Consider the following 57,671-nt stretch of genomic DNA (forward strand, 5'->3'; position numbering starts at 1 on the left):
ATTTTCCGCTCACCGGCTTCGTCGAGGTTCGCTACGACGACGAGCTGAAGCGGGTCGTCTACGAACCGGTCAAACTGACCCAGGAATTCCGCAACTTCGACTTCATGTCGCCGTGGGAGGGCACCGACTATGTGCTCCCGGGCGATGAGAAGGCAGAGACGAACTGAGGCGGCAATGGCTGAGGCGCAGCTTCGAAATTTCAACATCAACTTCGGCCCGCAGCATCCCGCGGCCCACGGCGTGTTGCGCCTGGTGCTGGAGCTCGACGGCGAAGTGGTGACCCGCGTCGATCCGCATGTCGGGCTGCTTCATCGCGGCACCGAAAAGCTGATCGAACACAAGACCTATCTGCAGTCGACGCCGTATTTCGATCGCCTCGACTACGTCGCGCCGATGAACCAGGAGCACGCCTTCTGTCTGGCGACGGAAAAGCTGCTCGGTATCACGGTGCCGCGCCGCGGCCAGCTCATCCGGGTGCTGTTCTCCGAAATCGGCCGTCTGCTCTCGCATCTTCTCAACGTCACCACTCAGGCGATGGACGTCGGCGCGCTGACCCCGCCGCTGTGGGGCTTCGAGGAACGCGAAAAACTGATGGTGTTCTACGAGCGCGCCTCCGGCGCCCGTCTTCACGCCAACTATTTCCGCCCCGGTGGCGTCCATCAGGACCTGCCGCAGGAGCTGATCGAGGACATCTACGAGTTCTGCGATCCGTTCCTCGTGGTTCTCGACGAGATCGAGGGACTGCTGACCGACAACCGCATCTTCAAGCAGCGCAACGTCGATATCGGCATCGTATCGCTCGAGGATGCCTGGGCGTGGGGCTTCTCCGGCGTCATGGTGCGCGGCTCAGGCGCTGCCTGGGACCTGCGCAAGAGCCAGCCCTACGAGTGCTATCCGGAAATGGAATTCGATATTCCGGTCGGCAAGAACTGCGACTGCTACGACCGCTATCTCATCCGCATGGAAGAGATGCGCCAGTCGGTGCGCATCATGAAGCAGTGCATCGACAAGCTCGGCGAAGCGGACGGGCAAGGGCCCGTTCTTGCTGTCGACGGCAAGGTCGCACCGCCCAAGCGCGGCACGATGAAGCGCTCCATGGAAGCGCTCATCCAGCATTTCAAGCTTTACACCGAGGGTTTCCACGTGCCGGCCGGCGAGGCCTATGCAGCCGTCGAGGCGCCGAAGGGCGAGTTCGGCGTCTATCTGGTCTCCGATGGCGGCAACAAGCCGTATCGCTGCAAGATTCGCGCGCCGGGTTATGCGCACCTCTCGGCAATGGATTTCCTCGGCCGCGGGCACATGCTGGCCGATATTTCGGCGATCATCGGCTCGCTCGATATCGTCTTCGGGGAGGTCGACCGGTGATCAGCATCGTCGCAACCTCCGGCAAGACCTTTGATGTTCAAGACGTTCCGTCGCCGCTCGTCAGCGGCACGACGGAATAAGTGGAGAGTGGAATGGCTGTCCGACGCCTCCATCACGAGCAACCGGCGAGTTTCGCCTTCACGCCCGAAAACGCGGCGTGGGCGGATGAGCGCATTGCCCTCTATCCGGCTGAGCGCAAGCAGAGCGCGGTCATTCCGCTGCTGATGCGGGCACAGGAGCAGGAAGGCTGGGTGTCGAAGCCGGCGATCGAGACGATTGCCGGGATGCTCGACATGGCCGAGATCCGCGTGCTCGAAGTCGCCACTTTCTACACCCAGTTCCAGCTAGCACCGGTCGGCGCCAAGGCCCACATTCAGGTCTGCGGCACCACGCCGTGCATGCTTCGCGGCTCCGAAGAGATCATCAAGGTTTGCAAGCGGCGCATCGCCGAGCACGCCCATGAGCTTTCGGCCGACGGTTCGTTCTCGTGGGAAGAGGTCGAGTGCCTCGGCGCCTGCGTCAACGCGCCGATGGTCGCCGTCGATCGCGACACCTACGAGGATCTGACGCCGGAGACCTTCGAAGCGCTGCTCGATGCCTTCGAGCGCGGCGAGACGCCGACGCCGGGTCCGCAGAACGGTCGCCAGCATTCCTGTCCGGAAGGTGGCCCGACCTCTCTCACCGATCCCGCGCTTTATGGCGGCGAGGCTGCTGCGGCGCCCGCGCCCGAAACCAAGGCCGCACCGGCCGCGCCGGCTGCTGAAGTCAGCGCCGAAACTGCTGCCGAAGAAGCCGAAATGGCCGCCAAGCTCGCCGAATTGCCGAGCGATGCGAGCGCCGAAGACAAGGCCAACGCCGTTGGCGAGCGTCCGCAGGGGCTCGACGCACCGCAGGGTGGCGCGGCCGACGACCTGAAGCGCATCAAGGGCATCGGCAAGGTCAACGAAGGCAAGTTGAACGATCTCGGCATCTTCCATTTCGCGCAGATCGCGGCGTGGACGCGGCCGGAGATCCGCTGGGTCGGAACCTATCTGGCGTTCCCGGGCCGGATCGATCGTGAGGACTGGGTCAACCAGGCAGAAGCCCTGGCCGCCGGCGGCGAGACCGCGTTCTCGAAACGTGTCGATGCGGGCGACGTCCCCACGAGCCAGGAATAAGAGGCGAAGGTACCGATGTTGCAGGACAAGGATCGCATCTTCACCAACATCTACGGCTTCCATGACTGGGGGCTGAAGGGTGCGCAGGCGCGCGGCCAGTGGGATGGCACCAAGGGCTTCATCGAGCGCGGCAGTTCGTGGATCATCGAGCAGGTCAAGGCATCGGGCCTGCGCGGTCGCGGCGGCGCGGGCTTCCCGACCGGCCTCAAATGGTCGTTCATGCCCAAGGAATCCGATGGCCGCCCGAGCTACCTCGTCGTCAATGCCGACGAGTCCGAGCCGGGCACCTGCAAGGACCGCGAAATCCTGCGCCACGATCCGCATCACCTCGTCGAGGGCTGTCTGATCGCCGGCTTCGCGATGAACGCGCACACCGCCTACATCTATGTGCGCGGCGAATTCATCCGCGAGCGCGAGCATCTGCAGGCGGCGATCGATCAGGCCTACGAAGCCCGGCTGATCGGCAAGAACAACATTCACGGTTGGGACTTCGACATCATCGTCCACCACGGCGCGGGTGCCTACATCTGCGGCGAGGAATCGGCGCTGATCGAGTCGATCGAGGGCAAGAAGGGCCAGCCGCGCCTGAAGCCGCCGTTCCCGGCCGCTGTCGGCCTCTATGGCTGCCCGACGACGGTCAACAACGTGGAATCGATTGCCGTCGTGCCGACGATCCTGCGCCGCGGCGCCGACTGGTTCGGCGGCCTCGGCAAGCCGAACAACACCGGCACCAAGCTCTTTTGCATCTCGGGCCACGTCGAACGGCCGTGCACGGTGGAAGAAGAGATGGGCATCCCGCTGCGCGAACTGCTCGAAAAGCATTGCGGCGGCGTGCGCGGCGGCTGGGACAATCTGCTCGCGGTCATCCCGGGCGGCTCGTCGGTTCCCTGCGTTCCCGCCGATCAGTGCGACGAACTCGGCATGGACTTCGACTCCTTGCGCGAAGTGCGCTCCGGTCTCGGCACCGCCGCCGTGATCGTGATGGACAAGTCGACCGACATCATCAAGGCGATTGCGCGCCTCAGCTACTTCTACAAGCACGAATCCTGCGGCCAGTGCACGCCGTGCCGCGAAGGCACCGGCTGGATGTGGCGGGTGATGGAGCGGATGGTGCGCGGCGAAGCCGAGAAGCGCGAAATCGACATGCTCATCGAGGTTTCCAAGCAGATCGAGGGACATACGATCTGCGCGCTTGGCGACGCGGCTGCCTGGCCGGTTCAGGGTCTGGTGCGCCACTTCCGCCATGTCATCGAAGAGCGCATCGACCAGTACACGGCCCGGGCCACCAAAGAAGGCTCGGTGCTGGCAGCGGCGGAGTGAGAGGGCGCGCGAGCGCCGGATCGATAGGATAACGGACGAATGCCGAAGATCATCGTCGACGGAACCGAAATGGAAGTACCGGCCGATTACACGCTGATGCAGGCGTGTGAGGAGGCTGGTGCCGAGATTCCCCGCTTCTGTTTCCATGAGCGGCTGTCGGTTGCCGGCAACTGCCGTATGTGTCTGGTCGAGCTGAAAGGCGCGCCGAAGCCGCTGGCGTCCTGCTCGGCGCTGGTTCGCGATTGTCGCCCGGGCCCGAACGGCGAACCGCCGGAAGTCTCGACCCGCTCCGAGACCGTCCGCAAGGCGCGTCAGGGCGTCATGGAATTCCTGCTGATCAACCATCCGCTCGACTGCCCGATCTGCGATCAGGGCGGCGAATGCGACCTGCAGGATCAGGCCATGGCCTATGGCGTCGATGGTTCGCGCTATGCCGAGAACAAGCGCGCCGTCGAAGACAAATATATCGGTCCGCTGGTCAAGACGACGATGACCCGCTGCATTCACTGCACGCGCTGCGTCCGTTTCACCACCGAGGTCGCCGGCATCACCGAGATGGGCCTGATCAGCCGCGGCGAGGATGCCGAGATCACCACCTATCTCGAACAGGCGCTGACGTCGGAGCTGCAGGGCAACGTCATCGACCTCTGCCCGGTCGGCGCGCTGACCTCGCGTCCCTACGCCTATCACGCCCGTCCGTGGGAACTGCAGAAGACCGAATCCGTCGACGTCATGGACGCGCTCGGCTCGGCCATCCGCGTCGATACCCGCGGCCGCGAGGTGATGCGCATCGTGCCCCGTCTCAACGAGGCGGTGAACGAGGAATGGATCTCCGACAAGACCCGCTTCATCTGGGACGGCCTGCGCACGCAGCGCCTCGACAAGCCCTATGTGAAGCGTGACGGCCGCCTGACGCCGGCGTCCTGGAGCGAAGCCTTCGCCGCCATCGCCGCAAAGGCCAAAGGCCTCGACGGTGCCAAGATCGGCGCCATTGCCGGCGACATGGCAAGCGTCGAGGAAATGTTCGCCCTGAAGGCGCTGTTGGGCGCGCTCGGCTCGGCCAATGCCGACTGCCGCCAGGACGGCACCAAACTGGATCAGGCGCACGGCCGCGCGAGCTACATCTTCAACACCACGGTTGCCGGTATCGAAGACGCCGACGCGGTGCTGATGATCGGCTCCAATCCGCGTTGGGAAGCGCCGGTGTTGAACGCGCGTATCCGCAAGCGCTGGCGCAAGGGCGGCTTGCCGGTCGCTCTGATCGGCGAAAACGTCGACCTGACCTACACTTACGACTATCTCGGCGCCGGTGCCGATACACTCAATGAACTTGCCGACGGCAAGGGTGCGTTCGCCGACGTGCTGAAGAACGCCGAACGTCCGCTGATCACCGTCGGGCAGGGCGCCCTGTCGCGCGCAGACGGTTTGGCGATCCTGTCGGCGGCTGCGAAGCTCGCCGATGCGGTCGGCGCTGTTACCGAAGGCTGGAACGGCTTCTCCGTACTGCACACCGCGGCGTCGCGCGTTGGCGGCCTCGACATCGGTTTCGTGCCGGGCGAGGGCGGTCTCGATGCGGCCGGCATTGTCTCCGCCGCCGGCAACGGCGACCTCGAGCTCCTGTTCCTGCTCGGTGCCGACGAGATCGACACGATGGCGCTCGGTTCTGCCTTCGTCGTCTATATCGGCAGCCACGGCGACGCCGGCGCTCACCGCGCCGACGTCATCCTGCCGGGCGCGACCTACACCGAGAAGTCGGGCACCTACGTCAACACCGAGGGCCGCGTCCAGATGGGCGCGCGCGCTGCCTTCCCGCCGGGCGACGCCCGCGAGGACTGGGCGGTCCTTCGCGCGCTGTCGGCCGAACTCGGCGCCAAGCTGCCCTATGACTCGCTGGCCGCGCTGCGCGCCGCGCTTTACGAGGCGCACCCGCACATGGCTGCGCTCGATGAGATCGAGGCCGGTGATCCGGCGGCCATTTCCGCGCTCGCCGGCATCGGCGGCGCGCTCGAGGCGGGCGGGTTCGGCCCGGCCATCGGCGATTTCTACATGACCAACCCGATTGCCCGCGCAAGTGCGGTCATGGCCGAATGTTCGGCCCTGGCGCGCAACAGCGCGAGCGCGGCGGCGGAATAAGGGGGGCGAGCGGTGACCTTCATGGACGCGCTCTATTATCTGTTCGGTGTCGGGATTTCGCCGATCTACCTCGGCGTCGTCTGGCAGGCGGTAATCCTGCTGGTCGTGCTGCTGGTGGCGGTCGCCTACGTGCTCTATGCCGACCGCAAGATCTGGGCGGCGGTGCAGATGCGGCGCGGCCCGAACATCGTCGGCCCCTGGGGACTGTTCCAGTCCTTCGCCGACATGCTGAAATTCGTCTTCAAGGAAGTCGTCATTCCGTCCGGCGCCAACAAGGGCATCTTTCTTCTGGCCCCGTTGGTCACCGTGACGCTGTCGCTCGCGGCCTGGGCCGTGGTGCCGGTTGCCGAAGGCTGGGCGATCGCCGACATCAATGTCGGCATCCTCTACATCTTCGCGATTTCCTCGCTCGGCGTGTACGGCGTCATCATGGGAGGCTGGGCGTCGAACTCGAAATATCCGCTGCTCGCCTCGCTGCGCTCCGCCGCGCAGATGGTGTCCTACGAAGTCTCCATCGGCTTCGTCATCATCACCGTTCTTTTGTGCGCCGGTTCGCTGAACCTGACCGAGATCGTCAAGTCACAGGAAACCGGTCTCGCGACTGCAGTGGGCTTGCCGTGGGTGTCGTTCCTCGACTGGTACTGGCTGCCGCTGTTCCCGATGTTCGTGGTGTTCTTCATTTCGGCGCTCGCCGAGACCAACCGCCCGCCGTTCGACCTGGTCGAAGCGGAATCGGAGCTGGTTGCCGGCTTCATGGTCGAATATGGCTCCACGCCCTACATGATGTTCATGCTCGGGGAATACGTGGCGATCGTGCTGATGTGCTCGATGGCGACCATTCTGTTCCTCGGCGGGTGGCTGCCGCCGTTCGACTTTGCGCCGTTCACCTGGGTTCCGGGCGTTGTCTGGTTCTCGCTGAAGACGCTGATGATGTTCTTCTTCATCGCAATGGCGAAGGCCATGGTGCCGCGCTATCGCTACGACCAGCTGATGCGTCTGGGTTGGAAGGTCTTCCTTCCGCTGTCGCTGGCCATGGTGTTTGTCGTTGCGGGTGTTTTGCAGATCACGGGCTGGGCACCGTGAGCGGAGGGCGGCATGACGATTTCGCTGGCCGGCGCGATCGGCGGACTTCTGGGCTTCGTTCTGGCGTGGCTCGACTGGAAGGCCGTCTCGGGCATCTTGCGCAACAAGCATCAGGCAAAGGCCCTGACGCTTCACGATGCGCAGGCGCGAAAGAGCGCGGAGCAGAAGCTCAACGCGCTGCTGGCGGTGATCTTCGTCGTGTTTTTCATCGGGTTTCCGGTGATCGGATATCTAACGGGAGCACAGATCGCGGGATGAACGAGCGATTGACCGTTGTGACAGGTAAGGGAGCGCTTGGGCGATGAGACTTGATCAGGTCGCAAAGCAGCTGTTTCTGAAGGAATTCGTGTCGGCATTCTTTCTGTCGATGCGCTATTTCTTCAGGCCGAAATCGACCCTCAACTACCCGTTCGAGAAGGGCCCCGTGTCGCCGCGCTTCCGTGGCGAACACGCGCTGCGCCGCTATCCGAACGGCGAGGAACGCTGCATCGCGTGCAAGCTGTGCGAAGCGGTTTGCCCGGCGCAGGCGATCACCATCGAAGCCGGCCCGCGCCGCAACGACGGCAGCCGGCGCACGACCCGCTACGACATCGACATGGTGAAATGCATCTACTGCGGCTTCTGCCAGGAAGCCTGCCCGGTGGAGGCCATCGTCGAGGGACCGAATTTCGAGTTCGCCACCGAAACCCGGGAAGAACTCTACTACGACAAGGACAGACTCCTGGCCAACGGCGACCGTTGGGAGCGGGAGATTGCCCGGAACATCAAGATGGATGCGCCTTACCGCTAAGCGGCGCGTCTGGAATACATGCCGGCCGGACGCGGGATGCGACGGCCACGGGACTCGGCAACGGGGGAGCCTGAGGAATGATTTTGCAGGCGGTCTTTTTCTACATCTTTGCAGCGGTGTGCGTCGCATCCGCCGTGATGGTGATATCCGCGCGCAATCCGGTGCATTCGGTGCTGTTCCTGATCCTGGCGTTCTTCAACGCTGCGGGCCTGTTCCTGCTGGTCGGGGCGGAATTCCTGGCGATGATCCTGGTCGTCGTCTATGTCGGTGCCGTCGCGGTTCTCTTCCTCTTCGTGGTGATGATGCTGGACATCGACTTCGTCGAGATGCGCCAGGGCTTTCTGCAGTACCTGCCGATCGGCGCGCTGATCGGGCTCATCCTGCTGGTCGAGCTGATCGCGGTTGCCGGCACCTGGCTGATCGCGCCCGATATCGCCGCATCGCCGACCGTACCGATCCCGCCGATTGCCGAGACGAGCAACATCGAGGCGATCGGCCAGCTTCTCTACACCCGCTACATCTACTTCTTTCAGGCTGCCGGCCTGATCCTTCTGGTCGCGATGATCGGCGCCATCGTGCTGACGCTGCGCCACAAGGAAAACGTCAAGCGGCAGGACATCAACGAGCAGGTTGCCCGCGATCCCAAGACCGCTATCGAGGTTCGCAAGGTCGAATCGGGCAAAGGTATCTGACCGGCTGAGGTTTCGGTCCGTTCGGGCCGTGCAACAATAGGGACGACGAGACGGAACAATGGAAATCGGGCTGTCGCACTACCTCTCGCTCGCGGCGATCCTGTTCACGGTCGGTGTCTTCGGCATCTTCCTGAACCGGAAGAACGTGATCGTCATTTTGATGTCGGTCGAACTCGTCCTGCTTGCGGTCAACATCAACTTCGTCGCCTTTTCCGCCTTCCTCGGCGATCTCGTCGGGCAAATCTTCGCCCTGCTGATCCTCACGGTCGCCGCCGCGGAGGCGGCCATCGGGCTCGCAATTCTCGTCGTCTTCTATCGCAACCGGGGCTCGATCGCGGTTGAAGACATCAACATGATGAAGGGCTGAGGCTTATGTATTCGGCCATTGTCTTCCTGCCGCTCATCGGCTTCCTGATCGCCGGCCTTTTTGGCCGCGTGATCGGATCCAAGGCGAGCGAATACATCACCTCGACGCTGGTGGTCATCGCCGCCGTGCTCTCCTGGGTCGCCTTCTTCTCGGTCGGCATGGGCGAGGGGGAAACCGCCACCAAGATCGCCATCGCGCCATGGATCGTTTCCGGCGACCTGACCATCGACTGGGCGCTGCGCATCGACACGCTGACCGTCGTCATGCTGGTGGTGGTCAACACCGTTTCCGCGCTGGTGCACGTCTACTCGATCGGCTACATGCACCACGATCCGCATCGGCCGCGTTTCTTCGCATATCTGTCGCTGTTCACCTTCGCCATGCTGACGCTGGTGACCGCCGACAATCTGCTGCAGATGTTCTTCGGCTGGGAAGGCGTCGGTCTCGCGTCCTATCTGCTGATCGGTTTCTGGTATCAGAAGCCGTCGGCCAACGCGGCCGCCATGAAGGCCTTCATCGTCAACCGCGTCGGTGACTTCGGCTTTGCGCTCGGTATCTTCGCGCTGTTCGCGCTGACCGGCTCGATCGCGCTCGATACCGTGTTTGCAGAAGCCAAGGGGCTGCAGGAACAGACCTTCCACTTCCTGTCGTGGGACGTCGACATCCTGACCACCGTGTCGCTGCTCTTGTTCCTCGGCGCCATGGGCAAGTCGGCGCAGTTCCTGCTGCACACCTGGCTGCCGGACGCCATGGAAGGCCCGACGCCGGTCTCCGCGCTCATTCACGCCGCCACCATGGTCACCGCCGGTGTCTTCATGGTGGCGCGCCTGTCGCCGCTGTTCGAGCTGTCGCACACCGCGCTGACCGTCGTGACCTTCATTGGCGCGACGACCGCCTTCTTCGCCGCGACCGTTGGTCTGGTGCAGAACGACATCAAGCGCGTCATCGCCTATTCGACCTGCTCGCAGCTCGGCTACATGTTTGCAGCACTCGGCGTCGGTGCCTATTCGGCCGGCGTGTTCCACCTGTTCACGCATGCCTTCTTCAAGGCGCTGCTGTTCCTTGGTGCCGGTGCGGTGATCCACGCCGTTGCCGACGAGCAGGACATGCGCAAGATGGGCGGCCTGCGCCGTCACATCCCGATCACCTACTGGATGATGGTCATCGGTACGCTGGCTCTGACCGGCTTCCCGCTGACTGCCGGCTTCTTCTCCAAGGACGCCATCATCGAAGCGACCTTCGTCGGCCATAACGCCTTCGCCGAATATGCCTTCTGGCTGACGGTGGCGGCCGCGCTGATGACCTCGTTCTACTCCTGGCGGCTGATCTTCATGACCTTCCACGGCAAGCCGCGCGCGTCCGCCGAAGTCATGAACCACGTACACGAGTCGCCCGCCGTGATGACCGTTCCGCTGGCGATCCTGGCGATCGGCGCGCTCGGTGCCGGTCTCCTCTTTGCCGGCAACTTCATCGGCGAGGGCTATGGCGAGTTCTGGAAGGGCGCGCTGTTCACCTCGGAAGAGAACCACATCCTGCACGACATCCACAGCGTGCCGATGTGGGTGAAGGCCGCGCCGTTCGTCATGATGCTGCTCGGCTTCGTCACCGCCTACATCTTCTACATTCGCTCGCCGGATATCCCGAAACGGCTCGCCGCGCGTCACGACGCGCTGTACCAGTTCCTCTTGAACAAGTGGTACTTCGACGAGCTTTACGATCTCATCTTCGTTCGCCCGGCCAAGTGGCTCGGCCGCTTCCTGTGGAAGAAGGGCGACGGCTGGCTGATCGACGGCTTCGGTCCGGACGGCATCTCGGCGCGCGTGCTTGATATCACGCAGCGTGTCGTGCGGCTGCAGACCGGCTATCTCTATCATTACGCGTTCGCCATGCTGATCGGCCTTGCGGCGCTCATTACCTGGGTCATGTTCTCCGGTGGAGGGGCAAACTGATGAGCGACTGGCCGCTCCTTTCAATCGTCACCTTCATGCCGGCTGTCGGCGTCCTGTTCATCCTGCTGGTGCGGGGTGACGACGAGACGGCAAAGCTCAACATTCGCCGCGTGGCGCTGTTGACCACCGGTCTGACCTTCCTGATTTCGCTGTTCGTGCTGGGTGCGTACGACCCGAGCAATCCGGGCTTCCAGATGCTGGAGCGCAAGGAATGGCTCGGCGGCGCGATCACCTATCACATGGGCGTCGACGGCATTTCGGTGCTGTTCGTCATCCTCACCACCTTCCTGATGCCGTTCTGCATTCTCGCGAGCTGGGAATCCGTCCAGAACCGCGTCAAGGAATACATGATCGCCTTCCTGATCCTGGAAACCCTGATGATCGGCGTCTTCTGCGCGCTCGATCTGCTCGTATTCTACGTCTTCTTCGAAGGCGGTCTGATCCCGATGTTCCTGATCATCGGCATCTGGGGCGGCAAGCGGCGCATCTATGCGAGCTTCAAGTTCTTCCTCTACACGTTGCTCGGCTCGGTGTTGATGCTCCTCGCCATCATGGCGATGTACTGGCAGGCCGGCACGACCGACATCGTCGCGCTGATGGATCATTCCTTCCCGGCTGGCATGCAGACATGGCTATGGCTGGCGTTCTTTGCCTCCTTCGCCGTCAAGATGCCGATGTGGCCGGTGCACACCTGGCTTCCCGACGCGCACGTCGAGGCGCCGACGGCGGGTTCGGTCATCCTGGCCGGCATCCTCCTGAAGATGGGCGGCTACGGCTTCCTGCGCTTCTCGCTGCCGATGTTCCCGATTGCCAGCGACATGTTCGCGCCGTTCGTCTTCACGCTCTCCGTCGTCGCGATCATCTACACCTCGCTCGTCGCGCTGATGCAGGAAGACATCAAGAAGCTGATCGCCTATTCATCCGTCGCCCATATGGGCTTCGTGACCATGGGCATCTTCACCATGAACGCGCAGGGCATCCAGGGCTCGATCTTCCAGATGCTCTCGCATGGCATCGTGTCGGGCGCGCTGTTCCTGTGCGTCGGCGTCATCTATGACCGCATGCATACCCGCGAGATCTCCGCCTATGGCGGCCTCGTGAACCGCATGCCGTGGTACGCCGTTGCGCTGATGGTGTTCACGCTGGCCAATGTCGGCCTGCCGGGCACCAGCGGCTTCGTCGGCGAGTTCCTGACACTGGTCGCCACCTTCAAGGTCAACACCTGGGTCGCGTTCTTCGCCACCACCGGTGTTATTCTGTCGGCGGCTTACGCGTTGTGGCTCTATCGCCGCGTCGTCTACGGCGCCATCGAGAAGGAAGGCCTCAAGATGATCGCCGACCTGACGATGCGCGAAAAGGTTATCCTGGTTCCGCTGATCATCCTGACCATCCTTTTCGGCGTCTATCCGCTGCCGGTGCTCGACGTCACCGCGGCTTCCGTCGACAGTCTGGTCAACAAGATGCAGGCCGCGGCGGCCGCCGCCCAGCATACCGCGATGATCATCAACTGATTTGGCACCAAGCAGAGAAAATCGATGCAGCCCGAGGTTACAATGCTCCCCGACCTGATGCCGGCCTTGCCGGAGCTGCTCCTTGCAATCGGCGCACTCGTGCTGATCTTGCTCGGTGCCTTTGGCGGCAGCCGCACGACGCCCTATGCGACGGGCGTCGCGCTCGCGCTGCTGGTGATCGCCGGCGCGCTGCAGATCTTCGCAACTGCTGACGGCGGTACCTTCAACGGCGCCTTCGTGGTCGATCCTTTTGCCCGCTTCATGAAGGTCATCACCCTGATTGGCTCGACACTGGCGATTGCCATGTCGGTGAGCTACGCCCGGCGTGAAAACTTCGAGAAATTCGAATACCCGGTCCTCATCTTGCTGGCGACGCTCGGCATGATGATGATGATCTCGGCCAACGATCTGATCGCGCTCTATCTCGGCCTCGAGCTGCAGAGCCTGTCGCTCTACGTCGTTGCCGCGATCAACCGCGACTCCTCGCGCGCCACCGAAGCCGGCCTGAAATATTTCGTTCTCGGCGCGCTGTCGTCGGGCATGCTGCTTTACGGTGCGTCGCTGGTCTACGGCTTCACCGGCGAAACCGGCTTCCCGGCGATCGCCAACGCCATCGTCGGTCAGGAGCGCCCGATCGGCCTCGTTTTCGGTCTCGTCTTCGTCATCACCGGTCTTGCCTTCAAGATTTCCGCCGTGCCGTTCCATATGTGGACGCCGGACGTCTATGAGGGCGCGCCGACTCCGGTCACCGCGTTCTTCGCGGCCGCACCGAAGATCGCCGCCATGGCAATGTTCGTGCGGATCGTTTTCGAGGCGTTCGAGCCGGTTGCCCGCGACTGGCAGCAGATCGTCGTCTTCATTTCGATCGCCTCGATGGTGCTCGGTGCCTTTGCCGCCATCGGCCAGCGCAACATCAAGCGACTGATGGCCTATTCCTCGATCGGCCATATGGGCTTCGCGCTCGTCGGTCTGGCCGCTGGCTCGAAAGCCGGCGTGCAGGGCGTCATCATTTATCTGACCATCTATCTGGCCATGACCGTAGGCGCCTTTGCCTGCATCCTTGCGATGCGTCGCCGTGAGGGCATGGTCGAAGACATCAACGATCTCGCCGGCCTGGGACGCACCCATCCGATGATTGCCGCGATGTTCGCGATCCTGTTGTTCTCGCTTGCCGGAATTCCGCCGCTCGCCGGGTTCTTCGCCAAGTTCTACGTGTTCCTCGCGGCAATCGAGGCCAAGCTCTATGTGCTGGCCGTCATCGGCGTGCTCGCCAGCGTGGTCGGCGCCTTCTACTATCTGCGCGTCATCAAGATCATGTACTTCGACGAACCGGTTGCGGGATTCGAGCCGATGCCGAGCGAACTGCGCGTGATCCTCGGTGCGAGCGGCCTGTTCGTGCTGCTGTTCTTCCTCTTTGCCGGCCCGATCGTCGGCATCGCCGAAACGGCGGCAGCGACGTTCTTCTAAAGCGTATTCCCGAACCAAAGGTCCGCGTGAGCGAAAAGTGGGAACCGGTTTTCGGGCAAGAATACGCGTCGAAAAATGGCGCTAGAGGATATCGAGTGTTTCAAAAACAATCGGGGATGCTCTAGTCCATGGCGGGTTCGTATCCGATCGCCCCGGGCTTTCGGCGCAAGCACTTCGAAACGGTCGCTTCGACCAATACGACCGCGCTTGAACTGGCGCGCGCGGGCGAGGCGGACCGCCTGTGGGTGACCGCCGACCGCCAAACCGGGGGCAGGGGCCGGCGCGGCCGATACTGGTTTTCCGAGCCCGGCAATCTCTACAGCTCTCTCTATCTGGCAGATCCCGCTCCCGCCGAGCGCCTCGGCGAGTTGCCGTTGGTGGCAGCGGTCTCGCTTGCGCGCGCTATCGAGGCTGCGTGCGATGCCGCCGGCAAGGTCGCGCTCAAATGGCCGAACGATCTGCTGATCGAGGGAAAGAAGCTCTCGGGCATTCTCGCCGAGGCCCATCCACTCCCCGATGGCCGCCGTGCGGTATTGATCGGCATCGGCGTCAATGTCGGCCACCACCCGGACATCCCGGACTATGCAACGACCAGCCTTGCCGCGCTTGGCTGGACCGACGACGTTGAAAAGGTGTTCGCGTTCCTCGCCGCGGAAATGGCCGAACAGCTCGCGATCTGGAACGCCGGACGCGGCTTCGCGATGATCCGCGATGCCTGGCTCGTACGCGCCGCGGCGCTCGGCAAGACCATCGAGGTCAAGCAGGGTGATACCGTTCGCCGGGGTCGCTTCGTAACCCTAGATGGAGAAGGCCGGCTGGTTCTCGATGACGAATCCGGGAATCGGGTTACGGTGTCGGCTGGCGACGTGTTCTTTTCGTCGTGACAGCGAACAAACGGGAACAGTCCATGGCGCGTAAAGGAACCGATGAATTCGTCTTCGTCCCACTCGGCGGCGTCGGCGAAATCGGTATGAATATGGCGCTCTATGGCTTCGGCCCCGCCGACGACCGCTACTGGATCATGGTCGATTGCGGCGTTTCCTTTGCCGACGAAACCGCGCCCGGCGTCGATATCCTGATGGCTGATACGCGCTTCATCGAGGAAGAGCGCAAGAACCTCATCGCCATCGTCCTGACGCACGCCCACGAAGACCACTACGGCGCGGTGCTGGACCTCTGGCCGCGCCTGAAGGTGCCGGTCTATGCGACGCCGTTCACCGCCGGCATGCTGCAGGCCAAGGCGGCGGGGCAGGCGAATGCACCGAAGATCCCGCTCAACGTGCTGGGGCAGGGCAGCACGGTGAAGATCGGCCCCTTCGAGGTCGAATTCCTGACCATGTCGCATTCAATTCCCGAGCCGAACGCGCTCGCGATCCGCACGCCGCTCGGTACTGCGATCCACACGGGCGACTGGAAGATCGATCATGAGCCGGGCGTCGGCGTGCCGATCGATATCGACCGGCTGGCAGCCGTCGGGCGCGAGGGGGTGAGGGCGCTGATCTGCGACTCCACCAACGCCATCCGCGAGGGCCGCAGCCCGAGCGAGGGCGAGGTGGCGAAGGGCCTCACCGAGGTGATCGCGGCGGCAAAAAAGCGCGTCGCCGTCACGCTGTTTTCGTCGAACGTCGCGCGCATCCGCGCCGTGGCGCTTGCCGCCAAGGCCGCCGGCCGCGACGTCGTCGTGCTCGGTCGATCCATCAAGCGCGTTGCCGACGTCGCCCGCGAACTCGGCTATCTCGACGACCTGCCGCCTTTCCTCGACGAGGAGGCCTATGGCTACCTTCCGCCGGAGAATGTCGTCGCGTTGTGTACCGGTAGTCAGGGGGAGCCGCGCGCCGCGCTTGCCCGCATCGCCGCCGGCGATCATCGCCACGTGACGCTCAACAAGGGCGACCTCGTCATCTTCTCCTCGCGCACGATCCCCGGCAACGAGAAGGCGGTGAACGCCGTCGTCAACGCGCTGTCGACGCGCGGCGTCGAGATCATGACAGACCGTGACGCGCTCATTCATACCTCCGGGCATCCGCGCCGCGACGAGTTGCGCGAACTCTACGGCCTGCTGAAGCCGGAACTTGCCGTGCCCGTTCACGGCGAGGCGCTGCATCTCGCCGCCCACGCTGATCTTGCCCGCGAACTCGGCGTTCCCGAAGTGGTCGAAACCCGCAACGGCCGCATGGTGCGCCTCGCGCCGGGCCGTGGCGAGATCATCGACGAAGTTCCGGTCGGGCTTCTGTACCGCGAAGGCAATCTGATCGCCGAGCCGGAAGTCAGCGGTGTCCGCGAGCGCCGCCGCATTGCCTATGCCGGCCACATCGTCATTGCGCTGGTGCAGGATACCAAAGGCAACATGCTCGCTGACCCCGAAATCGTGCTCGCCGGTCTCCCGGAGACTGACGCCGACGGCGATGTCTTCGAAGATGTCATCTACGATGCGGTGGAAGGGGCAATCCGCAGCATACCGAAATCACGCCGCAAGGATCCGAACGTGGTCGCCGAAGCGGCTCGCCGCGCCGCGCGCGCCGCCGTTCTCGCAGCCTGGGGCAAGAAACCGCTCTGCCAGGCTATCGTCAGCGTGGTCTGAGGGCGGTTCGAGCCGCTCGCTCAACGACAGTCGTATTGCCGGATTGCCGCTGCGCCCGATATTGCCTAGAGCATTCAATAACAGACAGAACGCGTTGCCGAGCGGAAAGCCGCTTGAGCAGGTGAGCGAACAAGGAGCGAGAAACATGATCGGACGTTTGAACCATGTGGCGATTGCGGTGCCCGATATCGACGCGGCAACGGCGGTCTATCGCGACACGCTCGGCGGCAACGTTTCCGAGAAGGTCGAGCAGCCGGCGCACGGCGTGACGACCGTTTTCGTCGAACTGCCGAACACCAAGATCGAGCTCCTAGAGCCGCTCGGTGAGGACTCGCCGATCGCGAAGTTCCTTGAGAAGAACCCGTCGGGCGGCATGCATCATGTCTGCTACGAAGTCGATGATATCTACGCCGCCCGCGACAAGCTGAAGGCCGAAGGCGCGCGCGTGATCGGCAATGGCGAACCGAAGATCGGCGCCCATGACAAGCCGGTTCTTTTCCTGCATCCGAAGGACTTCTGCGGTACGCTGGTGGAACTCGAACAGGCCTGACACCGGCGAACGGAACCTGACATATGTCGATCGGCAGCTCTCTCGCGCTCTATTTCATCATCTGGTGGCTGACGTTGTTCGCCGTGCTGCCATGGGGCGTGAAGACGCAAGCTGAAGACGGCGCCGTGACGCCGGGCAGTGTGCCGAGCGCACCCGCCCGGCCGCATCTGCTGAAAAAGATCCTGTGGACGACGCTGATTGCCGGCCTTCTCTTCGCCGCCATCTATCACATCCTGACCGTCGGTTATTCGCTCGACGACCTTCCGGCCTACGGACCGAAATAGGCCGGCGGTTCTCGGGTCCTTTTCCAACCGCGCCTCCGGCTATTCGGGACATCAGCGAACGCGACCTGACCGGCCTATCGGTGAGGGCATGTCCAACGCGTTTTCTGCCGGATCGCGCCGGGGAAAAGTCCGCAAACTTCCGTCACGTCAGAGGCCGGCATTCCCCTGCGGCAACTTGAAGAGCGACGAACTCGCGCGTTCTCGAGAATCCGAAAGCGCCGCACTCCGGAGTCGCTGCGAAATCAGGCCCAGAAAAAAGAAAAGCAAGGCTAAAAAGCCTTGCTGTTTAAAGAGTTGCGCGTCTCGATGCCGTTGTCCGGGTCCACTTATGTGGTGATCCGGCGGCAGCACCCTTGCGGGGCGCCTAGGCATCTATCCTCCCAAGACTCAGACCGCGATGCCTCTCGAGTCCTTCCCCTTGCGAGGAGGACCTTCGTGTTTATAAGTCGACTGTAGCCAATCGTTATTGGTTTGTCACCTGTTTGTGCATCCGTCGCCCATAATTTCAGCAAAAAACTTCCCCGAAGAGGGATATTCGTTAGAAACTTCGCGAAAAAAATTTGCCCGCGACACCGCTACGACCGGCGAAACGGGTGCATGGGCTTGTGTTTTGCCGGGTCTTGCGGTTTCACTGCCCCAACCATCGTGCAAACGAGATTCTCCAGTTGCGGGTCCACCGATGCTGCTTTCCCGATACTTCCTTCCGATTCTCAAGGAAACGCCGAAAGAGGCGGAAATCGTCTCTCACCGTCTGATGCTGCGCTCCGGCATGATCCGCCAGCAGGCCGCCGGCATTTACTCCTGGCTGCCGCTCGGTCTTCGGGTGTTGAAGAACATCGAAAAGGTGGTGCGCGAGGAGCAGAACCGCGCCGGTGCCATCGAGGTTCTGATGCCGACCGTGCAGCCGGCCGATCTGTGGCGTGAAAGCGGCCGCTATGACGACTACGGCAAGGAAATGCTGCGCATCGTCGACCGCCACGAGCGCGACATGCTCTACGGTCCGACCAACGAGGAAATGATCACCGAGATCTTCCGTTCCTATGTGCGCTCGTATCGCGACCTGCCGATGAACCTCTATCACATCCAGTGGAAGTTCCGCGACGAGGTGCGCCCTCGCTTCGGCGTCATGCGCGGCCGCGAATTTCTGATGAAGGACGCCTATTCGTTCGACGTCGACAAGGAGTCGGCGCGCCATGCCTATAACCGTATGTTCGTCGCCTATCTGCGCACCTTCGCGCGCCTCGGTCTGCAGGCGATCCCGATGCGTGCCGAGTCGGGTCCCATCGGCGGCGACATGAGCCATGAGTTCATCATTCTGGCATCGACCGGCGAAAGCGCCGTGTTCTGCGACAAGACGCTGCTCGAAATGCCGATCCCGGGTGAGGACACGGACTTCGCGTCCGACCTGACGCCGGTCGTCGAATCCTGGACGTCGCACTATGCGGCCACCGAGGAAATGCACGACGAGGCGGCCTATGACACGATCCCCGAGGAGCGCAAGCTCGCCGCGCGCGGCATCGAGGTCGGCCACATTTTCTATTTCGGCACCAAATATTCCGACCCAATGGGCGCCAAGGTGATGGGCCCGGAAGGCACCGAAGCGCCGGTCCATATGGGATCCTACGGCGTCGGTGTTTCGCGGCTGCTCGGCGGCATCATCGAGGCGAGCCACGACGACGCTGGCATCATCTGGCCGGACTCGGTTGCGCCGTTCTCGGTCGGCCTGATCAACCTGAAGCCCGGCGACGCGGCAACCGACCCGGCCTGCGCGACCTTGTACGAAGGCCTTAAAAATGCCGGGGTCGAGGTGCTTTACGACGATGTCGACGCCCGCGCGGGCGCGAAGTTCGCCACCATGGACCTGATCGGCCTGCCGTGGCAGCTCATTGTCGGGCCGAAGGGCCTCGGCCAGGGCGAAGTGGAAATCAAGCGCCGGGCGACCGGCGAACGCGAGACCATGTCGCCGGAGGCGGCGCTCGCCAAACTGGTCGCGGCGGTCAAGGGCTAGAGCATCGTGCAGCCGATTGGAACAATTGGCGTCGACAAAGATACGGCGAGAATGGGGTAGGGCATTTTAGCGATTCAGACTGAACGCAAAATGCTCTGACCCGCCCGACCGCTAGCGGCAGCGAAGGACGCGGCAATGGCCAAGGAACCTGAAACGGCGGCAACGGCGTCGGAAGACCCGACCGGTACGCGGCCGTTTTCGGCCTTCGAATGGATGCTGGCCGGCCGCTATCTGCGCGCCCGCCGCCGTGAAGCCTTCATCTCGATCATCGCCGGCTTTTCCTTCACCGGCATCATGCTCGGCGTCGCGACGCTGATCATCGTCATGGCCGTCATGAACGGCTTTCGCGGACAGTTGCTCGACAAGATCCTCGGTATCAACGGTCACCTTCTGGTGCAGCCGATCGAGCGCGACCTGACCGACTACGAAGAGGTGGCGACCCGTATCGGCGCGGTCGATGGCGTGCGCTTCGCCATGCCCTATGTCGAGGGCCAGGCGTTGGTTTCCGGTTCGGCTGGCGCGTTCGGTGCGCTGGTGCGCGGCGTGCGCAAGGCCGACCTCGACGAACTTCCGCTGATTGCCGGAACGGTGCTGGCCGGCTCCCTGGAGGGCTTCGATACGGGCAACGGCATCGCGATCGGCTCGCGGCTCGCGCGCAGCCTCGGCGTGGCTGTCGGAGATCCCGTCACCATCGTCACGCCGAAGGGCAACGTCACGCCGCTCGGTGTCACGCCGCGCGTAAAGGCGTATCCCGTCGCCGCCGTCTTCGAGATCGGCATGTCGGAATATGACGGCACCATCGTTTTCATGCCGCTCGAACAGAGCCAGCTCTACTTCAATCAGGAAGGCCGGGTGACCGGCATCGACGTCTATCTTGACGACCCCGATACGGTTGGCGCATTGCGCACACCGGTCGAGGAGGCGGCCGACCGGCCGCTGTTCCTCACTGACTGGCGGCAGCGCAACACGACTTTCTTTTCCGCGCTTGAGGTCGAGCGCAACGTGATGTTTGTCATCCTGACGCTGATCGTGCTGGTTGCCGCACTCAACATCGTTTCCGGCCTCATCATGTTGGTGAAGGACAAGGGCAGCGACATCGCCATCCTGCGCACGATGGGCGCAACGCGTGGCGCGATCATGCGGGTGTTCTTCATCACCGGAGCGGCGATCGGCACCGTCGGCACGCTCGCCGGTGTCGCGCTCGGCACGCTGGTGTGCATCTATATCGAGCCGATCCGCCAGTTCATTGCCTGGATCACCAACACCGAGCTGTTTTCGCCCGAACTCTACTTCCTGACCCAGATGCCCGCCGACATGGATACCGGCGAGACCGTCGCCGTCGTCCTCATGGCGCTGGGCCTGTCCTATCTGGCGACGCTTTACCCGTCGTGGCGCGCCGCGCGCCTCGATCCGGTCGAAGCGCTGCGCTACGAGTAGGGGGCATCATGGCGGACAAAAACACTCCGGTCCTCAAGCTCGACAACGTCACTCGTGCCTACTCCGAAGGGGCAGGGCGGCTCGACGTCCTGCGCGGCGGCAATTTGGTGATCGGGCCTGGCGAACTGGTGGCGCTTGTCGCCCCATCGGGCGCCGGCAAATCGACGCTGCTGCATATCGCCGGTCTACTCGAGCGGCCGGATGCCGGCGAGGTCTACATCAAGGGTATGGCATGCGGCCCGCTCGGTGACGCCGAGCGCACGCGCATCCGCCGCCTCGACATCGGCTTCGTCTATCAGTTCCATCATTTGTTACCCGAGTTCACGGCGGTCGAGAACGTTGCCGTGCCGCAGATGATCCGCGGCCTGAACCGGGCTGAGGCTGTCGATAGAGCACACCAGCTGCTCACCTATATGCGGCTTGGCGCACGCGCAGAACACCGTCCCTCGGAACTGTCGGGCGGCGAGCGCCAGCGTGTCGCGATCGCCCGCGCGGTTGCCAATGCACCGCGTCTGATCCTCGCAGACGAGCCGACCGGAAACCTCGACCCAAAGACGTCGTCCTACGTCTTTGACGCGCTCGAAGCGCTCGTGCGCGCGACGGGCCTGGCTGCCGTAATCGCGACCCACAACCTCGAACTCGCCTCGCGGATGGATCGCCGAATCACGCTTCAGGACGGCCTCATCGCTGAGATGTAGGCGGAGCATCTCCGTGTTTTCCGCCGTTGCCTTTCGGCTTGGTGCTAGCTTGAACCAGGCGTCACGTCGCCTGTTGATTGGCGACAACGGATAGCGCGATAGCGTTCGCAAACTAGCAACGACGAGGTTCACGGCCTTCTCGTATACGGAGGGTACGAGCGTACGGAGGGTACGAGCGTACGGAGGGTACGAGCGCTGAACGTGGTCGAGGTTTTGCGCCACACTTTTTGTGTATATTATGTGTATGTCCATAACGTATACATATTACGGTGTACCGACGAAGCGGTATGGCGAGTGCGCAGCTTAGCGGAGAGTGCAATGACAAACCGGGAACTCGACGAGTTTCGCGACGCTCTAAGAATATTCGATGAGGAGCATGCGAACACACGGGCGAAGGCCCGTCATATTCTGCACCAAGAAGGCGTGGTGACCAGGGACGGGAAGCTGAAAAAGGAATTCGCCCCTAGAACCAAGAAGACCGCATTAGCATCGTAAATGCACCACCTAACGACGACATTTGTACTCGGCTACCACGGATGCGACGAGTCTGTGGCTGAAAGCCTTATAGCTGGGAAGAATTTCCAGAACAGCGCGAACGAGTACGATTGGTTGGGAGCAGGTGTATATTTTTGGGAGTCGAATCCACGACGGGGGCTCGAATTTGCCAATGAAGCCGCTAAAAGAAATGGTAGTAAGATTAAAAAGCCGGCCGTAATCGGAGCGGTGATCGATCTCGGATATTGCTTAGATCTGCTGTCTTCGGCTGGCGTGGACGCAGTCGCCGCAGCGTATGAAAGTTTTTTGAAACTTTGTGAAAAGAACGAAAATCGCCTGCCTCGAAATGAGGTGGGCGAGGACCTTTTGTTGCGTAAGCTGGATTGCGCGGTGATAAATCACTTGCACTATGTTCGTGAGATATCAGATCTCGCTCCGTTTGATGCAGTTCGAGGCGTTTTCTTGGAAGGCCAACGGATATACGAGAACTCCGGGTTCCGTTCGAAAACCCATATTCAATTGTGTGTACGCAATCACGAAAGCATCAAAGGTGTTTTTCGGGTTCCAGATGAACATCTGAACGCGCGATAGGCGGTGACCCACAATCGCTTAGGTCCGTAGATCAGGAAGGCTTGACAAAAGAACAAAACAAGAACATAATGCGGGAAATCGCGAAGAGAGAGGATGTTAGTGATGATCGTCAAACAGCTCCCCACGATGCGCGCCTGGGCTCAGGATATCGCCGCCGGCACCGCCCTCATTCTTTTCATGGCCACCATCACGATGTGGGCCGATCTAATCGCCCGCTTCGGCTGACGGTTTATCCCAAGGAGATCGACGCTGGGCGGTTGCCGTGCCGCCCCGTTGTGAGGCACGGTGCGTGACGCGGACGAAAGCGCCGCATCCACCAGACGGGCAGGTCTTTTCGATGAGCGGTGTCGGCTTCGTTCATTTGCGCGTGCATACCGCGTTCTCGCTTCTTGAAGGCGCGTTGCAGATGAAGCGCGTGCTCGACCTTGCCAAGAAGGACGAGCAGCCGGCGCTCGCAATCACCGATAGCGGCAATCTGTTCGGCGCACTGGAGTTCTCCGAAAAGGCCGCCGGCGCCGGCATCCAGCCGATCATCGGCTGCCAGTTGGCGGTTGCCTTCGACGACGAGCCGGAGCGCCGCGGCAACCGCATCGAGGAACTCCCGTCGCTGGTCCTGATCGCGGCCAATGAGGAGGGCTACCGCAATCTCGTGCGGCTGGTGTCGCGCTCCTTCCTCGAAACCGATTCGAGCATGAAGGCGCACATGCCGATTGCCGAGGTGCAGAAGGCGGCGGGCGGCCTGATCGCGCTGACCGGTGGCCCGGGCGGCCCGGTCGACCGGATGCTCGCCGAGGGCTTCGCCGACATTGCCGCCAATCGGTTGACGCTTCTTTCGCAGACTTTTGGCGACCGGCTCTATGTCGAGCTGCAGCGTCACGGGCTCGAGAGCGAAAGGCGCGTCGAGCCGCTGCTGGTCGACCTGGCGTACGAGAACGAACTGCCGCTGGTCGCCACCAACGAGGTGTTCTTCCCGACCCGTGATGATTTCGAGGCCCACGACGCCCTGATCTGCATCGCGGAAAGCCGAATGGTCGCCGAGGAGGATCGGCGGCGCCTGACCGCGGAGCACTATTTCAAATCGCGCAAGGAGATGATCGAGCTCTTCGAGGATCTCCCCGAAGCGGTTGAGAACACCGTCGAGATTGCCGAGCGTTGTTCGTTCCGGCCGCACACCAGCCGGCCGATCCTGCCGCGCTTCACCGGAACCGACGGCGAAGAGGGCGAGAAGGCGGAAGCCGAGGAACTGCGCCGTCAGGCGATTGCCGGGTTGGAGCGCCGCATCGCAGCGCATGGCACCGCGCCCGGTGTCAGCGAACAGGACTATCGCGAGCGGCTCGACTTCGAACTCGGCGTCATCGAGCGCATGAAGTTCCCCGGCTACTTCCTGATCGTTGCCGACTTCATCAAATGGGCAAAGCGTCACGACATTCCCGTCGGTCCGGGCCGCGGTTCGGGCGCCGGTTCACTGGTCGCTTATTCGCTCACCATCACCGACCTCGATCCGTTGCGCTTCAAGCTGCTGTTCGAACGTTTCCTCAATCCTGAACGCGTCTCGATGCCGGACTTCGACATCGACTTCTGCCAGGACCGCCGCGACGAGGTGATCCACTACGTTCAGGACAAATACGGACGTGATCAGGTCGCGCAGATCATCACGTTCGGTACACTGCAGGCCCGCGCCGTCATGCGCGACGTCGGCCGTGTGCTGCAGATGCCCTACGGCCAGGTCGACAAGCTTGCCAAGCTCGTGCCGTCGAACCCGGCCAACCCGACGCCGCTCGCAAAGGCGATCGAGGATGAGCCTCGCCTGCAGGAAGCCGCCCGCGAGGAAGAGATCGTCGAACGGCTGTTCTCGATCGCGACCCGCCTCGAAGGCCTGTTCCGTCATGCCTCGACCCACGCCGCCGGTATCGTTATTGGCGACCGGCCGCTGCAGGAGCTGGTGCCGCTCTATCGCGATCCGCGCTCCGACATGCCGGTCACCCAGTTCAACATGAAATGGGTCGAGCCGGCAGGATTGGTGAAATTCGACTTCCTCGGCCTGAAAACGCTGACGGTGCTTGAGACCGCGGTGAAGCTGATCCGGCGCAAGGGCATCGAGATCGATCTCTCGCAGGTCCCGCTTGACGATCCCGCGACCTACGAACTGCTCGCCCGTGGCGAAACGCTCGGCGTGTTCCAGCTTGAAAGTCAGGGCATGCGCAAGGCGCTTGCGGGCATGAAGCCTGACCGCTTCGAGGACATCATCGCCCTTGTCGCGCTCTACCGTCCGGGCCCGATGGACAACATCCCGACCTACAACCGGCGCAAGCACGGGTTGGAGGAGCCGGAATACCCGCATCCGCGTCTCGAACCGATCCTGTCGGAGACTTACGGCGTCATCATCTACCAGGAACAGGTGATGCAGGTGGCCCAGGAGCTCTCCGGCTATTCGCTCGGTGAAGCCGACCTCCTGCGCCGCGCCATGGGCAAGAAGATCAAGGCGGAAATGGCCAAGCAGCGCGTGCGCTTCGTCGATGGCGCCGTCAAGGGCGGGGTGCCGAAGGCCCAGGCCGACACGATTTTCGATCTGCTGGCGAAATTCGCCGACTACGGCTTCAACAAATCGCACGCCGCGGCTTACGCGCTCGTCGCTTATCACACCGCCTATCTGAAGGCGAACCACCCCGTCGAGTTCCTCGCCGCCACCATGACCCTCGACATGGGCAACACCGACAAGCTGAACGATTTCCGCCGCGAGGCCATTCGCCTCGATATCGAGGTTCTGCCGCCGTCGGTGAACCGCTCCTATGTGCCGTTCGAAGTGGATGAGGGGCGTATCGTCTATTCGCTCGCCGCTTTGAAGGGCGTCGGGCAGGGGGTGGTCGAGCACCTTGTCGAGGTGAGAGGCGATCGGCCCTTCAAGGATGTCGGCGATTTCGCCGAGCGCATCAATCCGCGCCAGGTCAACAAGCGCACGCTGGAAAGCATCATCGCCGCCGGCGGATTCGATGAGCTGGAGCCGAACCGCACGCGGCTGACGGAAGGGCTCGACCGGGTGCTGGCTGAAGCCGCGCGCGCCCGGGAGTCCGAATCTCTTGGCCAGAACGAGTTGTTCGGCGGGCCCAGCAGCGGCGGCGGCATCGAGTTGCGCCTGCCGGAGGTCCAGGACTGGACGACGGAGGAAAAGCTGCGGCGGGAGATGAACGCGGTCGGCTTCTATCTGTCCGCCCATCCTCTCGACAGCTATCGGCCGATGTTCGAGAAATTGCGGGTCCAGCTTTGGAGCGACTTCTCGGAGTCGGTCAAGCGCGGCGCTGCCGTCGGCCGATTGATCGGAACGATCACCCAGCGACAGGAACGCCGAACCCGCACCGGCAACAAGATGGGTATCCTCAACATCTCCGACCCGTCGGGCCAGTACGAGGCGGTGGTCTTTTCCGAAACGCTCAACGAATACCGCGACCTGCTCGAACCGGGCCAATCGGTGATCCTGCTGGTTGGCGCCGAGGAGCGTGAAGAGACGATCAGCGTCCGTATCCAGTCGGTCGAACCGCTGGAGCGCGCCGCCAACGGCCTGCACAAGACGCTGCAGGTCTTCGTCAAGGATGCCGGCCCCGTCGAGAGCATCGCGCGGCAACTGAGGAAGGGCGGCGACGGCGATGTCAGCCTCGTCATGATGCTGGAGGACAGTCAGCGCGAGGTCGAGGTTAAGCTTGCGGGCGGCTATCAGGTTTCGCCGCCGGTGGCGAGCGCCTTGCGGGCGATCCCCGGCGTGGTCCAGGTCGAGCTGAGCTGATCGTTCGAGCCGTGCGGCGCTGCCGCTTGTTCCCGGCGCCGTTCAAACGGCCGGGGCGACGGCGGTTTGCCGGCGATTGCAGCTTGCATGTTTCGAGAACCCAGCCTATAAGGCGCGCATTCCACACGCGGAGTGTCGAGGGCGCCGGTCTCTGACCGACGTCCTTCCGGTGCTTACATAGCTCTGATTGAGCAAGGCTCCGCGGAGGTCCAACCGGAAAAGGAGATGCAAGAGTCATGGCTATGCCCGATTTCACTATGCGCCAGCTTCTCGAAGCCGGCATTCACTTTGGTCACCAGAAGCATCGCTGGAACCCGAAAATGGCTCCGTTCATTTTCGGCACCCGCAACAATATCCACATCATCGACCTCGCGCAGACCGTGCCGCTGATGCACCAGGCGCTGAAGGCGGTGAGCGACACCGTTGCCGGTGGCGGTCGCGTGCTGCTCGTTGGCACCAAGCGCCAGGCCCAGAACGCGGTTGCCGATTCGGCCCGTCGTTCGGCCCAGTACTTCGTCAACGCCCGTTGGCTCGGCGGCATGTTGACCAACTGGAAGACCATCTCGAACTCGATCCAGCGTCTGCGCACGCTTGAGGAAATGCTCTCGGGCGAAGCCCAGCGGTTGACCAAGAAAGAGCGTCTCAACCTCGACCGCGAGCGCGAGAAGCTCGAGCGCAACCTCGGCGGCATCAAGGACATGGGCGGCATTCCCGACCTCCTGTTCGTGATCGACACCAACCGTGAGGGGATTGCCATTCAGGAAGCCCGCCGGCTCGGTATTCCGGTCGCCGCCGTGCTCGACTCCAACTGCGATCCCGACGGCATCACCTATCCGGTTCCGGGTAACGATGACGCCGCCCGCGCCATCGACCTCTATTGCGACCTGATCGCGCGTGCCGCCATCGATGGCCTGTCGCGCAGCCAGGGTGCGCTCGGCTATGACGTCGGCGAGGCCGAGGAAGTCATGGAAGAGGTCGTGCTGACCGAGACCGTCGAAGCTCCGGTCGAGGAAGCCGCTCCGGCTGAAGAGGCCGCTCCGGCTGAAGAAGAGGGCGCCGTTGCGCCGCTGTTCGAAGCGCCGGCCGGCGACGCCGACGACCTCAAGAAGATTTCCGGTGTCGGACCGGTTCTCGAAGGCAAGCTGAACAGCCTCGGCATCACGCAGTATGCGCAGATCGCCGGTTTCTCGGCCGATGACATCGAGCGTGTCGATGCCGTTCTCAACTTCAAGGGCCGCATCGCCCGTGAAGACTGGGTCGGCCAGGCCAAGGCGCTCGCAGGCGCCGAATAATTTTGCGAGGGCCGGCGCTTGACGCCGGCTTTGCCCCCGATAATGCCGCCGGCGGATCGAGGTCTGCCGTGCGGCCTTGTCATTCATATGGTTCTTAACGTTAGTCACGTACGAGGCGAAAGATGAGCATCTCAGCCGCACAGGTGAAGGATCTGCGCGAAAAGACCGGCGCAGGCATGATGGACTGCAAGAAGGCCCTGATCGAAAACGACGGCGACATGGAAGCCGCGATCGACTGGCTGCGCACCAAGGGCCTCGCGAAGGCCGCCAAGAAGTCGGGCCGCGTCGCCGCCGAAGGGCTGGTTGCGGTTGCCACCGGTGACGGCACCGCCGCTGTCGTCGAGGTCAACTCCGAAACCGACTTCGTTGCCCGCAACGACAACTTCCAGAAGCTGGTTCGCGATATCGCCGATGTCGCGCTTTCGACCGGCGGTGACGTCGCAGCGATTGCCGCGGCCGATTATCCGGGCGCCGGCAAGAGCGTTGCCGATCAGCTCAACGAAGCGATTGCCACCATCGGCGAAAACATGACGCTGCGCCGCGCCGCCGACCTCAAGGTCGAGAACGGTGTCGTCGCCAGCTACATCCACAATTCGGTCTCCGATGGTCTCGGCAAGATCGGCGTTCTGGTTGCCGTCGAGTCGACCGGCGACAAGGATGCGCTGACCGCGTTCGGCCGTCAGGTCGCGATGCACGTCGCCGCCTCGAACCCGCTGGCGCTGACCGAAGCCGACATCGACCCGGTAGTTGCCGAGCGCGAGCGCGCTGTCTACGCCGAACAGGCCCGTGAATCCGGCAAGCCGGAAAACATCATCGAAAAGATGGTCGAAGGCCGGATGCGCAAGTTCTTCGAAGAGTCGACGCTTCTCAAGCAGCCCTTCGTCATGAACCCGGACAACACCGTCGAAGAGGCTGCCAAGGCTGCCGCCGGCGATGCCGGTGCCGACGTCAAGGTCACCGGCTTCATCCGCTTTGCTCTCGGTGAGGGCGTCGAAAAGGCGGAAGAGGGCGACTTCGCGTCGGAAGTCGCGGCCATGGCCGGCAAGAACTAATTCCGACCACACATCGGAACGGGATCAAGGGCGCCCTTGCGGCGCCCTTTTTCTTTGCCGGTAACGATAGCCGGCCGCTGTCACGTCGATTGGGTGGTTTTTCGGGGCAAATCGGGGGTCGCCACTGGAACATCGGCGTGAAATGCTCTATCCGACCAACGGTATTTGGTTATTGACGAAACCCGGTTGTCATCCCGACTTTGAAGGTGACACCGGACGGGCGCTCATCAGGCCGTTGCATGCGGAGATGCCAGCGCCACTGGTCTGACAGGGAAGAGGTACGATGTCCACGGCGCTGAAATATCGCAGGGTGCTGCTCAAACTCTCCGGCGAGGCACTCATGGGCGAGCGCGGCTTCGGGATCGACCCGGACTTCGTGCAGCGCATTGCCGAGGACATTCGCGAAGCCGTCGCGCTCGGTGCCAAGGTCGGCATCGTGATTGGCGGCGGCAACATCTTTCGCGGCGTTTCCGTTGTCGCGGAGGGCGGCGAACGGGTAGTCGGCGATCACATGGGCATGCTGGCGACCGTCATCAACAGCATCGCGATTTCGAGCGCCTTGCGCCAGAACGGTGTTCCGTCGCGTGTGCTTTCGGCGCTGCCCGTGCCGACCGTTTGTGATACCTTCAGCCAGCGCGCGGCCGACGCCGCGTTTGATGCCGGTGAGGTCGTGGTGTTCGCAGGCGGCACCGGAAACCCGTTCTTCACAACCGATTCGGGTGCCGCGCTGCGCGCATCCGAAATGGGCTGCGACGCGCTGCTCAAGGGCACCCAGGTCGACGGGATCTACACGGCGGACCCGAAAAAGGACCCGACCGCGACCCGCTACGAGCGCGTTTCCTATCAGGAGGCTCTGGCAAAAGGTCTCGGTGTGATGGATACCGCCGCCTTTGCTCTTGCCCGCGACAACGCGATCCCGATAATCGTCTTCTCGATCCATCAGCCCGGCAGCATCGTCGATGCGGTGTGCGGGCAGGGGCGCTCGACCCTTGTCGAAAGCGACTGAACACAAGAGCGACGCCGACACGGGTAGCCCGCACGGCGCCCGAGCAAGATACGACCGCCGGCCAAACGGCGACCATGCGAGGAAAAAATGGAACACGAAATTCTCGACATCAACGATCTCAAGCGGCGCATGGAAGGTGCCGTGTCGGTGCTCAAGACCGAGCTTTCGGGTCTGCGGACCGGCCGCGCCAGCATCGCCCTGCTGGATCCGATCGTGGTCGAAGCCTATGGCCAGACGATGCCGATCAACCAGGTCGGCACTGTCAGCGTTCCCGAGTCGCGCATGCTCTCGGTTCAGGTCTGGGACAAGGGCATGGTCAACGCGGTTGACAAGGCGATCCGCGAATCGAGCCTCGGCCTGAACCCGGTCGTCGACGGTCAGACCCTGCGCCTGCCGATCCCCGAGCTCAACGCGGAGCGCCGTCAGGAATTGGTCAAGATTGCGCACAAATATGCCGAACAGGCGCGTGTCGCCGTGCGTCAGGTGCGTCGCGACGGCATGGACACGCTGAAGAATATGGAAAAGGAAGGCCATATGAGCAAGGATGAACACCATGCTCAGGCCGATGTGGTTCAGAAGCTGACCGATAAGGAAATCGCCTCGATCGACGAGATCCTGGCGCACAAGGAAGAGGAAATCACCCAGGTCTGACCGGGAGGTTTCGATCCGGTACGGGATCCGCGATGCCATTGTCTCTGGACGCTCCATCTACACCGGATCCGGTTGCCGACAGGGCCGGGATGCCTCGCCATGTCGCCGTCATCATGGATGGCAACGGTCGCTGGGCGAAGGCGCGCGGCCTGCCGCGCACCGAAGGCCACCGTCGTGGCGTCGAAGCGGTACGGCGCGCGATCCGCCATGCGGCGGCGCGCGGTATCGCCTACCTGACCCTGTTCAGCTTCAGTTCTGAGAACTGGTCGCGGCCGGCGAGCGAGGTCAACGACCTGCTCAATCTGCTGCGGCTGTTCATCCGCAGCGATCTCGCCGATCTCAACGCCAAAAACGTCCGGGTGCGCATCATCGGTGAGCGCGACGCGCTGAAGCCCGATCTGCGCAAGCTGCTCGAAGACGCGGAAGACTGCACCCGCGAAAACACCGGCCTGACGCTCGTCGTCGCCTTCAACTACGGGGGGCGGGACGAAATCGTCCGCTCCATGAAGCGGATAGCGACCGCGGTTGCCGCGGGCGAACTGACGCCGGACGAGATCGGTGCCGCCACGGTTGCCGAGATGCTGGATACCGGTGGCATTCCCGATCCCGATCTCATCATCCGCACCAGCGGCGAACAGCGCCTGTCGAACTTCCTTTTGTGGCAGGCCGCCTATGCGGAGCTCGTCTTCGTGCCGATTCTGTGGCCTGATTTCGATGATGCCGCTTTCGACGCGGCGCTCGCCGAGTTCCATGGTCGCGACCGCCGTTTCGGCAGCATCGACACGCGGGCGCGGGTCTGATGTCGGCTGGTTCCGACACTGCGGCTGCCAAATCGCGCGAATTGCGGCTCAGGATAGCGTCTGCCGTTGTGCTCGCGCCGATAGTGCTCGGGCTCACCTGGTACGGCGGCACTCCCTATGCGGCGATGATCCTCGTCGGCGCCGTGCTCGTTCTCTACGAATGGGTGGGGATTACCGGACGCAGCAAGCTGCCGATTGTCGATTGGGCGGGCGGAGCAGTCGTTACGGCCGCCATGGTCGCGACCTATCTGGCCCGGCCCGATATTGCTGTCGTTCTCGTGCTTGCCGGTGCGCTCGCCGCCTTGCTGTGGTCTGCCGTCGACCGGCAGGGAAGGTGGCTCGCGCTGGGGATCGCCTATGCGGGATTCAGCGGCATCGGCATGCTGATGCTGCGCGGCGGCGATTACGGGCTTGTCGCCATCATCTTCCTTTTCGCCGTGACCTGGGCGACCGACATCGCTGCCTATTTCGTTGGCCGTGCGGTCGGTGGTCCGAAACTTTGGCCGGCCGTGTCGCCGAAAAAGACCTGGTCGGGCGCCATCGGCGGCCTGACCGGCGGCGTCATCGCCGGCATCGCGACCGTGCTCGTTGCGGGCTTTCCCGTCGCTGTCGGCCTTGTCCTTGCGACCGCGCTCATTTCTGCGTCGGGACAACTCGGTGATCTCGGCGAGTCGGCAATCAAGCGCCGCTTCGGCAAGAAGGATTCGAGCAATCTGATTCCCGGTCATGGCGGCATCATGGATCGCGTCGATGCGCTGGTCGTCGGCGCAGCCGTTGCGTCCGTGATCGGCGCCGCCCGGGCAGGGTGGAACGACCCGGCCGCAGGCCTGTTTATTTGGTGAGAACGTGAACGTCGTCGAACAGGAAAAACCGCAAGCCGCGCACCGCGCCAACGTTCAGGGTGACCGTCCGATGCGGTTGTCCGTGCTGGGCGCCACCGGCTCGATCGGTACCTCGACGCTTGATCTCGTTGCCCGCGACCCCGAACGCTTCGAGCTGGAGGCGGTGACGGCGTTCAGCAATGCCGAAGCGTTGATTGAAATGGCGCTGCGCCTGCGTCCGCGTATGGCGGTCATCGGTGATGAAGGCAAACGTCAGGTCGTCGCCGAGGCGCTTGCAGGCTCGGGCATCGAAGTCGGCGCCGGCAAAACGGCGATGGTCGAAGCCGCGACCCGGCCGACCGATCTCGTCGTCGCCGCGATCACCGGCGCGGCCGGCCTTGAGCCGACCATTGCGGCGATCCGGTCCGGCACCTCGATCGCACTTGCCAACAAGGAATGTCTTGTCTGTGCAGGTTCGGTCTTCCTGCGCGAGGCGACGGCGGCGGGCGTGACAATTCTGCCCGTCGATTCCGAGCACAACGCGATCTTCCAGGTGTTCGAACAGGACAATGTCGAGCGCATTGAAAAGATTATCCTGACGGCGTCCGGCGGACCGTTCCGCACCTGGGCCCGCGACGACATGGTCACGGTGACGCGCGAGCAGGCGCTCAAGCATCCCAACTGGTCGATGGGCGCGAAGATCACCATCGACAGCGCGACGCTGATGAACAAGGGCCTCGAGGTCATCGAGGCGTTTCATCTGTTCCCGCTGGCGCTCGAGCAGATAGACGTGCTGGTGCATCCCCAATCCGTCATTCACGGCATGGTGCAATATGCCGACGGCTCGCTGCTCGCCCAGCTCGGGTCACCCGACATGCGCACGCCGATTTCGCACTGTCTGTCATGGCCGCGCCGCGGTGTCGCGCCGTCCCGCCGGCTCGACCTCGCCGAGGTTGCGACACTGACCTTCGAGCGGCCCGATCTCGAACGGTTCCCGGCGCTTGGTCTGGCTCGCGCCGCGCTCGCGCGCGGCGAGGGGACGACAACGGTGTTGAACGGCGCCAACGAAATCGCCGTCCACGCCTTTCTCGAGGGCCGGATCGGATTCCTCGATATTGCCGCGTCGGTCGAGGCGACCATCGAGGCGGCCGATCGCCATGGGTTGCTTCGCGAACCGGCAACGGTCGAGGCCGCGCTCGAACTGGACGGGGAATCGCGCAAGCTCGCGACAAGCCTGATGAAGGCGCGCTAGACGCACGATCCGGCGGGGCCGAAGGGCGGCGAAAAGGCGCATGGCCTCTGGGTTTTTTGTGCCGCTGCACCATTTTCCCGCCAGAAACGATTTATAGGCATTTTTGCAGATAGGATCAGGCGCAAGAAACGCGTTTGCAGGCAGAAAAGGATGAGGCGATGGAGTTCATAACCGGGTTTGGGTCGACGCTGATCGGCTATGTCGTCCCCTTTCTCTGCGTCTTGACGATCGTTGTCTTCTTCCACGAGCTCGGGCATTTCCTTGTCGGCCGCTGGTGCGGCGTGAAGGTCAATGTCTTCTCCATCGGATTCGGTCCCGAGCTGTTCGGGCGCAATGATCGCCACGGCACCCGCTGGCGGGTCGCCGCGATTCCGCTTGGCGGCTACGTCAAGTTCGAGGGCGATGAGTCCGCCGCGAGCAATCCCGATACCGAGGCGCTCAGCCGCATGACGCCGGAACAGCGCTCGGTCAGCTTTCCGGGCAAGAGCGTTGGTCAGCGGGCCGCAATCGTTGCCGCCGGGCCAATCGCCAATTTCATCCTCGCTATCGTCATTTTCGCTGTTCTGTTCGGAGCTTATGGCAAGCAGGTAGTGGCGCCGCGCATCGACTCGGTGGTCGCGGGGTCGGCCGCCGAGGAAGTCGGACTGCAGCCGGGCGACCTCATCCTCTCCATGGACGGAAACACGGTCGAGAGCTTCTCGGATATTCAGCGCATCGTGACGGTCAACGCCGGTGTGCCGATGGAAGTCGTGATCGATCGTGGCGGCGAAACGCTTGAACGCACCGTTACGCCGAAACTGCGTGTTGTCGAAGACCGCTTCGGCAACAAGAACACCGTCGGCATGCTTGGCATCCAGCGCAGCACCAAGCGTGAAGACATCATCGTCCAGCACTATGCGCCGCACAAGGCGATCTGGCTCGGCATCGAGGAAACCTGGGATATCGTGGTGCGCACCGGACAATATATTTCCGGCGTGATTGCTGGTCGCCAGCCGGCGGACCAGCTTGGCGGACCGATCCGGGTGGCGCAGATTTCCGGTCAGGTGGCGTCGCTCGGGATTATGCCGTTGATCCACATGATGGCGTTCCTGTCGGTCAGCATCGGTTTGATCAACCTGGTGCCGGTGCCGATGCTTGATGGCGGCCACCTGCTGTTTTATGCAATCGAGGCGGTGCGCGGCCGTCCGCTGAGCGACAGGGCGCTTGAATTGAGCTTCCGTGTCGGTGTCGCAATTGTGTTGTCGTTGATGGTTTTGGTAACCTGGAACGATATTATGCATCTGGCGTCTTTATGACGTCACCGTCCCGGTAGAAGAAGGGGACCGTGTCTGCCGGGCAACGGTTGAAGAGAAAATTTCGGTTCGCGGCGGTGCATCACCTTGCAACCCATTCCAAACCTTGTAAGAAGAGGTGTGAGGAATCGGGATGGTGGTGGATCTCGGCTCCGCCGGGGAACTTTTGGAAATACAAAGGGCAGTGATACCCGATGCGAGCTAAATTGAGAGCGCTTGTTACGGCGGCTTCGGTCGCACTTTTTGTTGCCGTGGCGCCGGTGATGGGGGCGGGGCTGTCCGTGATCGGCGCACAGCCGGCGGAAGCCGCAGTCGTGAGCCGCATCGACGTGGTCGGTGTGCAGCGTGTCGATGCTGAAACCGTTCGCACTTATCTGACCATCTCTCCCCGGCGGTCTTTCGGTGCCGACGATGTCGACGCATCCCTCAAGGCGCTGTTTGCAACCGGCCTGTTCTCCGACGTGAACATTTCCCAGCGGGGCTCGGCGCTGGTCGTGACCGTCGTTGAGAACCCGGTGATCAATCGCGTCTCGATCGAGGGCAACAAGAAGCAGAAGGACGAGATCCTTCTCACCCAGATCCAGTCGAAGCCGCGCAGTGTGCTCACTCGCGCCAAGGTGCAGTCGGACGTTCAGCGCATTCTCGAGATCTATCGTCGCACCGGTCGCTTCCGCGCGTCCGTCGAGCCGAAGATCATTTCGCTGGCACAGAATCGCGTCGATCTCGTTTTCGAAGTCGACGAGGGCGACAAGACCGGTATCGCGCGCATCACCTTCATCGGCAACAAGGCTTTCAGCGACGGGCGCCTGCGCGACGTCATCAAGACGCGCGAGACGGGCCTGCTTGGCTGGCTGCGTACGACCGACAGCTATGATCCGGACCGGCTGAACGCCGACCAGGAGCTGCTGCGTCAGTTCTACTATCAGCGCGGCTATGCCGATTTCCGCATCATTTCCGCGGTTGCCGACCTCGATCGCGAGCGCAACACCTTCTTCGTGACCTTCACGGTCGAGGAAGGCGAGGAGTACACCTACGGCGACGTTCAGGTGCAGAGCACGCTGGCATCCGCCGACCCCGAGACCCTGCGGGCCTCGGTCGAGACCGATCCGGGTTCGACCTACGATTCGCGTGAAGTCGAGAAGTCGCTCGAGGAGCTGGTCCTGCAGGTCGCGGAGAAGGGCTATGCCTTTGCTCAGGTGCGCCCGCGCGGCGATCGCGACTACGAGAACCGCACGATCTCGATCACCTATTACGTTGATGAAGGTCCGCGCGTTTACATCGACCGGATCAACATCCGCGGCAACACCCGCACGCGCGACTACGTCATCCGTCGCGAGTTCGACGTTGCCGAAGGTGACGCCTTCAACCGGGTGCTCATCAACAAGGCCGAACGCCGCCTGAAAGACCTCAACTACTTCAAGTCCGTTCGCATCACGACCACGCCGGGCACCGCGCCCGACCGCGTCGTCGTCAATGTCGACGTTGAAGAGCAGGCAACGGGCGCCGTTTCGTTCGGCGCGGGTTATTCGACGTCGGAAGGTATTATCGGCGACATTTCCGTCACCGAGCGCAACTTCCTGGGTCGTGGCCAGTACGTGAAACTCGCCGTCGGCGGCGGTGAAAGCCGCGAGACCTACGACTTCGCCTTCACGGAGCCCTATTTCATGGGGCGTCGTCTGTCGGCCGGCATCAACCTTTACCGGCATGTCTATGAAGAGAACGACTACCGCCAGTACAACGAAGAGGTCACCGGTGGTGGTCTGAACTTCGGCCTGCCGCTGAATGACGAAATGACGTTCAACACCTTCTACCAGGCGTATGAGCGTAAGTTCGACGTGGTCGCGGGTCTCAAGGACGGTTGTTCCTACAGCGGCAGCGGCCCGGTTCCGGCCTCTTGCGACGCAAACAATGACGGTATCGTCGACGCCGACCTCAGCGCTGCCGAAGTTTCGCGCGCGGTCAAGCAGTCGATCGGCACCACCTTCACCTCGCTGGTCGGTTACTCGCTCGTCTATGACACGCTGGACGACCAGAAGATGCCGCACGAGGGCATCTACGCGATGTTCAAGCAGGAATTCGCGGGCGTCGGTGGCGACGTGACCTTCCTGCGGACCACGGTCGAAGGCCGCTACTACCAGGAGATTATGCCGGATTGGGGCGTGATCGGTATGGCCAAGGCCAAGGCTGGCTACATCACGGGTCTCGGCGAGCGTCTGCGCCTTCCGGATCACTTCTTCATCGGTGGCGAAACCATTCGCGGCTTCGAATCCCAGGGTATCGGCCCGCGTGACCGCCTGACCGGCGACGCCCTTGGTGGCCGTGCCTATATCGCGGGTACGGTTGAAGCGAACTTCCCGATCCCGGTGCTGCCGTCCGAACTCGGCTTCTACGGTGCGGTGTTCGCCGATGCAGGTACGCTGTGGGATGTGGATCCGAAGGCCGCCCGTGGCGTGCCGATCATCGGCAACGACGGTGCCCTCCGCGCATCGCTCGGCGCCGGCCTGCTGTGGGACTCGCCGTTCGGCCTGATCCGCGCGGACTTCGCCTGGCCGGTCATGAAGGAAGACTACGACCAGGAACAGGTCTTCCGCATCGGTGGTGGCACCACCTTCTAATTCGCAACAATGCTGAAAAGCGCGCGATCGGTCCCCGGTCGCGCGCTTTTTCGTTTAAGGAGCCGTGTTTCGACGCAAATTGCGGCGAACGCGGCCGCCGATACCATATCGCGCTGCCCCTGCGGCCTGTGATGTGCTATCGCAGCGTGGAATCCTTTCCCGAACCGGAAACGGCGATGAACGACCCTGAATTCTTCAAAGCACCCGATCCCGTCAGCATTGAAACGATTTGCGAGTGGACGTCAGCGACCATGGCGGAAGGCGACCCGGCCACCGTCATTCGCGGGGTTGCCGCGCTTGATCTTGCGGCAGCTGGTGATCTCACCTTTATCGACAATCCGCGTTACCTGCCGCTGTTGGCCGAAACCGGGGCCAGCGCCTGCTTCGCGCCGAAAAAATTCGTCGACAAGATCCCCTCTCACGTGATCGCGCTCGAAGCTAAAGACCCGTACCGGGCCTTTGCCACGGTGATGACCCGCTTCTATCCGGCTGCCACCAAGCTTCGCGGTGTCTGCCCGGAGCAGGAGGGTATCTCGCCCCGGGCCCATGTCGATGATCAGGCTCGCCTCGAAACCGGTGTGATCGTCGAACCGGGTGCCGTTGTCGGTCCGGACGCGGAAATCGGCACAGGTACCGTGATCGCCGCGAACGCCGTCGTCGGTGCCGGCGTGCGTATCGGCCGCGACTGCTACATCGGACCGAACACGACGGTACAGTTCGCGCTGTTGGGCAATCGGGTGTTCCTGCATCCTGGTGTCTGCGTCGGGCAGGACGGCTTTGGGTTTGCGATGGGACCGGGCGGTCATAGCAAGGTCCCGCAGATTGGCCGCGTTGTCATTCAGGACGATGTCGAGATCGGTGCCAACACCACCATTGACCGCGGTGCCAATCGCGACACGATCATTGGCGAAGGGACCAAGATCGACAATCAGGTTCAGATTGGCCACAACGTCGTTGTCGGTCGCCACTGCGTGATTGTCGCTCAGGTCGGAATTTCCGGCAGCACGCAGCTCGAGGATTATGTGGTGCTTGCCGGCAAGGTCGGCCTCGCCGGGCATCTGAAGATCGGCATGGGTGCGCAAATCGGCGGGTCAAGCAACGTCAATGACGATGTGCCGTCAGGCCAGCGCTGGATTGGTTCGCCCGCCAAGCCGCTGCGGGAGTGGACCCGCGAGCAGTCCGCGCTGAAGGCTCTTGTGCGCAACAAGGCCGCCAAGGGCGACGACAGCGGCAAATAGCGGCGCGACGGGAGAGGTTCCGGGGCTCGCATTTCCCCGAGACCTATGGTTTTCTGTCGCGCCGGAATGAGAAACATGAAGACACCGGCACTGGTTACCTGCCCGTTGGGTGCGATGAGGGGCTGAGAATGGAAGAAACCGAGACCAAGAACTTGGAAAGCGCCGATATCATGCGTGTGCTGGAGCTGCTCCCGCACCGCTATCCGTTTTTGATGGTTGACCGGATCAAGGATATCGACAGCGACAACTCCGCCATTGGCATCAAGAACGTCACTGCCAATGAACCGCATTTCCTGGGGCATTTCCCGAGCCAGCCGGTGATGCCGGGCGTTCTGCTGATCGAGGGCATGGCGCAGACGGCAGGTGCTATCTGTGTGATGTCGCGCGAAGGCAACTCGCAGCCCAAGGTCGTGTACTTCATGACCATCGACAAGGCGAAGTTCCGCAAACCGGTTATGCCGGGCGACACCGTGGAATACCACGTCAAGAAGACCCGCAACCGGGCCAATATGTGGTGGTTCGAATCCGTTGCGATGGTCGATGGCGTGCGCGTTGCGGAAGCCGAGCTGAGCGCAATGCTGGTCGACCGATAAGGCACCAAATGACAACGAACATTCATCCGACCGCGATCATCGAAGAGGGCGCGGAAATCGCCGATGGCGCATCTATCGGCCCCTACAGCGTGATCGGGCCCAAGGTGCGGATCGGCACCGGCGCGAAGGTCCACGCTCATGTCGTGATCGACGGCAACACCGAGATCGGCAGCGAGGTCACGATCTACCCGTTCGCCAGCATCGGTCTGCCGCCGCAGGACCTGAAGTTTCGCGGCGAGGACACCCGCCTCGTCGTCGGCGCGGGGACGACGATCCGTGAGCATGTGACGATGAACCCGGGGACCGCCGGCGGCGGTGCCGAAACACGCGTCGGCGAGAACTGCCTGATCATGGTCGGCGCTCACGTCGCGCATGACTGCGTCATCGGCAACCATGTCATTCTCGTCAACAACGCGACCCTCGCAGGCCATGTTCATATCGGCGACTTCGCCATCCTTGGCGGGCTGTGCGCGGTGCATCAGTGGGTGCGCGTCGGTTCGCATGCCTTTGTCGGCGGCATGAGCGGCGTCGAGAACGACGTCATTCCGTTCGGCTCGGTCATCGGCAATCGTGCTCATCTCGGCGGGCTCAACATCGTCGGCCTGAAACGTCACGGCGTTGCTCGCGATACCATCCATGCGCTGCGCAAGGCGTATCGCATGCTGTTCGCCGATGAAGGCACGCTGAAGGAGCGGGTCGACGATGTCGCGCGGACCTTCGGCGATGAACCCGAAGTCCAGCGTGTGATCGATTTCATCCGCGACGGCAAGGACCGTGCGCTGTGCACGCCGCGCTCGACGCGCGAGGACGCCTGACCCGCGAAACGGAGAACCCGGCCATCATGACCGGCGACGGCCACGAGCGGCTTGCCATTATCGCCGGCGGCGGCAGTCTTCCGGCGGTTCTCGCGCGCCGTGTCGCCGAAACGGGCCGCCCGTTCTCGGTCTTTGCCATCCGTGACGAAGCCGATGCGGAGGCGCTTGCGCCGTTTCAGCCGATCTGGCTCGGCTGGGGCGAGATCGGCCGCCTTTTCAAGGTCATGAAGGAACACGGGTGCCGCGATATCGTGCTGATCGGCTCCGTGCGGCGCAGGCCGTCCCTGTGGTCGATGCTGGGCGACTGGGGCACGGTTCGGCGCCTGCCGCGCATTCTCAAAGCGATCGTCGGCGGCGACGACAGCGTGTTGAAAAAGGTCATCGGGATTTTCGAGAGCGAAGGATTTCGCATCGTCGGGGCCCACGACGTCGCTCCCGAACTCCTTGCACCCGAAGGCTGCATGACGGCGAAACGGCCCGACGAGACCAGCGAGCGCGACATCGCCACCGGCAGCGCAATGGTGCATACGCTCAGTCCCTTCGATGTCGGCCAGGCCGTTGTCATTGCGCGCGGCCGGGTCATAGCGGTCGAAGCCGCCGAAGGTACAGATGCGATGCTGCAGCGCTGCGCCACGCTGCGAAATGACGGCCGCATCGGCCCCGCTGGATGCGGCGTGCTCGTTAAATGCGTCAAGGCGGGCCAGGAACTCCGCACAGACCTGCCGACCATCGGTCCGGCGACGGTTGAAGCCGTCGCCGCAGCCGGGCTCTCTGGCATCGCGGTCGAGGCAGGCCATGTGTTGATCGCCGAACCGGATGAAACGATCGCCATCGCCGAGCGCGCCGGAATTTTCCTCATCGGCGTTCCCGTTGGACAGGGCTCATGAGCGGGGCGGCGCCGGAGCGCCCGACCACGGTGTTTTTCGTGGTCGGCGACGAGTCCGGCGACCAGCTCGGCGCCGCGTTGATGCGAGGCCTTGTTGCAGGCTCCGATAGAGCCTTCCGCTTTGCCGGTGTTGGCGGCGACCGTATGGAAGCCGAGGGGCTGACCAGCCTTTTCCCGCTGCACGACATCGCCGTCATGGGCGCAACCGCTGTCATCGCCAAGCTGCCGACCATTCTGCGGCGTATGCGTGAGACCGTGGATGCGGTGCTCGCTGAAAAGCCAGACATCCTCGTCATCATCGACTCGCCGGATTTCACCCATCGGGTGGCGAAGAAGGTTCGCAAACGTCGGCCGGATTTGCCGATCGTCGACTACGTGTCGCCATCGGTCTGGGCATGGCGGCCGGGCAGGGCGCGCAAGATGAAGGCCTATGTCGATCACTTGCTGGCCATTCTGCCGTTCGAACCGGACGTTCATGAACGCCTCGGCGGGCCTGTGACGACCTATGTCGGGCACCCGCTGATCGAGCGCCTCGACAAGCTGCGCCCGACAGCCGACGAACGCCCGCCATTGGCATCCGCCTCGGCACCCGTTCTTCTCGTTCTCCCCGGTAGCAGGCGAGGCGAGCTGGATCGCATGCTCGACATCTTTGGCCAGGCCGTGGAGCTGATCGTCGCGCGGTTCGGGAAACGCCTCGAGGTCGTGATTCCGGCCGTGCCGCGGCTCGCCGAGACGCTGCGTGAGCGCACCGCGAAGTGGCCGGTCGCGCCACAGGTGGTCGTCGGTGAAGAGGCGAAATTTGCGGCGTTCCGGCGGGCTCATGCGGCATTGGCGGCATCCGGCACAGTTACGCTCGAGCTCGGTCTCGCGCATGTGCCGATGGTCGTGGCCTATGTGCTCGACGGCATATACCGGCAGATCAACCGGTTGCGGCGGCTGTTCCCGAACATTGCCCAGGTCGACACGATGGTGCTGACCAACATCATCATCGGCGCAAAGGCGATCCCGGAACTCCTCGATCTCGAAGTCACGCCGGAAGCGCTCGCCGAACGGGTGTTGCCGCTGCTTGGTGAAACACCCGAAAGGTCCGCACAGCTCGCCGCGTTCTCGCGTCTCGATGACGCGATGACGCTCGAGGGCGGTGAAAGCCCGAGCGCCCGTGCGGCGCGTGTCGTGCTGGCCGAGCTCGACCGCGCCGGGCGCTAGTTCCGACCGGCCGCAACAAAAAGGGCGCCAGATGGCGCCCTTTCGGTTTGCTTGTCTTGGTCCCGCCGGTTAGCGGCGCTGTGCCAACGGCACGTAGTCGCGCTTTTCCGAACCGGTGTAGAGCTGACGCGGGCGGCCGATCTTCTGCGACGGATCTTCCACCATTTCCTTCCACTGGGCGATCCAGCCGACGGTGCGGGCCAGCGCGAACAGCACGGTGAACATGTTGTTCGGGAAGCCGAGCGCGCGCAGCGTGATGCCGGAGTAGAAGTCGATATTCGGGTACAGCTTCTTCTCGACGAAGTACTCGTCGTTGAGCGCGATCTTTTCCAGCTCCATGGCGACCTGCAGCAGCGGATCGTCCTTGAGGCCGAGTTCGTCGAGCACCTCGTGGCAGGTCTTCTGCATGATGCGCGCGCGCGGATCGTAGTTCTTGTAGACCCGGTGGCCGAAGCCCATCAGACGGAACGGATCGTTCTTGTCCTTGGCGCGAGCGACATATTCGGGGATGTTGTCGACGCTGCCGATCTCGGCGAGCATGTTGAGCGCCGCCTCGTTGGCGCCGCCATGAGCGGGGCCCCAAAGGCACGCGATGCCGGCCGCGATGCAGGCAAACGGGTTGGCGCCCGAAGAACCGGCGAGACGAACGGTCGAGGTCGACGCGTTCTGCTCGTGGTCGGCGTGTAGGATGAAGATGCGATCCATGGCGCGCGCCAGAACCGGATTGACGGTGTAATCCTCACACGGCACCGCGAACGACATATGCAGGAAGTTCGCCGCATAGCCGAGATTGTTGCGCGGATACACGAACGGCTGACCGATCGAGTATTTGTAGGCCATGGCGGCAATCGTCGGCATCTTCGCGATCATGCGCATGCTGGCGATCATCCGCTGGCGCGGATCGGCGATGTCGAGGGAGTCGTGGTAGAACGACGCGAGCGCGCCGACCACACCCACCATGACCGACATCGGATGCGCGTCGCGGCGGAAGCCCGAATAGAACTTGGTCATCTGCTCGTGGATCATCGTGTGATAGGTCACGCGATCGACGAAGCTGTCCTTTTCCGCGGCGTTCGGCAGTTCGCCATACAGCAGCAGGTAGCAGGTTTCGAGGAAGTCGCCATGTTCGGCGAGCTGTTCGATCGGGTAACCGCGATAGAGCAGGATGCCTTCATCGCCATCGATATAGGTGATCTTCGACTCGCAGGACGCTGTCGAGGTGAACCCCGGATCGTAGGTGAAGCTGCCGGTGTCGCGGTAAAGGGTCGAAATGTCGACAACATCCGGGCCGATAGTTCCGGCGCGGACCGGAAATTCCAGGTTCTTCCCGTTCATACTCAGGTTCGCCTTATTGTCGGTCATGTGTCCGTTACCCTTTCTTCTGGATCGCACGCGATCTGGCCGTCCGGAGCGTCGGCGGATTGGCGGAATTCCGGCGCGGACTAAACGAGCGCAATGGGAGAAATTGTCGCTGTCTGAGGTATCTTATTTGCTCTCGCGCGGCAAGGAAATGTCATCGGACAAGCCTCCACCTTATACCAAAGGGTCATATGGGGTGACCTATTTTCGCGAAAAGAACGCGACAGAACGGCCGCCCGCCGAAAATTGACGGACGGTCGCTGTATACATGCGAAAAAGCCTATGTGAATCAGCTGGTTTGGTCGCTGATCCGCGCAAGGCTTTCGTCGCGGCCAAGCACAGCAAGCACATCGAAGATGCCGGGCGACGTCGATCGACCGGTCAACGCGGCACGCAGCGGCTGCGCAACCTTTCCGAGTTTCAGCTCGGCGCCTTCGGCGTAGGCGCGAACAGCCGCATCGGTGTTTTCGGCCGACCAGTCATCGACCGCTTTGAGCCGCTCGAGAACGCCGGCAAGCACCTGGCGAGCATCTTCATTCAGAATCTTGGCGGCCTTTTCGTCGAGCGCCAGAGGACGCGTGTCGAACAGGAAGCGGGCACCATCCAGCAGCTCGACGAGCGTCTTGGCGCGTTCCTTCAGGCCGGGCAGCGCTTGTAGCAACTTTGCGCGCATGTCTGCGTCGATGCGATCCGCGATGCCCGCGCCGCCCTCGATGTGGGGCAGCAGGTCGATCAGCGCGGTCAGCAGCGTCTCGTCGTCGCTTTCGCGCATATAGATGCCGTTGAGGTTTTCCAGCTTGGCGAAATCGAAACGCGCCGCGGAGCGGCCGATCCCGTCGAGATCGAACCACTCGATCATCTGCGCTTCGGAAAAGACCTCATCGTCGCCATGGCTCCAGCCGAGGCGAACGAGGTAGTTGCGCATGGCGGCCGGCAGGTAGCCCATTTCGCGATACGCCTCGACACCGAGCGCGCCGTGCCGCTTGGAGAGCTTGGCGCCGTCCGGCCCGTGGATCAGCGGAATATGTGCCCAGACCGGAATCCGCCACTCCATGGCGTTGTAGATGATCGCCTGGCGGGCCGCGTTGGTCAGATGATCGTCGCCGCGAATGACATGGGTCACGCCCATATCGTGATCGTCGACGACGACGGAGAGCATGTAGGTCGGGTTACCGTCCGAGCGCAGGATGATGAAATCATCGAGGTCCTTGTTGGGGAAGTGGACCGTTCCCTGGACCTCGTCCTCGACCACGGTCTCGCCATCGAGCGGTGCCTTGATCCGTACCACCGGATCGATGCCTTCGGGCGCCTCGGAGGGATCGCGATCGCGCCAGCGGCCGTCATAGCGCGGCGGGCGTCCCTCGAGCCGCGCGGACTCGCGCATCTCGGTCAGCTCTTCCGGCGTGCAGTAGCAATAGTAGGCGCGGCCGGCATCGACCAACGCCTTGGCAACGGCGCGGTGCTTGTCCGCGCGCTCAAACTGGGAAACCGGATCACCGCTCCAGTCGAGCCCCAGCCATGTCAGGCCGTCGAGGATCGCGGATACGGCATCCTCGGTCGAACGCTGGCGATCGGTATCCTCGATCCGCAGCAGCATCTTTCCGCCCTTGGCCTTTGCGTAGAGCCAGTTGAACAGCGCCGTGCGTGCGCCGCCGATATGAAGATAGCCCGTCGGGGAGGGGGCGAACCGGGTAACGATATTGGCCATGGTCGCTTTCATGGATGGTGTTGGAGAATGCGACGACGCGCGCACACCGGCGCGGACTCGCTTCAGGTCGCCGCTGGTGTAGCATATGCGCAGACAACGAAGAAAGCGGCGGCGCGCGTAATGGACCCCGCACAAAAGGAAACGGACCACCTGGACGTCGGCAGCGACAGCGGATCGCGCGATGCGATTGCCGGTGCGCGGCGCCAGTTCCTGCCGCCCGGTCCGTTCGGCACACTGCGGTTCCATCTCGAACGCATTGCCGAGGCGCTGGTCGATGCGCTGCAGCGGGAGTGGAACGCCGGACGGGGCTTCCTGTGGGTGCCGGTTGCTGTCGCGGTCGGCATCGCGCTCTATTTCGCCTTGCCGCGCGAGCCGATGCTGCTGGCGCTCTTCGCAGGTTTTGTTCTTCTGACCCTCGCCGCGCGTCGCGCGCGTTCGCGCCCCATCCTGTACGCAGCGCTGGTCTGCGCCGCCGCGGCGATGGCCGGAGTAAGCCTTGCAAAACTGAGAACCGATGTTGTCGTCGCGCCCATTCTCGATCGCGAGCGCACTGTCACAATGACCGGCGCAATCGAAACGGTCGAGCAACGCAGCCGTGGTGTGCGCCTGGTGCTGCGCACGGAGGAAATGGACAAGAAGGTGCCTCAGGACCGTGTGCCCGACCGCGTCCGCGTAACAGTTGCCCGCGACGCGCCGCATCTGGTCGCGGGATCCCGGGTCACATTCCTCGCCCGTTTGCGGCCGCCACAGGGGCCGGTGATGCCAGGCGGCTATGATTTCGGTCGGGCGTTGTTTTTTGAAGGGATCGGGGCGACGGGGTTCGCCTACGGCACGCCGAAACCTGCGGAAGTGGCAAACCCGACAGTCACGAGGTGGGCCGGTCGCGCGCGCAATGTAATCGAGACATTCCGCGCCGCGCTCGGCGACAGGCTCCGGGAGACGCTTCCCGGGGCAAGTGGCGAAGTGGCGGCCGCGCTTGTCGTCGGCGACCGGGGCGGTATTCCGCAAGACACGGTTGACGCGCTTCGTCAGGCTGGGCTGGCGCATATTCTGGCGATTTCCGGAATGCACATGGCGCTGGTGACCGGCGCCGTCTTCTGGGTGGTGCGGGCGTTGCTCGCGCTCATACCCGGCCTCGCGTTGCGTCAGCCCATCCGAAAATGGGCCGCCGTGGCAGCCCTCGCAACGGGCGCCGTCTATCTGATCATCTCGGGTGCGGGCGTCGCGACGCAGCGTGCCTTCGTCATGGTCGCGGTCGTGCTGCTCGCCGTCCTTGTCGACCGGCCGGCGGTTACCATGCGCTCGGTCGCGCTTGCAGCGCTCGCCGTGATGGTGTTGGCGCCAGAAATGGTCACCGGGCCGAGTTTCCAGATGTCGTTCGCAGCCGTCGTTGCGTTGATCGCGACCTATGAATGGGTGACCGGACGGGAAAAGAAATTTGCAGCACCGGCGGGCGGGTTGCCGAGCCTGATCGCATCGCGTGCGGGGCGATACATCCTCGGCCTTGCGCTGACGTCTCTGGTGGCGGGGTTGGCGACGGCGCCATTGGCCGCCTTTCATTTCCACCGGGTGGCGCCGTTCGGCCTTCTGGCGAACCTGCTGGCCATGCCGGTGGTCGCGCTGGTGATCATGCCAGCGGCTGTCGCGTCGATGCTCGCCGCTCCCTTTGGGCTCGACCCGCTGATTCTGCCGGCAATGGGGTGGGGCATCGACACAGTCATTGCCGTTGCGGGCACCATCGCCGATCTGACGCCGAAAGGTGGTGTGGTCGGCGCGATGCCGCAAAGCGCTGCTCTGGCGTTCGCAGCAGGCTTGCTCTGGCTCTGCCTGTGGCGAACCCGCCTGCGATGGGGCGGCGTCGGCTTGCTTGCGCTTGGCGCACTCTTGGCGCCGATGGCGGATTGCGCCGATGTGCTGATTTCCGAGGACGGCAAAACAGTTGCCGTTCGCCGCGCAGATAGCACCCTCGCGGTCCACACCGGGCGCGGCGGTGACTTCGTTGCCGAGACATGGCTGCGGGCCGACGGCGATAGTCGTTCACCCGACGATCCGTCGGTGATAGCCGGGATCCAGTGCGATCCTCTCGGCTGTATCCTGCCCCTACCGGAACCGGGCGCGCCCGACTCTCTGGCTCTGGTAGCGCTCAGCCAAAAACCGCTGGCGTTCCTTGAGGACTGTACACGGGCCGCAATCGTGGTTGCGGAACGCTCTGCCTCGGCGCACTGCAGCGAGGCTGCAATAGTATCCGACCGCGCGACCCGCGCACGAACCGGCGCGCTTGCCCTGACCCTCAAACCACGACGCCCCGGCGAAGCCGGCAAACCCGCGTTCGAGATCCGAACGGCGCGACCCCGCTACCGGCGTCCCTGGAACCCCGAACCGCCTGAGCCGCGATCCAGAAAGGCGGGTGTCACAGGCGCCGCTACCCGGTCATTGCCGCAGCCTCAATAGCGGCGGAACAGACCGACCAGACGACCCTGAATGCGTACCCGATCTGGCCCGAAGATCCGCGTCTCATAGGCCGGGTTCGCGGCTTCCAGCGCGATCGATGCGCCCTTGCGGCGCAGGCGCTTCAGCGTCGCTTCCTCATCGTCGACCAGTGCGACGACGATTTCGCCCGTATCGGCCGTATCCGAGCGCTTGATCAGCACCGTATCGCCATCGAGGATGCCGGCTTCGATCATCGAGTCGCCGCGCACTTCAAGTGCGAAGTGATGTCCGCCCGCGATCATCTCCGCCGGCACGGAAATCGTATGGCTGTGGTTCTGGATCGCCTCAATCGGCGTACCTGCCGCGATCCGGCCCATGACCGGGATCGCCACAGTATCCGCCGCCGTGCTGGGCCGTTCTTCCGCCGGCTGTGGGGGCTTTCCGAGTGATCCCTCGATGACGCTCGGGCGGAAGCCGGTCGAGCGCGGCGCGGCAAGCCCCGGCGCGACCGACTCAGGCAGCCGGACCACTTCAAGCGCCCGTGCGCGATTGGGCAGGCGGCGGATAAATCCGCGTTCTTCAAGGGCGGTGATGAGACGATGAATACCGGACTTCGATCTCAGATCCAGCGCATCCTTCATTTCATCGAAGGAGGGCGGAACGCCGGTTTCTTTCACGCGCTCATGGATGAACATCAACAGTTCGTACTGCTTCCGGGTCAGCATGGAGCCGTTCTCCGACGTCGTTTGCGGTGGTACAAAACACGAACGAACAATACACGTTCTATTTGTGTTCCGCAAGCGTTCGGCGCGGTCGTTTACCGATCAGGCGCTAAAGCCGGATGATCTTGCAGGGGCTTCCGGCCTCGGCGGCGGGTGCGTGCGGGGGCCGGATAAGGAGTGCTTCGGCACCGGCCATCATCGCAAGAAGCGAGGAATCCTGCAGTTCCCGCGGTGTTGCGACGGTGCGCCCATTGGCGTCGACATCGAGTGTCGCGCGCAGATAGTCCTGGCGCAGATCGTTCTCTTTGACGTCGGCGCCGAGAACGGCTGTTTCCTCGTGCGCGAACGGCTTGTCGACGCCGAGCATGGAGCGAATCAAGGGTGCCAGGAACAGCAGGCTGCACACAAGGCTCGATACCGGGTTGCCGGGAAGGCCGAGTACCTTCATCGGACCGGAGTTGCCGAACATCAGCGGCTTGCCCGGCCGCATGGCAATGCGCCAGAAACCCATCTGGAAGTCATTTTCGCCAAGTGCGTCCCGAACCAGGTCGTGATCGCCGACGGAGACGCCGCCAAGCGTGACGAGAATGTCGGCCTTGGCGTCGCGCGCGCGGCGGATCGCAGCCGAAATCGATTCGATGGTGTCGCTTGCAATGCCGAGATCGAACGGGATCGCGCCGAGATCGGCGACGATGGCCGCAACGCCGTGGCTGTTCGAGGCGATGATCTGATCGGGACCGGGATTGCCGCCCGCCGGCACCAGCTCGTCGCCGGTCGCGAGAATGGCGACGACCGGACGGTGACGCACGCGCACGACGCCGTAATTCATCGCCGCGGCCAAAGCGAGTTCGCGATAGCCGAGGCGGCGGCCCGTCTTGAGCAGCTTCTGACCGAGCGCGAAGTCGAGGCCGGCGGGTCGGATGAACTGATCGACCCGCGCTGGTTCGGTCACCGTGACGGTGTCGGAATCGGGTTCGCGCAGGGTGTTTTCCTGAATGACGATGGTGTCGGCGCCGGGTGGCACCGGCGCGCCGGTGAAGATGCGCACGGCCTCGCCGGGGCCGACGCTGCCGTCAAAACCGTGTCCGGCTGCTGCCGTGCCGATCACTTTCAGGTCGACCGGCGGCTCGGCGACATCGTCGGTACGCGCGGCATAACCATCCATCGCGGATGCCGAAAAGGGCGGCTGGGTGCGCAGCGCGAACAGGTCCTCGGCGAGCGTGCGCCCATTGGCGTCTTCAAGGCGCACCGCTTCTACCGGCATCGCTTTGACGTCGGCGAGCAGTCGGGTCTGGGCTTCGGCGATGGAAAGCAGGCTCATTGATCGTCCTGGTCGGTTCGGACCCAGTGGCCGGAACGGCCGCCAGATTTTTCGTTCAGCCGGATGTCGGTCAGCGTCATCGAGCGGTCGACCGCCTTGGCCATGTCATAAATCGTCAGGCAGGCAACGCTGACGGCGGTCAGCGCTTCCATCTCGACGCCGGTCTGGCCGGTCAGTTTTGCCAGCGCGGTGACGCGCAGGCCGGGCAGGGCGTCATCGTAGTCGATATCGACCGAGACCTTGGAAAGCGCCAGCGGATGGCACAGCGGAATGAGTTCGTGAGTGCGTTTTGCCGCCATGATACCGGCAACGCGCGCCGTGCCGATGACATCGCCCTTTTTGGCGTCGCCGGCGCGGATCATGGCGAGCGTTTCGGGCTGCATTTTCACGGCGCCCTCGGCGACCGCAACGCGCACGGTCGAAGCCTTGTCGGAGACATCGACCATGTCGGCCTTGCCGGACTGATCGATATGGGTGAGGGCGTCGCCGGTGCTCATCGGACTCACTCCACAGGAGAACGCGCGAGCAGAGCGCGGGTTGCCGCTGCAACATCGTCCTGCCGCATCAGGCTTTCGCCGACGAGGAAGGTCTCGATGCCAACGGCGGAAAGGCGCGCCAGATCGGCCGGCGTGAAGATGCCGCTTTCCCCGACCAGCAGGCGATCCGACGGCACCATAGGTGCGAGACGCTCGGAGGTCTCCAACGTCGTCTCGAAGGTGCGCAAATTGCGGTTGTTGATGCCGATCATCGGCGAGGAAAGCTTCAACGCGCGTTCGAGCTCGGCTTCGTCATGCACCTCGACCAGAACGTCCATGCCGCGGTCGATGGCAGCGTCTTCCAGCCGCTTGGCGAGATCGTCGTCGACGGCGGCCATGATGATCAGGATGCAGTCGGCGCCCCAAAGCCGGGCTTCGTCGACCTGATAGGGATCGAACATGAAGTCCTTGCGCAGCGCGGGCAGGGGTACCGCCTCGCGCGCCTCGATCAGAAAGTCCGGCGCCCCCTGGAACGACGGCGTATCGGTCAGCACCGAAAGGCAGGCGGCACCGCCCTCGTAATAGGCGCGTGCCAATGCAGGCGGATGAAAGTCCTCGCGGATCAGGCCCTTCGACGGGCTCGCCTTCTTTATCTCGGCAATCAGCGCGTAGTCGCCGGCTTCGTGCTTCGCCTTGAGCGCCTTCACGAAGCCGCGCGCGGGCGGTACGTCGGCAAGTCGCGCGATCAGATCGGTGTGCGACAGCATGTGTTTCGCGGCGACGATCTCGGCGCGTTTGTATTCCTCGATTTTTTTCAGAATATCCGTCACATCAGGCCTCGTTGGAGACGGCGACCAGCCGCTCGAGCGCTGCCTTGGCGGCACCGGTGTCGATCGAGGCCTCGGCCCGCGACACGCCATCGGCGAAATCCGAGGCGATACCGGCGACGACGAGGGCCGCGCCCGCATTCATCGCGACCACGTCGCGATAGGCGTTGCGTTCGCCCTCCAGCACGGCGCGAAGCGCAGCCGCATTGGTCGCAGCGTCGCCGCCCTTGATGTCCTCCGATTTGGAAACGGGCAGGCCGACATCCTGCGGCGAGATGGTGAAGGTGGTGATCTCGTCATCCTTCAGTTCGGCGACCTTGGTCGGTCCCGTGTTGGTTATCTCGTCGAGTCCGTCGGAGCCATGCACCACCCAGACATGGGTGGAGCCCAGATTGCCGAGCACGCGGGCCAGCGGTTCAACCCATTCCTCGGCGAACACGCCGATCATCTGACGCCTGACGCCCGCCGGGTTGGACAGCGGTCCAAGCAGGTTGAAGATCGTGCGCGTGGCCAGTTCGACGCGGGCCGGACCCACATGCTTCATCGCCGCGTGATGAGATGGCGCGAACATGAAGCCGACGCCGGCCTCGTTGATGCAACGGCTTATACCGGCCGGATCGAGTTCGAGATTGACGCCGAGCGCCATCAGAACGTCGGCGGCGCCCGACTTCGACGACAGCGCGCGATTGCCGTGCTTGGCGATCGGAGCTCCGGCACCGGCCGCAACGAAGGCCGCGCAGGTCGAGATGTTGTAGGTGCCGGACGCATCGCCGCCGGTGCCGACGATGTCGATGGCGTTTTCCGGCGCCTCGACCGTCAGCATTTTGGCCCGCATGGTGCTGACCGCGCCGGTGATCTCGTCAACCGTCTCGCCACGCACCCTCAGCCCGATCAGGAAGCCACCGATCTGTGCCGGGGTTGCTTCGCCCGACATGACGATATCGAAGGCTTCACGCGCTTCATCGCGGCTCAGTGCGGCGCCCGAGGCGACCTTGGCGAGGAGCTGTTTGAAATCCGGCATGGCTCGCAATCTTCCTGCGTCTTTGTTCTTCGACCCCTGGCGCCGTTCGCTTACTGTGTCAGCAGCCCGATCGAGCGCTGCAGCGTGGCCTGATTGACGGACACGCCGACAGACCGCTGCACCTCTGCGATATACTGCGTCATCATCGAGTTGCGCAGCTGAGCCGTGAGCTGGTTCTTCAGCTCGGGCACGCCGGCCGCTTCAGCGAAGAAGGCCGGTGCGAAGATATCCTTGACAACGACGATGATCTGCTGGTCGCCGACACCCGCGCCGGATGCGGCATGGCCTTCCGGACCGCTGAACAGCGCGTTCAGCGCCTGCGGCGTGAAGATCGGATCCTGCGACTGGCGCTTCAGCCGTCCCGACTCCTGAACGGCAACGCCGACGTCGGTCGCAACCTGTTCCAGCGTCTCGCCGCCGTTAAGGCGCGTCACCAGATCGGCGACCTTCTTGTTGGCCTGCGTCTGATACTGCTCTTTCTTCCAAGCAGCGACGACCTCGTTGCGGATCTCGTCGAGCGCACGGTCGCGTGCCGGGCTTACATCCATGACCTCGTACCAAAGGAAGCCCTTCGGCAATTGCAGCGGATCGTTTTCGAGGCCGACATCGCTCTCGAACACCAGCTTCAGGAACTCGGCCTTTTTCGGCAGGTCGACCGACTTCTTGTCGGGGTCGTTGCCACTCTCGTCGACAGCCTCGACGATGCGCGTCTTGAGGTCGAAACGTTTGGCGATTTCCTCGAGTGTCGAACCGCCGGCACGGGCGTCCTCAATGGTATCGGAAAGCTCGAGAACTTCGCGGGTGGCGTTCTTTTCCGCGAGTTCGCGGGCAAGCGTGTCGCGAACCTCTTCGAACGGCGTGACCGTCCCCGGCGTGACGTCGCTGGCGGTTACCAGAACGCTGCCGAAACGGCCATCGACAACACCGCTGACGGCGCCATCGGCAAGCGCGAACCCGGCATCGGCGACGGCGGGATCGATCAGGTCAGACTTGGTGACCAGACCAAGGTCGACATCGGTATCGGTCAACTTCCGCTCCGCCATGATGTCGGCGAAACTGGTGCCGCCGGCGATCTTGGCGGCAGCCTCTTCGGCCTGCTGCTTGTCGGCGAACACGATCTGACGGATACGGCGCTTCTCCGGGGTCTTGAAACGATCGCCTGCCGCGTCATAGGCGGCGCGAATATCATCTTCACCGACGTCTTCGGGACGCGCGACGGTCGCCGGCACGACACTCATCAGCATCAGCTTGCGATATTCCGGTGCGCGGAAACGCACGGTGTTCTTTTCGAAATAGGCCTTCAGCTCGTCGTCGCTCGGATCGGCGATATCGCCAAGCTGCTCGGGGCCGAGAACGATGTAGCTCGCGACCCGTTCCTCGTCCATGTAGCGGTTCATGGCCTCGAGATAGGCCGTCGGGATTTCAAGGCCGCCGGTGACCGCATCCGAAAGCTGCTGACGCATCTCCGCGCCGCGGCGCTGCCGGACGTAGAAATCCTCGTTCATGTCGTTGTTGGCAAGCAACTGGCGGAACATGTTGCGGTCGAAGCGACCGCTGCCGTTCTGCAGCGCCGGATCGTTCTGGATCTGACGCGCCAGCGTTTCGTCGGAAATGCCGAGCCCGCGATTGCGCGCTTCCTCGTCGAGGGTGGCTTCCGAGACGAGCCGCCCGAGCACCTGTCCGGGAATGCCGGCTGCCACGCCTTCTTCCGGCGTCAGGCCGCGATTGAGCTGTCGGCCGATCAGCTGCAGCTCGCGGTTATAGGCGTTGCGGAAGGTGCCGGCCGGGATCTCGGTCTCGCCGACCTTGGCGATCGACGAGGTGCCGAACCCGGTGAAGATGTCGGCGATCCCCCAGATTGCGAAACTGATTACGAGAAGACCGATGAAGAGTTTGGCTATCCAGCCGGCCGCGCTCTTGCGCAGTACGTCGAGCATGATGGATTCCCGAATGCGTAGGCATAAAGACGCACGCCATCGGCGGATGCCGGCAGCGCGCGAACCGGGCGGATAATAGAGACCGCGTCCGCGCGCCGCAAGGCGCACATCTTTGATGAATTGATGGTTTCTGATAAGCCCTGTTGCGAACGGTTTTCGACAATGGTGCTGGGAGGAGAGAGCGCATGACCACCCCGGGGATCAAGCCGCTTGTTGCGGGCAATTGGAAGATGAACGGCTTGGCAGCCTCTATCGTCGAGCTGGACGCGTTAATCGCCGGCTATGACGACGCCGTCGCTGCAAACGCCGACACCATGATCTGCCCGCCAGCGACGCTGCTCTCCGCCTTTGCCGCTCGCGCCAAGGGCACCGCCGTGATGACCGGTGGCCAGGATTGCCATGCCGAGGTTTCCGGCGCTCATACCGGCGATATCGCCGCCGAGATGCTTGCCGATGCCGGCGCGGACGCCGTTATCGTCGGTCACTCCGAGCGCCGCGCCGATCACGATGAAACCAGCATCAAGGTGAAGGCCAAGGTCGAGGCGGCCCGTCGCGCCGGGCTCGTCGCCATCATGTGCGTCGGCGAGACATTCGACGAGCGGGATGCCGGAGAGACCCTCGATGTGGTCGGCGAGCAGGTTGCCGAGTCGCTGCCGGAAGGCATGACCGCCGCGAATCTCGTCGTTGCCTACGAGCCCGTCTGGGCGATCGGCTCCGGTCTGACGCCGACGCCGGACGACGTCGAGGCCGTACACACCTTCATCCGCGAACGTCTCGTGGACATGTATGGCGAGGAAGGCAGCAAGATCCGCATTCTCTATGGCGGCTCGGTCAAGCCGTCGAACGCCGAAACGCTGATGGCGGTCGCCAATGTCGACGGCGCGCTGGTCGGCGGAGCAAGCCTCAAGGCGAGCGATTTCCTCGGTATTCTTGCCGCCTACCGCTAAACCGTCTCGCTTCGGCGAACGCTTACCGGATCAACGCCTGGCGACGTCCTGACAGGGGCGCGGCCGGGTGTTTGTTCATCATCCTGCGCGATGGGGTGGAAAGCGCCGCTTCGATCGTGTAAAAGGCGCGCGACTTGCCATTTCTTCCGAACAAACGGTGATATCGGCGGTTCGACTCCGACCATCGGGTCGGAATCGTGGTGACTGCGGCCGGACGGGTATCCGGCGCAATCCTGACCGTCGCACCTTGTACCCGGTTCGGAATGAACGATTTGAAGACGTAGCCCGGTTTTCCGCGCGGTGAACGCGACGGGGGTCCGGGCCGAACGAGTTGGTCGAAAGAGCCTGATATGGAAACCGTCGTCATCGTCATCCACCTGATGGTCGTCATTGCCCTCGTGGCCGTGGTGCTTCTGCAGCGTTCCGAAGGCGGCGCGCTCGGTATTGGCGGCGGCGGTGGCGGTGGCCTCTTTTCAAGCCGCGGCACGGCCAACGTGCTGACGCGCGCGACCGCGATCCTGGCTGCGGGCTTCTTCGCGACCTCGCTGATCCTGACCATTCTCGCCCAGTTCGACACCCGTCCGTCCGACATTCTCAACACCACCGGGACGCCGACCGATGGTCCGGCCGAAGGTGCCCCGGCGACCGGTGGCGGCATTCTGAACCAGCTCCAGGGCCAGACTCCGGCAGCTCCGGCCGCGCCGACCATCCCGACCGGCCCGCAGATCCCGGCCGCACCGGTGAGCGCACCGGCGCCCGCCGAAACGGCTCCGGCCCCGGTGTCGATTCCCGAATCGATGATGGTTCCCTCGACGACGCCGGCCGAAACCGCTCCGGCGGCGGAAGCCCCGGCAGCCGTTCCCGCGCCGCCGGTCGAGGTTCCGGCCGCCACGATGCCGGAAATGCCGGTTTCCGGCGATACGGCTCCGCAGCAGTAAGCCGACCGGCAGCAAGCCGGCCCCTGGCGGCGGGGATTTGCCGCAGTCTTTTTTCGCAGGCCGAGAGCGATTTCGGACTCACCGAATCGTCGTGAATGGAGTTATGGTCAGGGCCCATGGCGCGGTATGTTTTCATCACCGGCGGCGTGGTGTCGTCATTGGGCAAAGGGCTTGCGTCGGCGGCTCTCGGGGCTCTTCTTCAGGCGCGTGGCTACAAGGTTCGGCTGCGTAAACTCGATCCCTATCTCAACGTCGATCCGGGCACGATGTCGCCCTATCAGCACGGCGAAGTGTACGTCACCGACGACGGCGCCGAGACCGATCTCGACCTTGGGCATTACGAGCGCTTCACGGGACGTCCGGCCAACCGGATGGACAACATCACCACCGGGCGCATTTATCAGGACATCATCGCCAAGGAACGCCGCGGCGACTTTCTTGGCGGCACCGTGCAGGTCATTCCGCACGTTACCGATGCGATCAAGGAATTCGTCCTCGACGGCAACGAGGAATACGACTTCGTGCTGTGCGAAATCGGCGGCACTGTCGGCGATATCGAGGCGCTCCCATTCTTCGAGGCGATCCGCCAGCTCGGCAACGACCTGCCGCGCGGCGATGCCGTCTATATCCATCTCACCCTGATGCCGTTCATCCCGAGCGCTGGCGAGTTGAAGACCAAGCCGACTCAGCACTCGGTCAAGGAACTGCGCTCGATCGGCATCCAACCCGACATTCTGCTGGTGCGCTGCGACCGGCCGATCCCGGAATCCGAGCGGCGCAAGCTGTCGCTGTTCTGCAACGTGCGCGAATCCGCCGTCATCCCGGGTCTCGATGTGCCGTCGATCTACGATGTGCCGATCTCCTATCACGAGGAGGGGATCGACGAGGAAGTGCTCGCCGCCTTCGGCATCAAGGGCGCGCCGGCGCCGGATCTGAGCCGCTGGCAGAAGATTTCGCACCAGACTCACAATCCCGAGGGCGACGTCACCATCGCCATCGTCGGCAAGTACACCGGTCTCAAGGACGCCTACAAGTCGCTGATGGAAGCGCTTGCCCATGGCGGCCTCGCCAACAATGTGCGTGTCCATTTGGAGTGGATCGAGTCTGAGGTCTTCGAAAAAGAAGACCCGTCGCCCTATCTCGACAATGTGCATGGCATTCTGGTGCCGGGCGGCTTCGGCAAGCGCGGCGCGGAAGGCAAGATCCGCGCGGCCCGCTTCGCCCGCGAACGCAAGGTGCCGTATTTCGGTATCTGCTACGGCATGCAGATGGCCGTCATCGAAGCCGCGCGCAACATGGCCGGCATCAAGGAAGCGACGTCGAGCGAATTCGGCGAACCGAGCTCCATCGAGCCGGTCGTCGGCCTGATGACTGAATGGCTGAAAGGCAACGAGCTTGAAAAGCGCTCCGCCCAGGGCGATCTTGGCGGCACGCTTCGTCTCGGCGCGTTCCCGGCCGCCCTTGGCGAGGGCAGCCGCATCGCCGAAATTTATGGTGCGACCGAGATTTCCGAACGCCATCGCCATCGCTACGAGGTCAACGTGGCGTACCGCGACGTGCTCGAAAAGCATGGCATGCGTTTTGCCGGCATGTCGCCGGACGGCCTGCTGCCCGAGACCGTCGAACTCGTCGACCATCCGTGGTTCGTCGGTGTTCAGTATCATCCTGAGTTGAAATCGCGGCCGTTCGATCCGCATCCGCTGTTCGCGTCCTTCATCTCGGCGGCCGTGGACCAGAGCCGGCTGGTCTGACGCGTCATCGAACGGTCCATTTTCGGTGGCATCGGCACCAGTGCGTTACGTGAGTGAATGAAGGATCCCGATCCATGATGCGTGGTGTCGATCACCTGGTTCTGCCGGTGGAAGAACTCGATATCGCCCGTGCCCGCTACGAGGCGCTCGGCTTCACCGTGGCGCCCGATGCCCGCCATCCGTTCGGCACCGAGAACGCCTGCGTATTCTTCGCCAACCGCACCTATCTCGAACCGTTGGCCGTCGGTGAGCGGGCTGTGGTCGAGAAGTTCGCCCGCAAGGGACTGACATTCCTGCGCCGCTATCAGGCTTATCGCTTCCGTCACGGGCTCGACGGGTTCGCCATGATGGCGGTGACCAGCGAAGACGCAAAAACCGATCACGCCGTCTATACCGAAGAGGGCTTCGCCGCAGGTGACGTGTTCACCTTCGACCGTCAGGCCGCGGATGCGTCCGGCA

The 57,671-nt window shown here is 63.2% G+C and carries 49 protein-coding genes (2 of these 49 running past the window's edge); 41 read left to right on the forward strand and 8 right to left on the reverse strand.

The features are described from left to right. From C0606_02265 to lpxB, 36 genes are all read left to right on the forward strand, one after another. Window positions 1-167, forward strand: the end of a protein-coding gene (locus C0606_02265) for an NADH-quinone oxidoreductase subunit C (GenBank protein PLX39367.1). 439 nt of this gene lie to the left of the window's left edge; the window shows 167 of its 606 coding nt (coding positions 440-606); the start codon falls outside the window, past its left edge; the stop codon is at window positions 165-167. 7 nt (window positions 168-174) lie between these two features. Beyond that, window positions 175-1,365, forward strand: coding sequence for an NADH-quinone oxidoreductase subunit D (locus C0606_02270; GenBank protein ID PLX39368.1), 1,191 nt, complete (start codon window positions 175-177; stop codon window positions 1,363-1,365). A 92-nt stretch (window positions 1,366-1,457) separates the two neighbouring features. Next, window positions 1,458-2,522, forward strand: coding sequence for an NADH-quinone oxidoreductase subunit NuoE (locus C0606_02275; GenBank protein PLX39369.1), 1,065 nt, complete (start codon window positions 1,458-1,460; stop codon window positions 2,520-2,522). Between the two features lie 15 nt (window positions 2,523-2,537). Then, complete coding sequence (locus C0606_02280; GenBank protein ID PLX39370.1) at window positions 2,538-3,842, forward strand: NADH-quinone oxidoreductase subunit F; 1,305 nt, start codon at window positions 2,538-2,540, stop codon at window positions 3,840-3,842. 39 nt (window positions 3,843-3,881) lie between these two features. Next, window positions 3,882-5,975, forward strand: coding sequence for an NADH-quinone oxidoreductase subunit G (locus tag C0606_02285; protein ID PLX39371.1), 2,094 nt, complete (start codon window positions 3,882-3,884; stop codon window positions 5,973-5,975). A 21-nt stretch (window positions 5,976-5,996) separates the two neighbouring features. Continuing rightward, complete coding sequence (locus C0606_02290; protein PLX39372.1) at window positions 5,997-7,058, forward strand: NADH-quinone oxidoreductase subunit NuoH; 1,062 nt, start codon at window positions 5,997-5,999, stop codon at window positions 7,056-7,058. Between the two features lie 12 nt (window positions 7,059-7,070). Then, window positions 7,071-7,316, forward strand: a complete 246-nt coding sequence (locus tag C0606_02295; GenBank protein PLX39373.1) for a hypothetical protein — start codon at window positions 7,071-7,073, stop codon at window positions 7,314-7,316. Between the two features lie 43 nt (window positions 7,317-7,359). Further along, a complete protein-coding gene (locus C0606_02300; protein PLX39374.1) occupies window positions 7,360-7,848 on the forward strand; it encodes an NADH-quinone oxidoreductase subunit NuoI in 489 nt (162 codons plus the stop codon). Window positions 7,849-7,925: 77 nt separating this feature from the next. Then, window positions 7,926-8,540: an NADH-quinone oxidoreductase subunit J gene (locus C0606_02305; protein ID PLX39375.1), complete on the forward strand. Its 615-nt coding sequence runs from the start codon at window positions 7,926-7,928 to the stop codon at window positions 8,538-8,540. A 58-nt stretch (window positions 8,541-8,598) separates the two neighbouring features. Continuing rightward, entirely contained in the window at window positions 8,599-8,907 is a 309-nt protein-coding gene (locus tag C0606_02310) for an NADH-quinone oxidoreductase subunit NuoK (protein PLX39376.1), read from the forward strand. A 5-nt stretch (window positions 8,908-8,912) separates the two neighbouring features. Beyond that, window positions 8,913-10,856, forward strand: a complete 1,944-nt coding sequence (locus C0606_02315) for an NADH-quinone oxidoreductase subunit L (protein ID PLX39377.1) — start codon at window positions 8,913-8,915, stop codon at window positions 10,854-10,856. Then, the gene (locus C0606_02320; protein PLX39378.1) at window positions 10,856-12,367 is read left to right on the forward strand and encodes an NADH-quinone oxidoreductase subunit M; all 1,512 of its coding nucleotides are present in this window, start codon (window positions 10,856-10,858) and stop codon (window positions 12,365-12,367) included. Before C0606_02315 ends, C0606_02320 begins: the two co-directional genes overlap by 1 nt. A 42-nt stretch (window positions 12,368-12,409) precedes the next feature. After that, on the forward strand, window positions 12,410-13,834 hold the full coding sequence (locus C0606_02325; GenBank protein ID PLX39379.1) for an NADH-quinone oxidoreductase subunit NuoN: 1,425 nt from the start codon (window positions 12,410-12,412) through the stop codon (window positions 13,832-13,834). 128 nt (window positions 13,835-13,962) lie between these two features. After that, on the forward strand, window positions 13,963-14,718 hold the full coding sequence (locus C0606_02330; protein ID PLX39380.1) for a biotin--[acetyl-CoA-carboxylase] ligase: 756 nt from the start codon (window positions 13,963-13,965) through the stop codon (window positions 14,716-14,718). Between the two features lie 23 nt (window positions 14,719-14,741). After that, window positions 14,742-16,415, forward strand: coding sequence for an MBL fold metallo-hydrolase (locus C0606_02335; GenBank protein ID PLX39381.1), 1,674 nt, complete (start codon window positions 14,742-14,744; stop codon window positions 16,413-16,415). A gap of 145 nt (window positions 16,416-16,560) precedes the next feature. Next, window positions 16,561-16,965, forward strand: a complete 405-nt coding sequence (gene mce, locus C0606_02340; protein PLX39382.1) for a methylmalonyl-CoA epimerase — start codon at window positions 16,561-16,563, stop codon at window positions 16,963-16,965. A 23-nt stretch (window positions 16,966-16,988) separates the two neighbouring features. After that, on the forward strand, window positions 16,989-17,249 hold the full coding sequence (locus tag C0606_02345; protein ID PLX39383.1) for a DUF1467 domain-containing protein: 261 nt from the start codon (window positions 16,989-16,991) through the stop codon (window positions 17,247-17,249). Between the two features lie 679 nt (window positions 17,250-17,928). Beyond that, window positions 17,929-19,257 carry a proline--tRNA ligase gene (locus tag C0606_02350; GenBank protein PLX39384.1) on the forward strand — a complete coding sequence of 443 codons (1,329 nt, stop codon included), beginning with the start codon at window positions 17,929-17,931 and terminating at the stop codon, window positions 19,255-19,257. A gap of 213 nt (window positions 19,258-19,470) precedes the next feature. Next, complete coding sequence (locus C0606_02355; GenBank protein PLX39664.1) at window positions 19,471-20,694, forward strand: lipoprotein-releasing system transmembrane subunit LolC; 1,224 nt, start codon at window positions 19,471-19,473, stop codon at window positions 20,692-20,694. Window positions 20,695-20,702: 8 nt separating this feature from the next. Next, the gene (locus C0606_02360) at window positions 20,703-21,392 is read left to right on the forward strand and encodes an ABC transporter (GenBank protein PLX39385.1); all 690 of its coding nucleotides are present in this window, start codon (window positions 20,703-20,705) and stop codon (window positions 21,390-21,392) included. A 495-nt stretch (window positions 21,393-21,887) separates the two neighbouring features. Further along, on the forward strand, window positions 21,888-22,478 hold the full coding sequence (locus tag C0606_02365; protein PLX39386.1) for a hypothetical protein: 591 nt from the start codon (window positions 21,888-21,890) through the stop codon (window positions 22,476-22,478). Window positions 22,479-22,815: 337 nt separating this feature from the next. Continuing rightward, window positions 22,816-26,256: a DNA polymerase III subunit alpha gene (locus C0606_02370; GenBank protein PLX39387.1), complete on the forward strand. Its 3,441-nt coding sequence runs from the start codon at window positions 22,816-22,818 to the stop codon at window positions 26,254-26,256. 236 nt (window positions 26,257-26,492) lie between these two features. Then, the gene (gene rpsB, locus C0606_02375) at window positions 26,493-27,548 is read left to right on the forward strand and encodes a 30S ribosomal protein S2 (GenBank protein PLX39388.1); all 1,056 of its coding nucleotides are present in this window, start codon (window positions 26,493-26,495) and stop codon (window positions 27,546-27,548) included. Window positions 27,549-27,670: 122 nt separating this feature from the next. Continuing rightward, window positions 27,671-28,600, forward strand: coding sequence for an elongation factor Ts (locus C0606_02380; GenBank protein ID PLX39389.1), 930 nt, complete (start codon window positions 27,671-27,673; stop codon window positions 28,598-28,600). 283 nt (window positions 28,601-28,883) lie between these two features. Further along, entirely contained in the window at window positions 28,884-29,606 is a 723-nt protein-coding gene (locus tag C0606_02385; protein ID PLX39390.1) for a UMP kinase, read from the forward strand. 87 nt (window positions 29,607-29,693) lie between these two features. Next, on the forward strand, window positions 29,694-30,257 hold the full coding sequence (locus tag C0606_02390) for a ribosome recycling factor (protein ID PLX39391.1): 564 nt from the start codon (window positions 29,694-29,696) through the stop codon (window positions 30,255-30,257). 32 nt (window positions 30,258-30,289) lie between these two features. Beyond that, window positions 30,290-31,057, forward strand: coding sequence for a di-trans,poly-cis-decaprenylcistransferase (locus C0606_02395; GenBank protein PLX39392.1), 768 nt, complete (start codon window positions 30,290-30,292; stop codon window positions 31,055-31,057). Next, entirely contained in the window at window positions 31,057-31,899 is an 843-nt protein-coding gene (locus tag C0606_02400) for a phosphatidate cytidylyltransferase (protein ID PLX39393.1), read from the forward strand. Before C0606_02395 ends, C0606_02400 begins: the two co-directional genes overlap by 1 nt. A 70-nt stretch (window positions 31,900-31,969) precedes the next feature. After that, window positions 31,970-33,130: a 1-deoxy-D-xylulose-5-phosphate reductoisomerase gene (locus C0606_02405; GenBank protein PLX39665.1), complete on the forward strand. Its 1,161-nt coding sequence runs from the start codon at window positions 31,970-31,972 to the stop codon at window positions 33,128-33,130. 158 nt (window positions 33,131-33,288) lie between these two features. Continuing rightward, window positions 33,289-34,425 (forward strand): RIP metalloprotease RseP, encoded by a 1,137-nt coding sequence (rseP, locus tag C0606_02410; GenBank protein ID PLX39666.1) that lies wholly within the window; start codon window positions 33,289-33,291, stop codon window positions 34,423-34,425. Window positions 34,426-34,616: 191 nt separating this feature from the next. After that, window positions 34,617-37,037, forward strand: a complete 2,421-nt coding sequence (bamA, locus tag C0606_02415; protein ID PLX39394.1) for an outer membrane protein assembly factor BamA — start codon at window positions 34,617-34,619, stop codon at window positions 37,035-37,037. Between the two features lie 176 nt (window positions 37,038-37,213). Beyond that, complete coding sequence (gene lpxD, locus C0606_02420) at window positions 37,214-38,275, forward strand: UDP-3-O-(3-hydroxymyristoyl)glucosamine N-acyltransferase (GenBank protein PLX39667.1); 1,062 nt, start codon at window positions 37,214-37,216, stop codon at window positions 38,273-38,275. 128 nt (window positions 38,276-38,403) lie between these two features. Beyond that, a complete protein-coding gene (gene fabZ, locus C0606_02425) occupies window positions 38,404-38,868 on the forward strand; it encodes a 3-hydroxyacyl-[acyl-carrier-protein] dehydratase FabZ (protein PLX39395.1) in 465 nt (154 codons plus the stop codon). A gap of 8 nt (window positions 38,869-38,876) precedes the next feature. Next, window positions 38,877-39,683 (forward strand): acyl-[acyl-carrier-protein]--UDP-N-acetylglucosamine O-acyltransferase, encoded by an 807-nt coding sequence (locus C0606_02430; GenBank protein PLX39396.1) that lies wholly within the window; start codon window positions 38,877-38,879, stop codon window positions 39,681-39,683. Window positions 39,684-39,709: 26 nt separating this feature from the next. Next, the gene (locus tag C0606_02435) at window positions 39,710-40,570 is read left to right on the forward strand and encodes a DUF1009 domain-containing protein (GenBank protein ID PLX39668.1); all 861 of its coding nucleotides are present in this window, start codon (window positions 39,710-39,712) and stop codon (window positions 40,568-40,570) included. Beyond that, a complete protein-coding gene (lpxB, locus tag C0606_02440; GenBank protein PLX39397.1) occupies window positions 40,567-41,775 on the forward strand; it encodes a lipid-A-disaccharide synthase in 1,209 nt (402 codons plus the stop codon). The genes C0606_02435 and lpxB overlap by 4 nt, the downstream gene beginning before the upstream one ends. A 69-nt stretch (window positions 41,776-41,844) precedes the next feature. On the opposite strand, the gene gltA is transcribed toward lpxB, so the two are convergent. Further along, window positions 41,845-43,137: a citrate (Si)-synthase gene (gene gltA, locus C0606_02445; protein PLX39398.1), complete on the reverse strand. Its 1,293-nt coding sequence runs from the start codon at window positions 43,135-43,137 to the stop codon at window positions 41,845-41,847. A 286-nt stretch (window positions 43,138-43,423) separates the two neighbouring features. Next, window positions 43,424-44,842: a glutamate--tRNA ligase gene (locus C0606_02450; GenBank protein PLX39399.1), complete on the reverse strand. Its 1,419-nt coding sequence runs from the start codon at window positions 44,840-44,842 to the stop codon at window positions 43,424-43,426. Here C0606_02450 and C0606_02455 point away from each other — a divergent pair. Beyond that, window positions 44,792-47,293 (forward strand): competence protein ComEC, encoded by a 2,502-nt coding sequence (locus C0606_02455; protein PLX39400.1) that lies wholly within the window; start codon window positions 44,792-44,794, stop codon window positions 47,291-47,293. The two genes, C0606_02450 and C0606_02455, sit on opposite strands and share 51 nt — an antisense overlap. Here the strand turns inward: C0606_02455 and C0606_02460 are convergent. The 6 genes from C0606_02460 to C0606_02485 form a co-directional block, all read right to left on the reverse strand. Next, a complete protein-coding gene (locus C0606_02460) occupies window positions 47,287-47,997 on the reverse strand; it encodes a repressor LexA (GenBank protein PLX39401.1) in 711 nt (236 codons plus the stop codon). The genes C0606_02455 and C0606_02460 overlap by 7 nt on opposite strands. Before the next feature lie 106 nt (window positions 47,998-48,103). Continuing rightward, on the reverse strand, window positions 48,104-49,315 hold the full coding sequence (locus C0606_02465) for a molybdopterin molybdenumtransferase MoeA (GenBank protein ID PLX39402.1): 1,212 nt from the start codon (window positions 49,313-49,315) through the stop codon (window positions 48,104-48,106). Beyond that, complete coding sequence (moaC, locus tag C0606_02470; GenBank protein ID PLX39403.1) at window positions 49,312-49,812, reverse strand: cyclic pyranopterin monophosphate synthase MoaC; 501 nt, start codon at window positions 49,810-49,812, stop codon at window positions 49,312-49,314. The genes C0606_02465 and moaC overlap by 4 nt, the downstream gene beginning before the upstream one ends. A 5-nt stretch (window positions 49,813-49,817) precedes the next feature. After that, window positions 49,818-50,621 (reverse strand): indole-3-glycerol phosphate synthase TrpC, encoded by an 804-nt coding sequence (locus tag C0606_02475; protein PLX39404.1) that lies wholly within the window; start codon window positions 50,619-50,621, stop codon window positions 49,818-49,820. A gap of 1 nt (window position 50,622) precedes the next feature. Further along, window positions 50,623-51,639, reverse strand: a complete 1,017-nt coding sequence (trpD, locus tag C0606_02480) for an anthranilate phosphoribosyltransferase (GenBank protein ID PLX39405.1) — start codon at window positions 51,637-51,639, stop codon at window positions 50,623-50,625. A gap of 50 nt (window positions 51,640-51,689) precedes the next feature. Further along, window positions 51,690-53,576 carry a peptidylprolyl isomerase gene (locus C0606_02485; protein PLX39406.1) on the reverse strand — a complete coding sequence of 629 codons (1,887 nt, stop codon included), beginning with the start codon at window positions 53,574-53,576 and terminating at the stop codon, window positions 51,690-51,692. Between the two features lie 185 nt (window positions 53,577-53,761). On the opposite strand from C0606_02485, the gene C0606_02490 reads away from it, so the two are divergent. The 4 genes from C0606_02490 to C0606_02505 all read left to right on the forward strand — a co-directional run. Further along, window positions 53,762-54,523: a triose-phosphate isomerase gene (locus C0606_02490; protein PLX39407.1), complete on the forward strand. Its 762-nt coding sequence runs from the start codon at window positions 53,762-53,764 to the stop codon at window positions 54,521-54,523. A 350-nt stretch (window positions 54,524-54,873) separates the two neighbouring features. Continuing rightward, a complete protein-coding gene (locus tag C0606_02495; GenBank protein PLX39408.1) occupies window positions 54,874-55,461 on the forward strand; it encodes a preprotein translocase subunit SecG in 588 nt (195 codons plus the stop codon). A 116-nt stretch (window positions 55,462-55,577) separates the two neighbouring features. Further along, the gene (locus tag C0606_02500) at window positions 55,578-57,212 is read left to right on the forward strand and encodes a CTP synthetase (protein PLX39409.1); all 1,635 of its coding nucleotides are present in this window, start codon (window positions 55,578-55,580) and stop codon (window positions 57,210-57,212) included. Window positions 57,213-57,286: 74 nt separating this feature from the next. After that, window positions 57,287-57,671, forward strand: the beginning of a protein-coding gene (locus C0606_02505) for a lactoylglutathione lyase (protein ID PLX39410.1). Its footprint extends 497 nt past the window's final position; only the first 385 of its 882 coding nucleotides appear in the window; its start codon is at window positions 57,287-57,289; the stop codon falls past the right edge of the window.

This window comes from Hyphomicrobiales bacterium (assembly GCA_002869065.1).
Classification (GTDB): domain Bacteria; phylum Pseudomonadota; class Alphaproteobacteria; order Rhizobiales; family Rhodobiaceae; genus Rhodobium.

Bases quoted from the DNA above. Each gene is read 5' to 3' on its own strand.
- C0606_02270 (PLX39368.1), top strand. From the start codon at position 175: ATGGCTGAGGCGCAGCTTCGAAATTTCAACATCAACTTCGGCCCGCAG.
- C0606_02275 (PLX39369.1), top strand. From the start codon at position 1,458: ATGGCTGTCCGACGCCTCCATCACGAGCAACCGGCGAGTTTCGCCTTC.
- C0606_02280 (PLX39370.1), top strand. From the start codon at position 2,538: ATGTTGCAGGACAAGGATCGCATCTTCACCAACATCTACGGCTTCCAT.
- C0606_02285 (PLX39371.1), top strand. From the start codon at position 3,882: ATGCCGAAGATCATCGTCGACGGAACCGAAATGGAAGTACCGGCCGAT.
- C0606_02290 (PLX39372.1), top strand. From the start codon at position 5,997: ATGGACGCGCTCTATTATCTGTTCGGTGTCGGGATTTCGCCGATCTAC.
- C0606_02295 (PLX39373.1), top strand. From the start codon at position 7,071: ATGACGATTTCGCTGGCCGGCGCGATCGGCGGACTTCTGGGCTTCGTT.
- C0606_02300 (PLX39374.1), top strand. From the start codon at position 7,360: ATGAGACTTGATCAGGTCGCAAAGCAGCTGTTTCTGAAGGAATTCGTG.
- C0606_02305 (PLX39375.1), top strand. From the start codon at position 7,926: ATGATTTTGCAGGCGGTCTTTTTCTACATCTTTGCAGCGGTGTGCGTC.
- C0606_02310 (PLX39376.1), top strand. From the start codon at position 8,599: ATGGAAATCGGGCTGTCGCACTACCTCTCGCTCGCGGCGATCCTGTTC.
- C0606_02315 (PLX39377.1), top strand. From the start codon at position 8,913: ATGTATTCGGCCATTGTCTTCCTGCCGCTCATCGGCTTCCTGATCGCC.
- C0606_02320 (PLX39378.1), top strand. From the start codon at position 10,856: ATGAGCGACTGGCCGCTCCTTTCAATCGTCACCTTCATGCCGGCTGTC.
- C0606_02325 (PLX39379.1), top strand. From the start codon at position 12,410: ATGCTCCCCGACCTGATGCCGGCCTTGCCGGAGCTGCTCCTTGCAATC.
- C0606_02330 (PLX39380.1), top strand. From the start codon at position 13,963: ATGGCGGGTTCGTATCCGATCGCCCCGGGCTTTCGGCGCAAGCACTTC.
- C0606_02335 (PLX39381.1), top strand. From the start codon at position 14,742: ATGGCGCGTAAAGGAACCGATGAATTCGTCTTCGTCCCACTCGGCGGC.
- mce (PLX39382.1), top strand. From the start codon at position 16,561: ATGATCGGACGTTTGAACCATGTGGCGATTGCGGTGCCCGATATCGAC.
- C0606_02345 (PLX39383.1), top strand. From the start codon at position 16,989: ATGTCGATCGGCAGCTCTCTCGCGCTCTATTTCATCATCTGGTGGCTG.
- C0606_02350 (PLX39384.1), top strand. From the start codon at position 17,929: ATGCTGCTTTCCCGATACTTCCTTCCGATTCTCAAGGAAACGCCGAAA.
- C0606_02355 (PLX39664.1), top strand. From the start codon at position 19,471: ATGCTGGCCGGCCGCTATCTGCGCGCCCGCCGCCGTGAAGCCTTCATC.
- C0606_02360 (PLX39385.1), top strand. From the start codon at position 20,703: ATGGCGGACAAAAACACTCCGGTCCTCAAGCTCGACAACGTCACTCGT.
- C0606_02365 (PLX39386.1), top strand. From the start codon at position 21,888: ATGCACCACCTAACGACGACATTTGTACTCGGCTACCACGGATGCGAC.
- C0606_02370 (PLX39387.1), top strand. From the start codon at position 22,816: ATGAGCGGTGTCGGCTTCGTTCATTTGCGCGTGCATACCGCGTTCTCG.
- rpsB (PLX39388.1), top strand. From the start codon at position 26,493: ATGGCTATGCCCGATTTCACTATGCGCCAGCTTCTCGAAGCCGGCATT.
- C0606_02380 (PLX39389.1), top strand. From the start codon at position 27,671: ATGAGCATCTCAGCCGCACAGGTGAAGGATCTGCGCGAAAAGACCGGC.
- C0606_02385 (PLX39390.1), top strand. From the start codon at position 28,884: ATGTCCACGGCGCTGAAATATCGCAGGGTGCTGCTCAAACTCTCCGGC.
- C0606_02390 (PLX39391.1), top strand. From the start codon at position 29,694: ATGGAACACGAAATTCTCGACATCAACGATCTCAAGCGGCGCATGGAA.
- C0606_02395 (PLX39392.1), top strand. From the start codon at position 30,290: ATGCCATTGTCTCTGGACGCTCCATCTACACCGGATCCGGTTGCCGAC.
- C0606_02400 (PLX39393.1), top strand. From the start codon at position 31,057: ATGTCGGCTGGTTCCGACACTGCGGCTGCCAAATCGCGCGAATTGCGG.
- C0606_02405 (PLX39665.1), top strand. From the start codon at position 31,970: ATGCGGTTGTCCGTGCTGGGCGCCACCGGCTCGATCGGTACCTCGACG.
- rseP (PLX39666.1), top strand. From the start codon at position 33,289: ATGGAGTTCATAACCGGGTTTGGGTCGACGCTGATCGGCTATGTCGTC.
- bamA (PLX39394.1), top strand. From the start codon at position 34,617: ATGCGAGCTAAATTGAGAGCGCTTGTTACGGCGGCTTCGGTCGCACTT.
- lpxD (PLX39667.1), top strand. From the start codon at position 37,214: ATGAACGACCCTGAATTCTTCAAAGCACCCGATCCCGTCAGCATTGAA.
- fabZ (PLX39395.1), top strand. From the start codon at position 38,404: ATGGAAGAAACCGAGACCAAGAACTTGGAAAGCGCCGATATCATGCGT.
- C0606_02430 (PLX39396.1), top strand. From the start codon at position 38,877: ATGACAACGAACATTCATCCGACCGCGATCATCGAAGAGGGCGCGGAA.
- C0606_02435 (PLX39668.1), top strand. From the start codon at position 39,710: ATGACCGGCGACGGCCACGAGCGGCTTGCCATTATCGCCGGCGGCGGC.
- lpxB (PLX39397.1), top strand. From the start codon at position 40,567: ATGAGCGGGGCGGCGCCGGAGCGCCCGACCACGGTGTTTTTCGTGGTC.
- gltA (PLX39398.1), bottom strand. From the start codon at position 43,137: ATGACCGACAATAAGGCGAACCTGAGTATGAACGGGAAGAACCTGGAA.
- C0606_02455 (PLX39400.1), top strand. From the start codon at position 44,792: ATGAAGATAGCCCGTCGGGGAGGGGGCGAACCGGGTAACGATATTGGC.
- C0606_02450 (PLX39399.1), bottom strand. From the start codon at position 44,842: ATGGCCAATATCGTTACCCGGTTCGCCCCCTCCCCGACGGGCTATCTT.
- C0606_02460 (PLX39401.1), bottom strand. From the start codon at position 47,997: ATGCTGACCCGGAAGCAGTACGAACTGTTGATGTTCATCCATGAGCGC.
- C0606_02465 (PLX39402.1), bottom strand. From the start codon at position 49,315: ATGAGCCTGCTTTCCATCGCCGAAGCCCAGACCCGACTGCTCGCCGAC.
- moaC (PLX39403.1), bottom strand. From the start codon at position 49,812: ATGAGCACCGGCGACGCCCTCACCCATATCGATCAGTCCGGCAAGGCC.
- trpD (PLX39405.1), bottom strand. From the start codon at position 51,639: ATGCCGGATTTCAAACAGCTCCTCGCCAAGGTCGCCTCGGGCGCCGCA.
- C0606_02485 (PLX39406.1), bottom strand. From the start codon at position 53,576: ATGCTCGACGTACTGCGCAAGAGCGCGGCCGGCTGGATAGCCAAACTC.
- C0606_02490 (PLX39407.1), top strand. From the start codon at position 53,762: ATGACCACCCCGGGGATCAAGCCGCTTGTTGCGGGCAATTGGAAGATG.
- C0606_02495 (PLX39408.1), top strand. From the start codon at position 54,874: ATGGAAACCGTCGTCATCGTCATCCACCTGATGGTCGTCATTGCCCTC.
- C0606_02500 (PLX39409.1), top strand. From the start codon at position 55,578: ATGGCGCGGTATGTTTTCATCACCGGCGGCGTGGTGTCGTCATTGGGC.